57 protein-coding genes and 1 pseudogene (1 of these 58 only partly in view) are annotated in these 55,991 nt (G+C 71.4%); 28 read left to right on the forward strand and 30 right to left on the reverse strand.

Annotated features, from left to right (window positions below; genetic code table 11):
- The 11 genes from MB828_RS16675 to MB828_RS16725 all read right to left on the reverse strand — a co-directional run.
- Nucleotides 1-375, reverse strand: partial view of an antibiotic biosynthesis monooxygenase family protein gene (locus tag MB828_RS16675; RefSeq protein WP_301648872.1) — the 5' portion only. Its footprint begins 315 nt before the window's first position; the window shows 375 of its 690 coding nt (coding positions 1-375); it begins with the start codon at nucleotides 373-375; its stop codon lies beyond the left edge, outside the window.
- Nucleotides 376-386: 11 nt separating this feature from the next.
- Complete coding sequence (locus tag MB828_RS16680) at nucleotides 387-1,718, reverse strand: FAD-dependent monooxygenase (RefSeq protein WP_301648873.1); 1,332 nt, start codon at nucleotides 1,716-1,718, stop codon at nucleotides 387-389.
- Nucleotide 1,719: 1 nt separating this feature from the next.
- A complete protein-coding gene (locus MB828_RS16685; RefSeq protein WP_301648874.1) occupies nucleotides 1,720-2,667 on the reverse strand; it encodes an aromatase/cyclase in 948 nt (315 codons plus the stop codon).
- 35 nt (nucleotides 2,668-2,702) lie between these two features.
- Nucleotides 2,703-3,491 (reverse strand): 3-oxoacyl-ACP reductase FabG, encoded by a 789-nt coding sequence (gene fabG, locus MB828_RS16690; protein WP_301648875.1) that lies wholly within the window; start codon nucleotides 3,489-3,491, stop codon nucleotides 2,703-2,705.
- 9 nt (nucleotides 3,492-3,500) lie between these two features.
- Nucleotides 3,501-3,770 (reverse strand): acyl carrier protein, encoded by a 270-nt coding sequence (locus MB828_RS16695; RefSeq protein WP_133028683.1) that lies wholly within the window; start codon nucleotides 3,768-3,770, stop codon nucleotides 3,501-3,503.
- 71 nt (nucleotides 3,771-3,841) lie between these two features.
- A complete protein-coding gene (locus tag MB828_RS16700; RefSeq protein ID WP_301648876.1) occupies nucleotides 3,842-5,065 on the reverse strand; it encodes a ketosynthase chain-length factor in 1,224 nt (407 codons plus the stop codon).
- Nucleotides 5,062-6,333 (reverse strand): beta-ketoacyl-[acyl-carrier-protein] synthase family protein, encoded by a 1,272-nt coding sequence (locus tag MB828_RS16705; RefSeq protein WP_133028681.1) that lies wholly within the window; start codon nucleotides 6,331-6,333, stop codon nucleotides 5,062-5,064. Before MB828_RS16705 ends, MB828_RS16700 begins: the two co-directional genes overlap by 4 nt.
- Complete coding sequence (locus MB828_RS16710) at nucleotides 6,330-6,659, reverse strand: TcmI family type II polyketide cyclase (RefSeq protein ID WP_133028680.1); 330 nt, start codon at nucleotides 6,657-6,659, stop codon at nucleotides 6,330-6,332. Before MB828_RS16710 ends, MB828_RS16705 begins: the two co-directional genes overlap by 4 nt.
- A 615-nt stretch (nucleotides 6,660-7,274) precedes the next feature.
- Complete coding sequence (locus MB828_RS16715; RefSeq protein WP_301648962.1) at nucleotides 7,275-7,499, reverse strand: hypothetical protein; 225 nt, start codon at nucleotides 7,497-7,499, stop codon at nucleotides 7,275-7,277.
- Nucleotides 7,453-8,034: a DUF3618 domain-containing protein gene (locus tag MB828_RS16720; RefSeq protein WP_301648877.1), complete on the reverse strand. Its 582-nt coding sequence runs from the start codon at nucleotides 8,032-8,034 to the stop codon at nucleotides 7,453-7,455. Before MB828_RS16720 ends, MB828_RS16715 begins: the two co-directional genes overlap by 47 nt.
- A complete protein-coding gene (locus MB828_RS16725; protein ID WP_301648954.1) occupies nucleotides 8,031-8,402 on the reverse strand; it encodes a phage holin family protein in 372 nt (123 codons plus the stop codon). The genes MB828_RS16720 and MB828_RS16725 overlap by 4 nt, the downstream gene beginning before the upstream one ends.
- Before the next feature lie 331 nt (nucleotides 8,403-8,733).
- Between MB828_RS16725 and gvpJ the strand changes: the two genes are divergently transcribed.
- Nucleotides 8,734-9,126, forward strand: a complete 393-nt coding sequence (gene gvpJ / locus MB828_RS16730) for a gas vesicle protein GvpJ (protein WP_301648955.1) — start codon at nucleotides 8,734-8,736, stop codon at nucleotides 9,124-9,126.
- A gap of 93 nt (nucleotides 9,127-9,219) precedes the next feature.
- Here gvpJ and MB828_RS16735 read toward each other — a convergent pair whose 3' ends face one another.
- Nucleotides 9,220-10,284 (reverse strand): YihY/virulence factor BrkB family protein, encoded by a 1,065-nt coding sequence (locus MB828_RS16735; RefSeq protein ID WP_301648878.1) that lies wholly within the window; start codon nucleotides 10,282-10,284, stop codon nucleotides 9,220-9,222.
- A 130-nt stretch (nucleotides 10,285-10,414) separates the two neighbouring features.
- Nucleotides 10,415-10,801, reverse strand: a complete 387-nt coding sequence (locus MB828_RS16740; RefSeq protein ID WP_301648879.1) for an Imm32 family immunity protein — start codon at nucleotides 10,799-10,801, stop codon at nucleotides 10,415-10,417.
- Between the two features lie 191 nt (nucleotides 10,802-10,992).
- Here MB828_RS16740 and MB828_RS16745 point away from each other — a divergent pair, with 191 nt between their 5' ends.
- From MB828_RS16745 to MB828_RS16755, 3 genes are all read left to right on the forward strand, one after another.
- On the forward strand, nucleotides 10,993-11,241 hold the full coding sequence (locus tag MB828_RS16745) for a helix-turn-helix domain-containing protein (RefSeq protein WP_301648880.1): 249 nt from the start codon (nucleotides 10,993-10,995) through the stop codon (nucleotides 11,239-11,241).
- 336 nt (nucleotides 11,242-11,577) lie between these two features.
- Nucleotides 11,578-12,135, forward strand: a complete 558-nt coding sequence (locus MB828_RS16750) for a hypothetical protein (protein WP_133028674.1) — start codon at nucleotides 11,578-11,580, stop codon at nucleotides 12,133-12,135.
- Nucleotides 12,136-12,285: 150 nt separating this feature from the next.
- Complete coding sequence (locus MB828_RS16755) at nucleotides 12,286-12,441, forward strand: DUF6131 family protein (protein ID WP_165941719.1); 156 nt, start codon at nucleotides 12,286-12,288, stop codon at nucleotides 12,439-12,441.
- Between the two features lie 101 nt (nucleotides 12,442-12,542).
- Here MB828_RS16755 and MB828_RS16760 read toward each other — a convergent pair whose 3' ends face one another.
- Entirely contained in the window at nucleotides 12,543-13,772 is a 1,230-nt protein-coding gene (locus MB828_RS16760; protein WP_301648881.1) for an MFS transporter, read from the reverse strand.
- Nucleotides 13,773-14,152: 380 nt separating this feature from the next.
- Between MB828_RS16760 and MB828_RS16765 the strand changes: the two genes are divergently transcribed.
- Nucleotides 14,153-17,401, forward strand: a complete 3,249-nt coding sequence (locus MB828_RS16765; RefSeq protein WP_301648882.1) for an ABC transporter permease — start codon at nucleotides 14,153-14,155, stop codon at nucleotides 17,399-17,401.
- 65 nt (nucleotides 17,402-17,466) lie between these two features.
- Nucleotides 17,467-20,301, forward strand: a complete 2,835-nt coding sequence (locus tag MB828_RS16770; protein WP_301648883.1) for a hypothetical protein — start codon at nucleotides 17,467-17,469, stop codon at nucleotides 20,299-20,301.
- A 66-nt stretch (nucleotides 20,302-20,367) separates the two neighbouring features.
- Here the strand turns inward: MB828_RS16770 and MB828_RS16775 are convergent, their stop codons facing one another.
- From MB828_RS16775 to MB828_RS16785, 3 genes and pseudogenes are all read right to left on the reverse strand, one after another.
- Nucleotides 20,368-21,369, reverse strand: a complete 1,002-nt coding sequence (locus MB828_RS16775) for an ABC transporter ATP-binding protein (protein ID WP_430381393.1) — start codon at nucleotides 21,367-21,369, stop codon at nucleotides 20,368-20,370.
- A gap of 147 nt (nucleotides 21,370-21,516) precedes the next feature.
- On the reverse strand, nucleotides 21,517-22,248 hold the full coding sequence (locus tag MB828_RS16780; protein ID WP_301648884.1) for an ABC transporter ATP-binding protein: 732 nt from the start codon (nucleotides 22,246-22,248) through the stop codon (nucleotides 21,517-21,519).
- Nucleotides 22,249-22,509: 261 nt separating this feature from the next.
- Nucleotides 22,510-23,028 (reverse strand): annotated as a pseudogene (locus MB828_RS16785) (GlxA family transcriptional regulator); the annotation flags it as partial.
- Between the two features lie 91 nt (nucleotides 23,029-23,119).
- On the opposite strand from MB828_RS16785, the gene MB828_RS16790 reads away from it, so the two are divergent.
- Nucleotides 23,120-23,269 carry a hypothetical protein gene (locus tag MB828_RS16790; protein WP_301648885.1) on the forward strand — a complete coding sequence of 50 codons (150 nt, stop codon included), beginning with the start codon at nucleotides 23,120-23,122 and terminating at the stop codon, nucleotides 23,267-23,269.
- 192 nt (nucleotides 23,270-23,461) lie between these two features.
- On the opposite strand, the gene MB828_RS16795 is transcribed toward MB828_RS16790, so the two are convergent.
- From MB828_RS16795 to MB828_RS16805, 3 genes are all read right to left on the reverse strand, one after another.
- Nucleotides 23,462-23,821, reverse strand: coding sequence for a rodlin (locus MB828_RS16795; RefSeq protein WP_301648886.1), 360 nt, complete (start codon nucleotides 23,819-23,821; stop codon nucleotides 23,462-23,464).
- A gap of 179 nt (nucleotides 23,822-24,000) precedes the next feature.
- A complete protein-coding gene (locus tag MB828_RS16800) occupies nucleotides 24,001-24,594 on the reverse strand; it encodes a DUF4291 domain-containing protein (RefSeq protein ID WP_301648887.1) in 594 nt (197 codons plus the stop codon).
- Nucleotides 24,595-24,770: 176 nt separating this feature from the next.
- Nucleotides 24,771-25,727, reverse strand: a complete 957-nt coding sequence (locus MB828_RS16805; RefSeq protein ID WP_301648888.1) for a redoxin family protein — start codon at nucleotides 25,725-25,727, stop codon at nucleotides 24,771-24,773.
- A 327-nt stretch (nucleotides 25,728-26,054) separates the two neighbouring features.
- Here MB828_RS16805 and MB828_RS16810 point away from each other — a divergent pair, with 327 nt between their 5' ends.
- Both MB828_RS16810 and MB828_RS16815 read left to right on the forward strand, forming a co-directional pair.
- Nucleotides 26,055-27,134 (forward strand): carboxylate-amine ligase, encoded by a 1,080-nt coding sequence (locus MB828_RS16810; RefSeq protein ID WP_301648889.1) that lies wholly within the window; start codon nucleotides 26,055-26,057, stop codon nucleotides 27,132-27,134.
- 275 nt (nucleotides 27,135-27,409) lie between these two features.
- Nucleotides 27,410-28,051, forward strand: coding sequence for a carbonic anhydrase (locus MB828_RS16815; protein ID WP_301648890.1), 642 nt, complete (start codon nucleotides 27,410-27,412; stop codon nucleotides 28,049-28,051).
- 266 nt (nucleotides 28,052-28,317) lie between these two features.
- Here MB828_RS16815 and MB828_RS16820 read toward each other — a convergent pair whose 3' ends face one another.
- Together MB828_RS16820 and MB828_RS16825 are read right to left on the reverse strand one after the other, a co-directional pair.
- Nucleotides 28,318-29,304, reverse strand: coding sequence for an L-threonylcarbamoyladenylate synthase (locus MB828_RS16820; RefSeq protein ID WP_301648891.1), 987 nt, complete (start codon nucleotides 29,302-29,304; stop codon nucleotides 28,318-28,320).
- 118 nt (nucleotides 29,305-29,422) lie between these two features.
- On the reverse strand, nucleotides 29,423-29,887 hold the full coding sequence (locus MB828_RS16825; protein WP_301648892.1) for an ATP-binding protein: 465 nt from the start codon (nucleotides 29,885-29,887) through the stop codon (nucleotides 29,423-29,425).
- 158 nt (nucleotides 29,888-30,045) lie between these two features.
- On the opposite strand from MB828_RS16825, the gene MB828_RS16830 reads away from it, so the two are divergent.
- Nucleotides 30,046-30,423, forward strand: coding sequence for an STAS domain-containing protein (locus MB828_RS16830; RefSeq protein WP_301648893.1), 378 nt, complete (start codon nucleotides 30,046-30,048; stop codon nucleotides 30,421-30,423).
- A gap of 341 nt (nucleotides 30,424-30,764) precedes the next feature.
- Nucleotides 30,765-31,442 carry a phosphate signaling complex protein PhoU gene (gene phoU / locus MB828_RS16835; protein ID WP_301648957.1) on the forward strand — a complete coding sequence of 226 codons (678 nt, stop codon included), beginning with the start codon at nucleotides 30,765-30,767 and terminating at the stop codon, nucleotides 31,440-31,442.
- Nucleotides 31,443-31,461: 19 nt separating this feature from the next.
- Here the strand turns inward: phoU and MB828_RS16840 are convergent, their stop codons facing one another.
- A complete protein-coding gene (locus MB828_RS16840; RefSeq protein ID WP_301648894.1) occupies nucleotides 31,462-31,635 on the reverse strand; it encodes a hypothetical protein in 174 nt (57 codons plus the stop codon).
- Nucleotides 31,636-31,847: 212 nt separating this feature from the next.
- On the opposite strand from MB828_RS16840, the gene ribB reads away from it, so the two are divergent.
- Together ribB and MB828_RS16850 are read left to right on the forward strand one after the other, a co-directional pair.
- Nucleotides 31,848-32,498 carry a 3,4-dihydroxy-2-butanone-4-phosphate synthase gene (ribB, locus tag MB828_RS16845; protein WP_301648895.1) on the forward strand — a complete coding sequence of 217 codons (651 nt, stop codon included), beginning with the start codon at nucleotides 31,848-31,850 and terminating at the stop codon, nucleotides 32,496-32,498.
- On the forward strand, nucleotides 32,495-33,202 hold the full coding sequence (locus tag MB828_RS16850; protein WP_301648896.1) for an HAD family hydrolase: 708 nt from the start codon (nucleotides 32,495-32,497) through the stop codon (nucleotides 33,200-33,202). The genes ribB and MB828_RS16850 overlap by 4 nt, the downstream gene beginning before the upstream one ends.
- Nucleotides 33,203-33,242: 40 nt before the next feature.
- Here the strand turns inward: MB828_RS16850 and MB828_RS16855 are convergent, their stop codons facing one another.
- Nucleotides 33,243-34,130, reverse strand: a complete 888-nt coding sequence (locus tag MB828_RS16855; RefSeq protein ID WP_301648897.1) for a helix-turn-helix transcriptional regulator — start codon at nucleotides 34,128-34,130, stop codon at nucleotides 33,243-33,245.
- A gap of 212 nt (nucleotides 34,131-34,342) precedes the next feature.
- Here MB828_RS16855 and MB828_RS16860 point away from each other — a divergent pair, with 212 nt between their 5' ends.
- Nucleotides 34,343-35,359 carry a zinc-dependent alcohol dehydrogenase family protein gene (locus MB828_RS16860; protein WP_301648898.1) on the forward strand — a complete coding sequence of 339 codons (1,017 nt, stop codon included), beginning with the start codon at nucleotides 34,343-34,345 and terminating at the stop codon, nucleotides 35,357-35,359.
- Nucleotides 35,360-35,410: 51 nt separating this feature from the next.
- On the forward strand, nucleotides 35,411-35,821 hold the full coding sequence (locus MB828_RS16865) for a (R)-mandelonitrile lyase (RefSeq protein WP_301648899.1): 411 nt from the start codon (nucleotides 35,411-35,413) through the stop codon (nucleotides 35,819-35,821).
- Nucleotides 35,822-36,280: 459 nt separating this feature from the next.
- Here MB828_RS16865 and MB828_RS16870 read toward each other — a convergent pair whose 3' ends face one another.
- The gene (locus MB828_RS16870) at nucleotides 36,281-36,913 is read right to left on the reverse strand and encodes a TetR/AcrR family transcriptional regulator (RefSeq protein ID WP_301648900.1); all 633 of its coding nucleotides are present in this window, start codon (nucleotides 36,911-36,913) and stop codon (nucleotides 36,281-36,283) included.
- 168 nt (nucleotides 36,914-37,081) lie between these two features.
- Between MB828_RS16870 and MB828_RS16875 the strand changes: the two genes are divergently transcribed.
- On the forward strand, nucleotides 37,082-38,602 hold the full coding sequence (locus MB828_RS16875) for an MFS transporter (RefSeq protein WP_301648901.1): 1,521 nt from the start codon (nucleotides 37,082-37,084) through the stop codon (nucleotides 38,600-38,602).
- A 42-nt stretch (nucleotides 38,603-38,644) separates the two neighbouring features.
- Nucleotides 38,645-41,323, forward strand: coding sequence for an alpha-L-rhamnosidase (locus MB828_RS16880; protein WP_301648902.1), 2,679 nt, complete (start codon nucleotides 38,645-38,647; stop codon nucleotides 41,321-41,323).
- A gap of 64 nt (nucleotides 41,324-41,387) precedes the next feature.
- On the opposite strand, the gene MB828_RS16885 is transcribed toward MB828_RS16880, so the two are convergent.
- Entirely contained in the window at nucleotides 41,388-41,831 is a 444-nt protein-coding gene (locus tag MB828_RS16885; protein ID WP_301648903.1) for a MarR family winged helix-turn-helix transcriptional regulator, read from the reverse strand.
- 196 nt (nucleotides 41,832-42,027) lie between these two features.
- On the opposite strand from MB828_RS16885, the gene MB828_RS16890 reads away from it, so the two are divergent.
- The 4 genes from MB828_RS16890 to MB828_RS16905 all read left to right on the forward strand — a co-directional run bounded on the left by MB828_RS16890 (nucleotide 42,028) and on the right by MB828_RS16905 (nucleotide 44,074).
- The gene (locus MB828_RS16890) at nucleotides 42,028-42,588 is read left to right on the forward strand and encodes a quercetin 2,3-dioxygenase (RefSeq protein ID WP_301648904.1); all 561 of its coding nucleotides are present in this window, start codon (nucleotides 42,028-42,030) and stop codon (nucleotides 42,586-42,588) included.
- 5 nt (nucleotides 42,589-42,593) lie between these two features.
- The gene (locus tag MB828_RS16895; protein ID WP_079178953.1) at nucleotides 42,594-42,740 is read left to right on the forward strand and encodes a DUF1427 family protein; all 147 of its coding nucleotides are present in this window, start codon (nucleotides 42,594-42,596) and stop codon (nucleotides 42,738-42,740) included.
- Nucleotides 42,737-43,030, forward strand: a complete 294-nt coding sequence (locus tag MB828_RS16900; protein WP_301648905.1) for a DUF1427 family protein — start codon at nucleotides 42,737-42,739, stop codon at nucleotides 43,028-43,030. The genes MB828_RS16895 and MB828_RS16900 overlap by 4 nt, the downstream gene beginning before the upstream one ends.
- Before the next feature lie 153 nt (nucleotides 43,031-43,183).
- Nucleotides 43,184-44,074 (forward strand): alpha/beta hydrolase, encoded by an 891-nt coding sequence (locus tag MB828_RS16905; RefSeq protein WP_301648906.1) that lies wholly within the window; start codon nucleotides 43,184-43,186, stop codon nucleotides 44,072-44,074.
- Nucleotides 44,075-44,190: 116 nt separating this feature from the next.
- Here the strand turns inward: MB828_RS16905 and MB828_RS16910 are convergent, their stop codons facing one another.
- Complete coding sequence (locus MB828_RS16910; protein WP_301648907.1) at nucleotides 44,191-45,294, reverse strand: SGNH/GDSL hydrolase family protein; 1,104 nt, start codon at nucleotides 45,292-45,294, stop codon at nucleotides 44,191-44,193.
- A gap of 800 nt (nucleotides 45,295-46,094) precedes the next feature.
- On the opposite strand from MB828_RS16910, the gene MB828_RS16915 reads away from it, so the two are divergent.
- Nucleotides 46,095-46,679, forward strand: a complete 585-nt coding sequence (locus MB828_RS16915; protein ID WP_343236174.1) for a polysaccharide deacetylase family protein — start codon at nucleotides 46,095-46,097, stop codon at nucleotides 46,677-46,679.
- Nucleotides 46,680-46,842: 163 nt separating this feature from the next.
- Here the strand turns inward: MB828_RS16915 and MB828_RS16920 are convergent, their stop codons facing one another.
- Nucleotides 46,843-47,529 (reverse strand): LURP-one-related/scramblase family protein, encoded by a 687-nt coding sequence (locus MB828_RS16920; RefSeq protein ID WP_301648908.1) that lies wholly within the window; start codon nucleotides 47,527-47,529, stop codon nucleotides 46,843-46,845.
- A gap of 397 nt (nucleotides 47,530-47,926) precedes the next feature.
- Between MB828_RS16920 and MB828_RS16925 the strand changes: the two genes are divergently transcribed.
- A complete protein-coding gene (locus MB828_RS16925) occupies nucleotides 47,927-48,406 on the forward strand; it encodes an MSMEG_6728 family protein (RefSeq protein ID WP_301648958.1) in 480 nt (159 codons plus the stop codon).
- Nucleotides 48,407-48,455: 49 nt separating this feature from the next.
- Here MB828_RS16925 and MB828_RS16930 read toward each other — a convergent pair whose 3' ends face one another.
- Both MB828_RS16930 and MB828_RS16935 read right to left on the reverse strand, forming a co-directional pair.
- Nucleotides 48,456-48,764, reverse strand: coding sequence for a hypothetical protein (locus tag MB828_RS16930; protein ID WP_301648909.1), 309 nt, complete (start codon nucleotides 48,762-48,764; stop codon nucleotides 48,456-48,458).
- A 142-nt stretch (nucleotides 48,765-48,906) separates the two neighbouring features.
- A complete protein-coding gene (locus MB828_RS16935; RefSeq protein ID WP_301648910.1) occupies nucleotides 48,907-49,920 on the reverse strand; it encodes a LacI family DNA-binding transcriptional regulator in 1,014 nt (337 codons plus the stop codon).
- 157 nt (nucleotides 49,921-50,077) lie between these two features.
- Here MB828_RS16935 and MB828_RS16940 point away from each other — a divergent pair, with 157 nt between their 5' ends.
- From MB828_RS16940 to MB828_RS16960, 5 genes are all read left to right on the forward strand, one after another.
- Nucleotides 50,078-52,681 (forward strand): PA14 domain-containing protein, encoded by a 2,604-nt coding sequence (locus MB828_RS16940; protein WP_301648911.1) that lies wholly within the window; start codon nucleotides 50,078-50,080, stop codon nucleotides 52,679-52,681.
- Nucleotides 52,682-52,968: 287 nt separating this feature from the next.
- Nucleotides 52,969-53,643, forward strand: coding sequence for a TetR/AcrR family transcriptional regulator (locus MB828_RS16945; RefSeq protein WP_301648912.1), 675 nt, complete (start codon nucleotides 52,969-52,971; stop codon nucleotides 53,641-53,643).
- 9 nt (nucleotides 53,644-53,652) lie between these two features.
- A complete protein-coding gene (locus tag MB828_RS16950; protein WP_301648913.1) occupies nucleotides 53,653-54,432 on the forward strand; it encodes an SDR family NAD(P)-dependent oxidoreductase in 780 nt (259 codons plus the stop codon).
- Nucleotides 54,433-54,453: 21 nt separating this feature from the next.
- Nucleotides 54,454-55,494, forward strand: a complete 1,041-nt coding sequence (locus MB828_RS16955; protein ID WP_301648914.1) for an NAD(P)-dependent alcohol dehydrogenase — start codon at nucleotides 54,454-54,456, stop codon at nucleotides 55,492-55,494.
- 201 nt (nucleotides 55,495-55,695) lie between these two features.
- Nucleotides 55,696-55,950, forward strand: a complete 255-nt coding sequence (locus MB828_RS16960) for a DUF6332 family protein (RefSeq protein ID WP_301648915.1) — start codon at nucleotides 55,696-55,698, stop codon at nucleotides 55,948-55,950.
- The last annotated feature ends 41 nt before the right edge of the window (nucleotides 55,951-55,991 follow it).

Genomic DNA, 55,991 nt, shown 5'->3' on the forward strand with positions numbered 1-55,991 from the left:
GACGGTGTAGTCGTCGCGTTCCGGGGAGATCTCGATGCCCTGGTCCAGCGCGGGGTGGTGCTGGGTGAAGGCCAGTTCGGTCTTCAGCAGGCGTACGGTCCGGGCGAGCTTGTGGAACAGGGGCACGGTCTTCTGCTGGAACTTCTGGCCCGCGTACCGGGCCTGGAGGTCGGCGGCGCTGCGCCACTGGATGTAGTTGACGGTGCCCGGCTCGTCCACGCCCGAGTGCAGCGTCGAGGAGATCCAGCCGGGGTAGTCGGCGTGGTCGATGATGTCGCGCATCGCGTCGAGTACGTCGTCCTGGAGGGGCCGGGTGTCCGTCTCGAAGAGGTTGAAGACGGTCAGGTAGCCGTCGTCGGGCGAGATCCGGGGCATGGCGGGTTTCCTTACGTCGTCGGAGGGGTGAACCAGCGGGTGAGCACCTCTTGGGGCGGCGGGTCGGACGGGTCCGACCAGACGGTGTGCCCGTCGGGCCGTACGAGGGTCCAGTGCTCGGCCGGGGCGTAGGGGATGCCGTCCAGGATGTCGGCGGGGCCGAGGAGCAACCCGCGTCCGGCGCGCTGGAGTCCGGTGCTGTGCGGCAGGCGGGCGCCGACGCCGTCGTAGTGGACGTCGAGGCCGCCGATCATCGCGGCGAGGTGCACACGCACCGGTTCGTGGCCGATGAGTTCGGTGAGCAGGGCGCGGACGGGTTCCACCTCGGGGCCGCCGAACAGCAGCAGCGCCTGCGCCTCGATGGCGGAGAGGGTACGCGCACCGACCGGGTGGCGTTCGGCGTGGTAGGTGTCGAGGAGGCCGGGGTGGGCGCGGCCGGTGACCTCGGCGGCGAGTTTCCAGCCCAGGTTGAAGGCGTCGTGCAGTCCCAGGTTGAGGGCCTGGCCGCCGATGGGGGGCTGGCGGTGCGCCGCGTCGCCCGCGAACAGGACACGGCCGTGCCGGTAGTGGGTGAGCTGGCGGGTCGTGTCGTCGAACGCGTTCACCCACAGCGGGGTGCCGCCGCTGACGTCCTCGCCGGTGACCCTTTTCCAGGCGCGCGCGATCTCGTCGTACGCGGGCGGCCCGGTGCGGGCGGGCACCGGCGCGCCGTGCTCGTGGACCATCACCCGCGTCACCCCGTCGGCTCGGCGGGCGGCGACGGCCAGCCCGTCCGGCAGCCGTTCGAAGCGCCGGTCGGGGACCTCGATTCCGGCGACGTCGGCCCGCAGCAGCTCGCGCCGCGCGTCGTGGCCGGGGAAGTCCGCGCCGAGGAGGCGGCGCACGGTGCTGTCCTCGCCGTCGCAGGCGACCAGCCAGGCGGCGCGTACGACGTGATCGCCGGTCCTGGCCTCGACGTACGCGCCCGTGTCGGTGACCGTCCGCACCTCCTGCCCGCGCCGCACGTCGGCGCCGAGCCCGGCGGCCCAGCGCCCGAGCAGGCGTTCGGTGTCGAACTGGGGCACCTTCCACAGCCCCGGCCGGCTGCCGGGCAGTGTCAGGTCGACCGGGATCCCGGCGAAGTGCCCGCGCGGGTCGCTCGCCGGGCTGTCGGCGCCGTCCCACAGCCCTCGGCTGTCGAAGATCTCCATCGTGCGGGCGTGCAGCGTCGAGGCCCGCGACTCGGTGGTGGGCTCCTCAAGCCGCTCGAGTACGACGACGTCGGCGCCGCCGAGGCGCAGTTCCCCGGCGAGCAGCAGTCCGACGGGGCCCGCGCCGACGACCACGACCTGCGTGTCGAGCACGTCAGCCCCGCTCCCCCGCGAGTGTCTCGGCGTGCGCCTTGGCGTGGCCGAGGGTGGCGAGGCTGTTGGTGGACAGGGCGGTGTGGACGTACGTCCGGGCGTCGGCCACGGTCGCCTCCGGGCCGAGGACGGCGGTGATGGTGTCGGTGTTGAGGCTGACGGTGTGCTGGGAGGAGGCGACGGTGCCTTCTGCGGTCTCCTCGAAGGTCCACACGCCGGTGTGCAGGGTCAGCAGCGCGGGCAGGGTGACCTGCTTGTAGGCGATGCGGTGGTGGGGGAAGGTCACGCGGTACGACTTGGTGGTGTGCGTGGAGCCGTCCTTGGCGCGGGTGTCCATCTCCAGGGTCTGGAGTCCCGGGGTGTCCTCGGTGAGGCGTACGGACGCGACGTGCGGGAGCCGCTCGGCCCACCGGTCGGCCTCGTTGACGAAGTCGAAGAGGTCCTTGGCGGCGCCGGCGACGGTGACGCTGTCGGTGAAGGAGAACGTCAGGTCCTCGGCGGCGTGGGCGGCTTCGACGTTGGTGCGCAGCGCGGCGAGTTCGGAGCGGCTGTTGCGGTCGACGGCGTCGTCGATCCAGGCGAGCCCTTCCGGGTCGTCGTCGACGGCGCGGTAGTCGTGTGTGAGCCGGACCCGGGCCTGGTCGTCGCCGAGGGGTTCGATGATCCAGGCGCCGCCCATCGCGGCGACCGGCGGGGTGCTGATCTCCTGCCGGAAGGTGATGCGCAGGACGTCCGGGTCCAGGGTGCGGCGGGAGGTCCAGTGCTTGGCCTGGCCGCGTGCCGTGGCCCAGATCCGGATGCGTTCCTCGGCGCCGGTGTGCTCGACCCGGTCGACGTGGATGGTGGGCGGGAAGATCCGGGGCCAGTTCACCACGTCGGCCAGGAGGTGGTAGACGGCCGCCGCGGGGGCGTCGACGGTGATTTCGTGCTCGACCTCACGGGTTGTCATGGTCGCGGTTCCTTCGTCATGGTCGTGGGTCCTGGTCAGAAGTTGCCGAGGCCGCCGCAGACGTTGAGGGCCTGTGCGGTGATGGAGGCGGCGGTGTCGGAGGCGAGGTAGCCGACCAGGCCCGCGACCTCTTCCGGGGTGGAGTACCGGCCGAGCGGGATCTTCGCCTGGAACTTCTCCAGGATCGCGTCCTCGCTGGTGTCGTAGGCGGCGGCGTACCCCTGCCGGACCCGCTGCGCCATCGGCGTCTCGACATACCCGGGGCAGACCGCGTTGACGGTGATGCCGGTGGGCGCGAGTTCGTTGCCGAGGGCCTTGGTGAAACCGACGACGCCGTGCTTGGACGCGGAGTAGGGGGCGCCCAGTACGACGCCCTGCTTACCGGCCGTGGAGGCGATGTTGATGATGCGGCCCCGGTCCTTGTGACGCAGCCCGCCGGTGGTGAGGACCTCTCGGGTGACCCGGAAGACGCTGGTCAGGTTCGTCTCTATGACGTCCTCCCACAGCTCGTCGGCGATGTCGGCGGTGACACCGCCGCCGGACCGGCCCGCGTTGTTGACGAGCACGTCGATCGTCCCGAACCGTTCCAGCGCGGCCCGCACGAAGTCCCGTACGGCATCGGGTTCGCGCACGTCGACGGTGGTGCCGGCCACGTCGAGGCCCTCCGCGACGAGTTCCTTGACGGTGGCCTCGACGTTCTCCGCGTCGCGGGCACCGATGAACACGCGGTGCCCCTGGACGGCGAGCAGCCGGGCGACGGCCAGGCCGATGCCGCTGGTGGCGCCGGTGACGAGCGCGACACGGCCTGTGGTGGTCGTGGTCATGGTGGCCTCTCAGACGGTGCGGGTGACGGTCAGCAGGTCGTTGACGAAGCCGATGAGGGCACGGGGGGTGAGCGCGTCGGTCAGCAGGTCGTCGTCGAGGGCGATGCCGTATGCGCGCTCGATCCGGCTGCCGGTCTCGAGGAGGGCCAGCGACTCGTAGCCGAGCGCGGTGAACTCGGTGTCCAGGACGTCACCGTCGAGGTCGACGCCCTCTTCGGCGCCGGCGGCTTCCACGAGGATGCGCTTGAGATCGGCGAGGGTGAACGGATCGGCAGACACGGGGGGGGTCCTTCCGATGGGGCGGCTGGGTGAGGGCTTGGGCGGTGCGACGGTTCTTCGGGACGGGACGGTCAGTGCGGTGCGGGCGCTCGCAGGACGACGGCGGAGTTGAAGCCGCCGTGTCCCCGGGCCAGGACCAGTGCGGTGCGCAGGCCGAGGCGGCGCGGCCGGTCGACGACGAGGTCTATGTCGTACTCGGGGGAGAGCTTGACGTTGACGGTGGCGGGGACGATTCCGTCGCGCAGGGCGAGCAGGGCGGTGGCCAGGTCGAGGGGGGCGGCGCCCGAGTAGAGGCGGCCGGTCATCGTCTTGGGGCCGCTGACCGGGACGCCGTGCGCGCCGAAGACCTGGACGAGCGCGTCGGCTTCGGCGCGGTCGAGGTCGGGGTCGCCGGCCGCGTCGGCGAACACCACGTCCACGTCGGCGGGTTGGGCGCCCGCGTCAGCGAGGGCGAGTTCGACGGCCTTGCGCAGGCCGGGCGGGCGCCCGCTGCCGGGCCTGGGGTCGAAGGTGGCGCCGTACCCGGCGATCTCCCCGTAGGAGCGCGCACCGCGTGCCCGGGCGGCCTCGGCGGCCTCCAGGATCAGGATGGCGCCGCCTTCGCCGGGCACGTAGCCGCAGGCGTCGCGGTCGAAGGGGAGGTAGGCGCGGGCCGGGTCCTCGCTGGTGCTGAGCCGGCCGCCGGCGAGCTGTGCGACCCAGCCCCAGGGGCACAGGGAGGCGTCGACGCCGCCGGACACGACAAGACGGGTGCCCTTGCGGATCTGCCGACGGGCCTGGGCGACCGCGTCGAGGCCGCCGGCCTGGTCGCTGACGACGACGCCGCTGGGGCCCTTCATGCCGTTGCGGATGGAGATCTGGCCGCTGTTGACGGCGTAGAACCAGGCGAAGGACTGGTACGCGGACACGTACTGGCTGCCCTGGCTCCACAGCTTACGCAGCTCGTTCTGGCCGAACTCGAAGCCGCCGGACGCACTCGCGGTGACCACGCCCATGTCGAAGGAGGCCAACGTGTCAGGGCGTACGCCCGCGTCGGCCAGCGCCCAGTCGGCGGCGGCGAGGGCGAGCCGGGTCATCCGGTCGGTCTGCGGGATGAGCCGGCCCGGCAGATGCTCCTCGGCGCTGAACCCGGTGATCTCACCAGCGAGTTTCGCCGGGTAGCCGGAGGGGTCGAAGCGGGTGAGGCGGCCGATGCCGCTGCGGCCCTCGAGCGTGGCCGTCCAGTGCTCGCGCGTCCCGAGCCCGGTCGGCGAGGCCACGCCGAGTCCGGTCACCACGACGGTCGCGGCACTCACGGCTGCGGCCTTCCCGGCTCGGCCAGCACCATCGCGCTCTGGAACCCGCCGAACCCGCTGCCGACCGTGAGTACCACGTCGGTGAGCTGGTCGCGAGCCTCCAGCGGCACGTAGTCGAGGTCGCACTCGGGGTCGGGGGTGTGGAGGTTGGCGGTCGGCGGAACGACGTCGTACTCCATGGCCAGGACCGAGGCGGCGATCTCGATGGAGCCGATCGCGCCCAGGGAGTGGCCCACCATCGACTTGATCGAGCTGACGGGGGTGCGGTAGGCGTGCTCACCGAGGCTGCGTTTGAAGGCGGCCGTCTCGTGGCGGTCGTTCTGTTTCGTGCCCGAGCCGTGCGCGTTGATGTAGTCGACGGCCTCGCCGGGCAGCCGGGCCTCGTCGAGGGCGACCCGGATGGCCTCGGCCATCTCCGCGCCGTCGGGGCGCAGTCCGGTCATGTGGTAGGCGTTCGAGCGGGTCGCGTACCCGGCGATCTCCGCGTAGATGTGGGCGCCTCGTCTGCGGGCGCTGTCGAGTTCCTCCAGCACGAACACGGCCGCGCCCTCGCCGAGCACGAACCCGTTGCGGGTGCCGTCGAAGGGGCGGGAGGCGTGGGCCGGGTCGTCGTGGCGGGGGGTGGTGGCCTTGATCGCGTCGAAGCAGGCCATGGTGATCGGAGAGATCGGCGCGTCCGACGAGCCGGCGATCATGATGTCGACCGCTCCCTCGCGGATCAGCTCGGCGGCGTACCCGACGGAGTCGATGCCCGAGGTGCATCCGGTGGACACGACGGTGGCGGGGCCCTCGGCGCCGACCGCCCAGGCGACCTCGGCTGCGAAGGAGCTGGGCACCAGGTGGTTGTAGAGGTGCGGTGCCGCGTACGCGTGGTCGACGAGGGCGAGCCGGCCGCCGTCGCTGACGACGCGGTACTCCTCGTCCAGGCCCATCGTGGCGCCGACCGCGCTGCCGATGGTGACGCCGGTGCGGTGGGGGTCGAGGCCGGCGAACTCGATCCCGCTGTCCGCGACCGCGCCGCGCGCCGCGACCACCGCGAACTGGGCGGCCCGGTCCATGCGGCGCACTTCCTGCGGGGTGAGGCCGTGCTCGTACGGATCGAAGTCGATCTCGGCGGCGACGCGGGAGCGGAACGGCGCGGGGTCGAAGAAGGTGATTCCCCGAGTCGCCGTACGTCCCTCGCTCAGCAGGCTCCAGAAGTTCTTGGCGCCCACGCCACCCGGCGCGAGAACCTCGAGCCCCGTGATGACGACGCGACGCGCGCTCACGCGGACGTCTCCCACGAATAGAACCGCGTCGCCATCGCGTCCGCCGGTGAGCGCCAGGTCGCCGGGTCGTACGCCTCGATGTACGGCTTCAGGTCGTTGCTGATCCCGACGAAACGGGGGTCGGTCTTCGCCGCCTCGATCAGCTCTCCCCCGTTGTCCTCGTCGAAGTCCTGGAGGTGGAAGTACAGCCCCCGGTAGTGGAAGAGCTGGCGTCGCCTGGTCCCCATCCTGTGCGGCATGTCGGTCGCGTCGAAATCGGCGAACAGGCCGGCCACGTGTGCGCTCGCGCCCGGTTCCAGCCTGGCGACGATCAAGGTGCTGTGCATGCGTACGCACTCCCTGCTTCTGTAGTGTCCATGACATGACAGCGCTGCATGTCGCGTCCGGCTCCCCACGCATGCCCACGCTGACCCGCGGCTTCAAGCCTCCGGGGTACGCGGGTCGCGTTCAAGGCAGGCCGGTTCAGGGCTTTGTCAGGCTTTTCCGGGGGACTGCACGGAAAGGTCAGACGGGTGCGGGGCATGCACAGAGGGGGGTACGCGCGGGACAGGGAACCGCGGGACACGTCAGACGATCGTCACAAGGGGGCGCCCGACGTGCCTGAGCGTCTCCCACTCGGTGCCGGGCCGATCGAGCCGGAACTTGGGAGTGGCGACGGCCTGGTCGCGACCCGCTCGACCTGCGCGCCCGGGGATCGGGGGCCATCCCGGGTGCCTCAGGGCGCCGGGCCCCGTTCGAGGTCTTGGGTCTGGGTCAGGGACTGACACGGCCGTGGCGCCCACCGGCGCGACAGCGGCCGCCGGCGTCCTGGCTCGCGCCCTGCCACGCCGGTAGGTCACCAGCCTTCGTACGGGTGCTGGTCAGGGCACGGGAGGACCGGTGTGTTCGCGTCCCACCGGCCCTCCCAGCTCCTCGTGCGTGTCAGCCGGGCCAGGTTCCCGTCACAGGCGGACGGCGGTGGCGTCGGCGCGGTCGACGGCGGCTGTCGTGTCCGCGGCGTCCTCGTCGTGGCCGAGCCCCTTCCACGTCTGCTTGCACAGCGCTCCGGCGGCGATGCCGCCGGCGGCGCCGAGCGTGAGACCGACCGGCCTGTGGGCGATCTTCGATGCCTCGCCCGGCTCAGCTCTTCCGGCGTCGGCGGGCCAGCCACGCCACGACGGCCACACCCGCTGCCGCCAGCAGCACCTTGCGGTTGTCCCGCGCCAGTTGCGCCCCCTGTGCGGTCTTCTCCCGCACCGGCTCGGGCGCCTTCTCCTCCCACAGCTGACCGGCCTGGGCGGCCTTGTCCTTGACCTGGTCGGGCAGTCGGTCCTGCGCCTGGTGGGCCAGGTCGGCGGCCTTCGCCTTCAGTTCTCCGGCCTTGACCGTGGCCTGTTCCTTGAGCTCGCCGGCCTTCGCTGCGGCCTGCTCCTTGACCTCAGCGGTCTTCGCTGCGGCCTGCTCCTTGACCTCGGCCGCCTTCGCTGCGGCCTGCTCCTTGACCTCAGCGGTCTTCGCTGCGGCCTGCTCCTTGACCTCAGCGGTCTTCGCTGCGGCCTGCTCCCTGACCTCGGCGGCCTTCTCCTGGGCGCGCCCCTTGACGTCGGTCTTCGCTGCGAGCGCCTCGACCGTCTCTCCGAGTTCGGCCCGGGTCTGCTCGACCTGCTCGCGCAGTTCCTCGGGGCTGGAGACGGTGGGTTCGTCGTGAGGTGGCTGGGTCATCGGTGTGCGCTCTCCTTGATCTCGGCCACGTCGGCCTTCACGTTCTCGACGGTCTGCTCGGGCGTGGGCGGCGCGGCCTGGTCGACCTGCTTCTTTCCACTCATGGCCAGCACCGCGGCGATCACACCCAGCACAGCTGTGACGATCAGCCCGGCCGCCCACACGGGCAGCGCCACCGCCAGTGCGGCGATCGCGGTGGCGACCGACGCCTGCGCCATCAGGAAGCCGACCACGCCGGCGCCGCCGAACAGGCCGCCGCCCTTACCGTAGCGCTTGCCCTTCTCCTTCATCTCCGCCCGCGCCAGGCCCAGTTCGCCGCGCACCAGCTCGGTCAGCTGTTGCGAGGCCCGCTGCACCAGCTCGCCCATCGGCTCCTGGCCCAAGCGGTCCGCGCTCTGTCCGGATCCGACGTGGTGCGGCTGCGTGCTCGACACGACAGTCACCTCCCGTTCCTCTCAGCAGGCCGGACTTCGGCGTGCGCCCGGCCATCCGATGAGGCGGCGAGTACCCCGGGCAGACGGGTTCAGGGCAAGGGGCGTGGTCTGATCACGGCCTCGGACGGACGCGATGCAGCGGGGTCCGAGCTGCTCGTACGCACGTTTGGTCGTAGGTGGCGGCGGCTACTCGACCCCCGGAAACCTGCGTCGCAACGCAGCCAGGGTCGATGAAACCGCGCAGAGGCGGACGAACAAGGGGTTGATCGCTGTGACCGTCGCGAGACAGCCGGGCGGCGGAGGCGGTTCCAGCGGCCTCTACGACGTCCTGGAACTCATCCTCGACCGCGGGCTGGTGATCGACGCGTACGTGCGGGTCTCCCTTCTCGGTGTCGAGATACTCCAGATCGACGTACGTATCGTCGTCGCCAGCGTCGACACTTACCTCCGCTTCGCCGAGGCCTGCAACCGCCTCGACCTGGAAGCCGGGCCGGGCAAGCCGGCCGGGCTCACGGAACTCACGCGGTCCGGCGCCAACGGCAAGGCCGAGGGAGCCCTGCCCGGCGGCGAGGAGACGATCTCCGGCGCCTTCCAGCAGACACGTCACGAGAGCCGGGAGCACCAGGGCGACCGGGCCTCGCGCGGCAGAGGGGAATGAGACGGGTGGAGGCTGTCCCTCTTCGCCGCGCCCGACCTCGGGAGATCACTCATCGGCAGGAGGGTCCCGGCCCACAAGATCATCAGGTGATGGTCACCTCTCGTCCAGGCGGCGCTGGTCCTCCTCGTCCCACTTCCGGGTGTCGCGGGGCTGGGTGTACGGCTCGGCCTCAGCCGGATGGCCGCCCGCGATGGCCCGTTGCCGTACGGTCTCCGCGTCGAACTCCAGCCCCAGCAGGACGGCCAGGTTCGTGATCCACAGCCACAGGAGGAAGACGATGACGCCGGCCATGGTGCCGTAGGTCTTGTTGTAGGAGGCGAAGCTCGCCACGTAGAACGCGAAGGCGGCGGAGGCGATCATCCAGATCACCAGGGCGAGGATGCTGCCGGGGGTGATCCACCTGAAGCCCTTGACCTTCGCGTTCGGGCTCGCCCAGTACAGGATCGCGATCATGGCGGTGACCAGGACGACCAGGACGGGCCACTTGGCGATCGACCACACCGTGACCGCTGTGTCCCCGATGCCCAGAGCGGTGCCGGCCTGGCGTGCCAGGCTGCCGGTGAACACGACGATCAGCGCACTGATCACGGCCAGCACCATCATCAGGACGGTCACGCCGATTCGCACCGGAAGGATCTTCCACACCGGGCGGCCCTCCGGCATGTCGTAGACGGCGTTCGCGGACCGGATGAACGCGGCCACATAACCGGAGGCCGACCACACCGCCAGCACGATGCCGACAAGCGCCATGATCGAGCCGACGCCGGCGTTGCTCTGCAGCTGCTCCACGGCCTGGGTGATGATGTCCCGGGCCGAACCGGGGGCGAACTTCCTGATGTTGGCCAGCACCGTGTCGGTCGCCGACTTCCCGGTGATACCCAGCAGCGACACCAGCACCAGCAGCGCCGGGAACAGCGACAGCACCCCGTAGTACGTGAGGGCTGCGGCGCGGTCGGCCAGTTCGTCGTCCTGGAACTCACGCAGCGCGCCCTTGAGCACGGCGCTCCAGGCCCGCTTGGGCAGCTTCGTCGGTGCGTCCGGCGCCCGCCGCTCCACCTCGGACCCGGGCCCGGCCTCCTCGGGCGTAGGCCTCGCGCGTTCCCGCGCCTCGTCACTCCCCCGCTCCGCTTTCCGCCCCGGAAGATGCAGCTTCGACATACGACCCGGGTAGCCACCTTGGGCCCTGTCTACGCCAGCTGAGCGAGCGCTGTCTGCGCAGACGAGCAGATCCGAAGTTCCGGCTCGCCAAAGGGGTGAAAGTTGTTCTGTGGGCATGTCAACTGCCCACTCAGCGGGTGGGCATGCCTCCGTGCGGACTGCTGACCACCAGCGACACAGAGCCTTCGGCAAGGTAGAAGTGCCCGGGGAAGTAGTCGATGTGGAGGTGCCCTCCGTCCTCGGTGGAAGCCATGCCCCGCAGATTGTTTGCGAGCGCCTCCCTGCCGGCGGGGTCACCGCTGATCACCAGGACCTGCCGCTCGGGGTCGAGGTCAATGAGGACCCCAGGGCCGGAAGACTTCCTCACCTCGACCCCCGCCAGGACCTCGCCGCCGGACAAGGCCGAGGAGCCGAAAACCCCCTCGCCGTCGGCGACGGCGCCCGCCAAGCGGCTCAGCTCTTCCGCCGACGCCGTGAGATCCACTTCGCCGAACACAGGGTCGCGGACGAGTCTCACGGTCGTCACTCCTTCAGGGTCGGACCCTCATGATGCCAGCCGGCTGCCAGGGGCGATCGGGCACTTCGGATCTACCCGGCCCGCTCATGCCACAGCGGAGGCCGGGCATACGGGAAGGTGTGCCCAGCCATGTACAGGGCGCGGGCACACAGGGGTGCACCGTCGCCATGCCGGCTGAAGGAGATCGACCAGTGGACCTGACCGAGCTGCTCGCGAACGTCATGCGGCGCCGGAGCCTGAGTGCCGAGGCGCTCGCCTATGCGACCGGTATCCGTGTCCCTCGCATCAAAGCGTTCGTCGAAGACGGGGCCGTCGGACCGATCCGCCCCACGGCCGAGGAACTCACCGACCTGGCCCAGGCGCTGTCGCTGCCGGTTTCCGACGTCCTGGCGGCGAGCCAGAACCGTCGGACCGTAGCCCACGCGGGCCAGCCAGTGTGATGCCCCCGTCTCGCCCGGAGGCCGCCCGGATACCGTTCCAGGTCCGTCATCGGATACCCGCTGCGCCATCGGACCTCCGAGCTCACCGATGCTGCTGAGGCCGACGGGCGACGACCTGCTCGTCAACGGCGGCGCACCCACCTGTGGGCGCCCAGCGCACGTTCCCGCCCTGCCGGCCCGGATGGCCTCCTCGGCGCTCGCGAGGACGTGGGTCCGCGATCAGAGTGCGCCGAACTGCCGAGAAGGCATGTCCGACACCGACACGGGTACCCGTATGCGTGCATCGTCCTTTATCTCCCGTTAGAGGAGACAAGTGGTCGGGCAGGAGGCCGTCCGATGTCCACAGGAACTCTTTTGGCGATCATCATTGCCGCAGTGGTGATCGTGGCGCTGATCGTGTCGGCCATGGCTCTTCTGATGCGGCGGCGCAAGCTGCGTGAACGCTTCGGCCCCGAGTACGAGCGGACGGTCGAGGGATCCGACAGCCGGTTCGCCGCTGAGCGTGAGCTCAGCGAGCGGGCGAAGCGCCATGACGAGCTCGACATCAAGCCGCTGCCCGACAGCGCCCGGGACCGCTTCGCCCGGGACTGGGACGGCGTGCAGCATGAGTTCGTGGACCGGCCGGAGGACGCGGTGCACGACGCGGACCGGCTGGTCACCTCGCTGATGCAGGCGCGCGGCTACCCCACTGAGGGCTTCGAGCAGCAGATGAAGGACCTGTCCGTGGAGCACGGCCGCACCCTGGAGCACTACCGGGCCGCTCACGAGATCGACACGCTCAGCGCAGGCCACAGCGCCACCACCGAGCAGCTGCGGAGCGCCATGGTCCACTACCGCGCCCTGTTCGACGAACTGCTTTCCGACGGCGGACAAGCCCGCCATGCTCCGGCCTGACACCCGGTCGCCCGCGCAGCTGCATGGAGGCGCCATGCAGCGCGACAACCGGGTCCTCTCCCCGGAGCCGTCAGGACAACAATCGGCGACGCCTCACCGGGCGCCGTCCTGGGCGGTCGGCACGCCTGGCCGCATAAGAAGGAGGCCACCGTGATCGCTCTCGGCATCATCCTGCTCATCGTCGGGTTCATCCTGCACATCAGCATCCTGTGGACGATCGGGATCATCCTGCTCGCCATCGGGCTCATCTTCTTCCTCCTCGGCTCCTTGGGACACGCTGTCGGAGGCCGACGCCATTACTGGTAGACCGCACGGAACCTGCCCCGACCAACGGCCCCACCACGTGCGGCCATGACACGTCGTCCGCCCCGGGACACCCGACACGCCACGGTCGGCCTCCCGCCCTGTCAACGGTGCGAGGCCGACCGCCCAGCCAGGGGCCGCCGACGGCCCACTCGTGCAATACAGCGCGTTCGGTCGGCGAGGAATGCCGAGAGTGCGAGGAGGAGTGCTCCCGCTGCGACGATGAGGGCGACCAGGAGCGCGCCGTCGACGCCGTGAGTCCCTGCGAGGTTGCCCGAGACGGCTTGTCCGGCAGCTGTACCGAGGGGGCCGCCGGCGGACAGGACGGTCATGGCGACCGCGGCCCGTCCGGCGGGGGCGAGGCGTTCGGTCAGTGCGTACAGGCTGATCATGTAGGGGGCGACGGTGAAGCTCGCGACTGCGACAGCGGCGGGGACGGACACCAGTTGTGCGCCGATGAAGAGGATCAGCATGCCCGCGCAGAGGATCGCGGCGAACGAGACGTAGCGGGCGCGCAGGGAGAACCTCTGCGGGAGCCAGGCGCAGGCGGTGCCGGCAAGGGCGCTGCCGATGCCGAACTCGGCGTAGACGAGTCCGGCAGCACCGGGATCGTCGATCGAGTTGGCGTAGACGGTGACGGCCGTCTGGACCGAGCCGAAGATCGCTCCCATGGCGACCATGGCGAGGAACATGACGGCCAGGGGGCGGCGGGGCAGGTACGGCTTGTCCTGCCGGCCTGATGCCTGCTGGCGCGTGCTGCGGTGGGCGTAGACGAGGGCAAAGGGGAAGGTGCTTGCTGCCAGCAGAGCCATCGTGGCGACAGCGGGCGCGAGGGGGCTGAGGGAGGCGAGCAGTCCGACGAGTGCGGGACCGGCGACGAAGCTCAGCTCGTCGGCGGACGCCTCGTAGGACATGGCCGGTGACAGTAGGTGGTGTTCGTTGCGGGACTGCACCAGTCGTGACCAGTGCACCCGTACCAGGGGGCCGACCTGGGGCTGAGTCAGGCCCACCAGCGCGGCTGCGGCTAGCATGCTCGCCCGGCTGCCGTGGCTCGCGGCCAGCAGGACCGTCCAGGCCCCGAAGTTGGCGATCGCAGCGGCCACGCCCACGGTCCGGTGACCGTAGCGGTCGGTCGTGGCTCCGACCAGGGGGCCGCCTATGGCGATGGCGATGCTCTGGGCCGCGCCGGCGAGACCGGCGAAGGCGTAGCTGTGGGTCGCTGCCTGGAGCAGGATGAGTGTGGACAGGGCCGAGGTCGCGTACGGCAGGCGGGCCAGGAATCCCAGGGGGAAGAAGCCGACACCTGCGACACGTAGCAGGGAGCGGTAGGACACGAAGTCTCCGTCGGGCACGTCGAGGGGACGCGCCACCCAGCCACCAACGCGTCGACGAGCCCGATTCTGATCATCAACCTAGCGGAGCCGTCCGAGCGCCGGACAGACCCTGGACGTGCGCACCGACGGCGCGTCCCGCTGGTGCTGCCGTGTCAACTGCCCGCTCCGGAACTCGTCTTGTCGCGATCAGCGATTCTTGTGTGGTCGGGGGAAGCCTGGTAGGACTGTGGCGCGCCGTCACCGTCACATGTTCGATTCTGCGGGGGTTTCGTGTGGCCGTTACGGCCTTGACGTCTTCGCCGCAGCGACGCCGGGGTGCGCCGCGGCCGGCCCGACAGCGGGTTCCCGTTGTTGTCAGGCGGGCCACGCAGCACGGGCTGGTGCTGGCCGCCGTCGCGGTGACCGTGCTGCTGTGTGCGACGGCGCTGGCCGTGCTCACGGCGCTGGCCGCTGGTTCGGTGCAGGCAGGGGCCGTACGGCGGCTGGCTGCCGACCTCGACGCGCAGGTGAACGTCAGCGCGTCCTTCCGGGCCGGTGGAATGGCCGCGGCCGACCGGGACGTGCGGGCCGCCGCTGACCGGGTGTTCGCCGGGGTGCCGCAGCACACGTACGTGGGGTTGCTGGGCATGTCGCCGGTCTCGGTCTCGGTCACGGGGGTCGGCGGGGTGGCCGGTCCGCCGCGTGCTCCCGGCGGCAGCGCGCTGCACCCCGTCGCCGTGCAAGAAGCGGGCAGGTTCGGGCGGTTGGTCGCCGGGCGGTGGCCCGCCGGTACCGCTGACGCCCCGGCCGGTGCGTTCACCTCGCTCCCCGATGTCCGGGTCGCCACCGGGTCCACCGCCCCGGTCGACGCGGCGGTGCCCGACGCGCTGGCCAGGCGCCTGGGCATCGAGCCCGGTGCCCGCCTTCAGGTACGGGACTCCTTCGAGCGGGCCATGACCGTGCGGATCACCGGCGTGTTCCGGGCGAGGCGTGCCGTCGGGTTCTGGCCCGCCATGGCCGGCGACCTGACCCAGGGGACAACCGCCGACCAGAAGCTGCTGGTGGTGTCGCCGTCCGCGCTCAACGGCAGCGCCGTCCTGAACGGGCAGCTCACGGCCCGCTGGAGTGTGCAGCCGGACTTCTCCCGTATCGACGCGGGCAGCCTCGCCGGGTTGCACGACCGGCTGCGCGCCTTCTCCGGCAGCCAGACCCGTGTGTCGGTGTTCCGCGGACGGCAGCCGTCACTGGCCGACCTGACCGTGGTCTCGGGACTGCCCGGCGCGATCGACGACCTCACGGTGCCGATGGTGGCGGCCCGGTCCTCGCTGTACCTGCCGAGCGTCATGCTGGCGGCCCTCGCCCTGGCCACGCTGGTGCTGGCGGCCCGCCAGCTGACGGCACGCCGACGCGACGAGCTGGTCCTGCAGCGGGCCAGAGGCGCCGGCACCGTGCGGCTGCTGCGCGGCGGGGCGGCCGAGTGGGCGCTCACCGGCGTCCCAGCCGCCGTCGCCGCGCCCTTCCTGGCCCGGTTGCTGCACCCCGGCGGCCTGGGCAGCGGCGCGTGGACGGCGGTGGCTCTGACGCTGCTGGTGCACGCAGCGGCGGTGCTGCTGCCCGTACTGCCGTCGGCGCGGTCGCGGCCGGGGCGCGGCGCACGGGCCGCCGCGGCGCAGCGGCTGGGCGCCGACCTGGCGCTGCTGGTCGTCGCGGTCCTGGGGTACCTCGAGTTGCGGCGGCATCACTCGTTGCTCGCCGGCCTGGGCACGGGCAGCGCGTCCGCCGACCCGGTGCTGGTCGTGGTGCCCACCCTGGTGGCCGGCGCCGCCGCGCTCCTGCTGTTACGACTGCTGCCGCTGACCTCCCTGCTGCTGGACGCGTTCGGCCGTCGCAGCCGGGGCCTGGTCCCCGCGCTGGCCGGCTGGCAGTTGAGCCGTCGGGCAGCGCGCAACGCGGGTCCGGTGGTGCTGATGTGCGTGGCCGTGTCGGTGAGCGCTTTCGCCACCACCGCGCTGGCCTGCCTGGGCGGCCTGGCGTCCGAGCAGGCCAGGTTCACCGTCGGCGCGGACGTGCGGATCTCCCCGTCCGCCGCCGACAGCTACCCCTCCCCCGTACTGGGCACCGCGTACCGGGCGCTGCCGGCGGTGACCGCCGTGACACCGGTGACGCAGACGACGGTGACCCTGCCCGGCGGCGCCACCGAGAACCTGGTCGGCACGATCGGCGGGCCCGCTCCCCGCACTCCGTCCCCGGCCGTCTCCGGAATACGGCTCGCCGGGCGTCCGACCGCGCTGCTGCTGGACGAGCGGCTGCGCAGCGACGGCAGCCGGGCGGCCCCGACCCTGGGACTGACCGTGCAGGACGCGTCCGGCCTCGTCAGCACGGTGACGGCCCGGCTGCCCGCCGCCGACGGCGCCAGGCACACCGTGGTGGTCCCCCTGGACGTGGCACTGAGCGGCGGCCACCGGCGGGAGTATCCGCTGACGGTGACCGCCGTCAGCGTCCTGCCGCAACCGGACGTGCGGCCCGCGCGGCTGGACCTGGAACTGGTCCGGGTGGGCGCGCGCGGCACCGCGGACACCTGGGTCACCCACCTGCCCGGTGGGCAGGTCTGGGCCGACGGCACGGACCACGCCTCGGACGCCACCGCGGGGGCGTGCAAAGGAAAACTGTCCGGTGGCTACGAGCCCGGTACCCCCGGGGTGTGCTCGGTCGTTCGCGGCGGCTCCGCGGTGCTGCGGACCACCGTCAGCACCGGCGTTCGGGCCTCCCAGGCCGTCGACGACGTCTTCGGCGGCGACCTGGCCGCCAGTGACTACGACACCCGGCCCGGCGGCCGGCTGCGGTTCGTGGCGGGTCCGTCGGGCCGGCCGGCACCGGTGCCGGTGCGCGCCGACGCCTCGGCGCTGAGCGACGCGCGCCTGGGCGTGGGCGGCACCACCACGCTGGAACTGGGCGGCTCCCGCGTCACCGTCAGAGTCGTGGGCCTGGTCGACTCGTTGCCCGGACTGGGCCGTGGGCAGGGGCATCTGATCGCTGATCAGCGCCGGCTCGCCGCCGCGCTGACGCGGGCCGGTGCCGACCAGGAGGATCCCGCGTTCTGGTGGCTCCGCAGCACCGACAGCGCACGCACGGCCACGGCCGTCGAGGCGCAGCCCGCGCTGGGCCGCGTCACCACCGCGGCGCGCACCGCCGTCGCTCTGCGGGCCGACCCGTTCCGCAGCGGGCTGCGCCGGGTACTCGAACTGGTCCGTTGTCTGGCCCCCGGTTTCGCGGTCATCGCCTTCACCGTGCACGCGGTGGTCTCCACCCGCCAACGGAGCAAGGAGTTCGCGTTGCTGCGGGCGTTCGGGGTCCGGGCGAGGAGCCTGTCCGCGCTGCTGGCCGCCGAACAGCTGGGGCTGGCGCTGTTCGCGGTGGTCCCGGGCGCGGTCATGGGTATGGCTCTGGCATCGGCGGTGCTGCCGCTGGTCACCGTGGACGACAGCGGACAGGCCCCGTATCCGCCGCTGCCGCAGGTCATGCCCTGGGGTACCGTCGCGCTCACCGCGGCGGCGACCGCCGTGGCCATCAGCGCGGTCGTGCTGGGCCTGACCCGGCTGTTGGCCCGCGTCGAACTGGTCCGTGTGCTGCGAGCTGGGGAAGACCGTTGAGCCGGGCAGCAGGACACGACCCGACAGGGCGGAAGGTGACGCGGCTCCGGGACGCGGGCGCGGCCGTGACGCGACCCCTCGGCGCGAGCGCTGCGGTGACGCGGCTCCTGATACGCCGGGAGACCCGCGGTGACCTGCCCCTGCTGGCCTGCCTGGCGGTGGTGGTCCTCATGCTGACGGCGCTCTGTGCCTGGGGGCCCGCCTACGCGGGCGGCCAGGAGGACCGGGCACTGCGCCAGCGTGTCGATGCCGCGCAGAGCAAGGCGCCCTTGATCAGCGTAGGCACCACACCCGAGGTCTTCGACACCGTACCGCCCGCCCTGCACACGGCTGATCTTCTCGACGCCGGCCGCGCTCTCACCGGGCAGCTCAGCACAGCGGCCGCGCGGCATGTGGGCATCACCGGCGGCAGCTACGAGTACGGTCAGGCGTCGCTGATCTCACCGCGGCCTCCGGGGCCGGCGAACACCAGCGCCCAACTGACCGTCAGTCATCTGCCGGTCGCGCGAGCCCACCTGCGATACGTCGACGGCCACGCGCCCGCCGACCACACACCGTTGGGCACCCCGCCCCAGATCGGGTTGTCGCAAGCCACCGCGCGGGCGCTGGGCGTCCGGGCCGGCACCCGCCTGACCGCTGAGTTCGCCAAGACGCTCGGGGTCCAGAACGCACCGCCCCGTGCGGTCCTCCTGGTGAGCGGGGTCTACCGCACGACGGCCGGGACCGACGGCTTCTGGTCGGGCCGGGAGTCGCTGGACCAGCCGTCCCGCTACGCGGCCGAGCACTCCGCCGGCACGGTGCTGGCCGTCCATGGTCTCGTCGGCCTCGACGCGGCCGACCTGCTGGCCGGCGCCGGTGTGGCCGGGCCGCGGGTGACCTGGCAGCTGCGCGCCGACCTGTCCGGGCCGGCCCTGGACCGGGCCCGCGCGCTGACCGGGCCGTTGTCTCATTACAGCGCCGATCTCAGCGCTGCCCTGTGCCAGGGGGCCGACCCGGTCACCGGCGACCTCGGCTGCCGCGTCGAGGGCCAGGCCACGGGGCCCCTGCTGGTGACCGACTCCCTGACGCCGCTGCTCACCGCCTTCGCCTCTCAGGACCGCCAAGCGAGGGACCTGGCGACGTTCGCCGTCGACGCGCTGGCCGCGGTCGCGCTGGCCACCGTCACCGTCGCGGTACGGCTTCTGCTGCGCCGCAGGCAGCCGCACCTGCGGTTGCAGCGTGCGCGGGGCGCGTCCACCGCGCGGCTGGTGCTGCTGCGATGCGCGGTGGCCTGGCCGGTGGTACTGATCGCCGCGCTGCTCGGCTGGGCGGCCGGAACGGCCCTCGCTCCCACCGGCACGACCGGATCGCCGCACCCCGCGCCCGCCGCCCTCGCCACCGCGGTGGTGGCGCTGACGGTGCCGCTGCTGACCTGGCTCGCGGTCCGTGAGCCACGGAGACCCGGCCGGCTGCGGCGCTCCCGCCGGAACCTGGCCGCGGGCCGGCGTGTGGTCCTGGAACTGACGGTGCTGATCACGACGGCGGCGGGCGTGGTCGCGCTGCGCTCCCAGGGTCCTGACGGCATTCTGGGCGCGGTGCCGGTGCTGGTGGCCCTGACCGTCGTACTCCTGCTGCTGCGGATCTACCCGCTCGTACTGCGGCGCGTGCTGCGGGGGACCCGGCGCGGACGGGGAGCGGTCGCCTTCGTGGGGGCGGCCCGTGCCGCCCACGACGCCCCGGCGACCGGGCTCGCCCTGTTCGTCCTGGTCCTGACTCTGGGAACTGCCGTGTTCGGCGGCCTGGTGCACCGTACGATCGACGACGGTCTGGCCACGGGGGCGGCCTGGAGCACCGGCGCCGACGCGAGCGCGACCGTGGCCGGGACCGTGACCTCCGCACCGGGGGCGGGCACACCGGGTGTACGGACCGCCCTCCAGCATCTGTACACCCTCGACCTCACGGGACAGGCCGACGGCGCCGTGATCTCCCCGGTCGCGGTGGTCACCGTGGATCCCGGGCAACTGGCGACCGTCGCGCCGAAGTCGCCCCTGGCCGGCACCCTGCTGTCCCGGCTGGCCACACCGGCGGGAACCCGAACCGGCGTGCACACCCCACTGCCATCGCTCCTCTCGCCCGACCTGCGGAGCAGAGAGCGCGCCGGCGGCTTCACCGCCACGGTCGTGCCCGCCGGGCAGCGCCCGCAAGACGTGACCTTCAAGCCGGTCGGCACCCTCACCACCGCAGAACTGCACGACCCTCTCCTCGGGCCGGTCACGGCACAGATCGCCGCCGGAACTCCGATCCTGATCACCACCGCCGACGCCGGGCACCCGATCCCCCGGCAGGCCTCAGGAAGCACCGTCCTGCTCCTGAAGAGCAGTGATACCGCCACCGCGGAACCAGCGGCACTGCGGTCGGCGGCGGTCAGGGCGCTCGGACCGTCGGCCCAGGTCCAGGTCCGCTCCGAGACGCTCCGGGCCCTGCGCACGGACGGTCTGACGCAGGGAGTCGGCACGGTCTACACCGTCAGCTCGCTCCTGGCCGCCCTGTCGGGCCTGCTCGCGCTCGTCCTGGAACTGACCCTCACCTCCCAGGAGCGCAGCCGCACCACCTCGTTCCTGCGCACCCTCGGACTCGGAGGCAGGGAGGCCGGGGCGCTGCACTTCCTGCAACTGCTTCCGCTGGCGACCGCAGCCGCGGTGGGCGGCACACTGCTCGGCCTGCTCGAACCGCGGCTCATGGCGGCGACACTGGACCTCCAGCAGTTCACCGGCGGCCCCGGCCAACCGGCGCTGCGCACCGACTATTCGCTGACCGTCGCCCTCGTCGCCGGTGTGACCGCGCTGATCCTGGCCGCCGCGGTCACCGAGACCGCCCTGACCCGCAGGCGCGGACTGGGAGCCGTCCTGCGCCTCGGCTGACGGCTGGGCGGGGGTCGGCGCCGGGCGATCACCGCGGGCCCCGCCGGCTGCCCGCTCCCGCGCCTTTCAGTGTTCGGTGTTGCCGCCGGCCGCCTCCCCCGCTTGGGATCTGGCCCGCCGCGCGGCCTCGTCGGGCCACACGCCGATGTGGTCGCTCTCCAGAACCAGCCGCACCCGCTTGCGCAGGTGCAGGCGCTCGGTGAACTCCCCCGGCAGCTGTAGCCGACCGCTGCCGTCCAGCACCGCGTACTCCTCGGCGCTGAGCACCTCGACGCCGTCCTCACCGGTGGCGACCCGGCGCAGCACCTCGGTCGAGGTGCGGCCGTCGCGGATCCCCACGGTGCGCTGCACCTGCTCGGACACCAGCGCGTCATGGGTGACCACGACGACGGTGACCCCCAGCTCCTCGTTGGCCCGGCGCAACGCCGCGAAGACCTCGTCACTGGTGGCGGTGTCGAGTTCGCCGGTGGGTTCGTCGGCGAACAGCACCCGCGGCTCGTTGGCGTTGGCGACGGCGATCGCGACCCGCTGCTGCTCGCCGCCGGAGAGCGTGTCGGGGGTGCGGTCCCGGCAGTGCCCCACGGACAGCAGGTCGAGCAGTTCCTCGGCACGGGCCCGGCGCCGCGAGCGCCTCATCCCGGTGTACGTCATCGGAAGCATCACGTTCTCGGCCGCCGTGAGGTAGGGCAGCAGGTTGCGGGCGGTCTGCTGCCAGACGAAGCCCACCGTGCGGCGCCGGTAGCCGAGCCGTTCGCGGCGCTTCATCGCCAGTAGGTCGTGCCCGGCGACCTCGGCAGCGCCCGCGGTGGGCGTGTCCTGGCCGGAGAGTATGCCCAGCAGGGTGGACTTGCCGGAGCCGGACGCCCCGACGACCGCGATCATCTCCCCCTCGGCCACGGTCAGGTCGAGGCCCTGCAGGGCCTGCACCTCGACGCCCTCGGTCTGGTAGATCCGCACCAGGTTCTCGCACACGACCAGTCCCGCCTCGCGTCCCGGGACGGCGGCCGTGGCCCGCCGGCGCAGCTCGTCCAAGTCCGGTGCCCCGGACGGCTGTTCCTGAACTGGCACACGGTCCCCCGTTGAGATGAGGTCTGCGGACAACGCTGTCAGACAGTCGCCAGATTAATGCGAAAAGCGTTACGAGGGGCGGGATCCGCCGACCGTCGGAGGCGCCGGCCCACGTCCCGGCTCCCTCCGCGGGGACGGGCAACGTCGTCAGCGGACCTCGATGATGCGGCCGTCCCGGAGTTCGAGCACGCGATCGGCCAGGTCAAGGAGTTGCGTGTCGTGGGTGGCGACCAGTGCGGTGACGGATTCGCTGCGGACGACGGCACGCAGCAGGTTCATCACAGTGAGACCGGTGTCGGCGTCGAGCTGGCCCGTGGGTTCGTCGGCGATGATCAGAGCCGGGTCGTTGGCGAGGGCCCGGGCGATCGCGACCCGCTGCTGCTGACCGCCGGACAGCTCGCCCGGACGCTGGCCGGCATGGTCGGAGAGGCCGACGAGGGAAAGCAGAAGACCGACGCGGGCTTCGCGTTCGCGGGCCGGGACCTTCCGCAGGCGCAACGGAACCCCGACGTTCTCGGCAGCGGTCAGAATCGGGATGAGCCCGAAGGACTGGAAGACGAAGCCGATGCGATCGCGGCGCAACGCCAGCAGGTCGTCGGCGCCGAGCCCTGCCAGGTCGGTGCCGTCCAGGAGGATCCGGCCGCTGTCCGGAGTGTCCAGGCCGCCGACCAGGTTGAGCACGGTGGTCTTGCCGGAGCCGGACCGACCTCGCAGAGCGACCAGTTCGCCGCGCGGCACGGTGAACGAGACACCGCGCAGGGCGTGGACGGCCGTTGCACCACTGCCGTACGTACGGCGCAGGTCCTCGACCACGACCGTCCCGCCGGCCGACGTCTCGACGTCCGCCACAGCGGCCTTACCGCTGGGCTGCTCGCGCATGTGTCCTCCCCGCCCTGCCCCGGCTGGGCTCGGCCGGAGCGGTCCTGCAACCGCAGCGTAGGGTAAGCCGGCCCGCCGCCGGAAGGTCGGCCCCCGGCACACCACCCGGCGGGCGCCGAGAGCCCGGGCCGGTGTGGTGCCGCGTGCCGTGTGCCGTGTGCCGTGTGCCGTGTGCCGTGTGCCGTGTGCCGTGTGCCGTGGTGCAACGGCAGGGCATGCGACACCGGGCGGGCACCGCACCCGCGCGTCTTCCCTCTTGTCTTACGTCCGCCCCTCGTCGGCTCGGTGCGCTGTGCTGAAGCGACGCTGATAGGCGGCGGGGCTGAGGGACAATTCCCGCACGAACACTCTCCGCATGCTCTCGTAGTTCGGGAATCCGGCAAGGTATGCCGTCTGCGTCGCGGTATGCCCCTGGTCGAGCAGAGATTTCGCCATGTCGAACCGGATCGTCTCCACATACCGGGCCGGCGTGGTGGACAGCTCTTCGCGAAAGAGCCGCGAGAGATGCCGGGGGCTCACATTGAGGTGTTTGGCGAGTTCGCCGAGCGAGTGGTTTCCCCCCGGATTCGCCGTGATCACGTCGGTGATTCTACGAACGGCCGGAGATCGGGGCGGCGGTCCCTGCAGCGGCGCGGAGAACTGTGACTGGCCGCCCGAACGCTGCAAATAGACCACCAGCGCGCGGGCCACGTCGCGGGTCAGATCAGGGCCGTGATCCTCCTCGACGAGTGCCAGTGCCAGGTCGATGCCGGCGGTAACGCCCGCCGAGGTGTAGGTGGTGCGGCGAAGGCCGCGCCCCGCCCGATCCGACGCCCGCCGCGAGGGCGAGTCACACGTTTCATCCCTCCGCCTGACCGAAGCGGTCACACGCGTGCCGGACGGTCACGTCAGCGACGAGGACTTCAACGCCGCCGCGGCCGTACTCACCGGGGACCAGATCTCGGCCATCGCCTGGCTGGCAACGGTGATGAACGCCTTCAACCGCGTCGCGATCACCAGCCGCTACCCCGTGGGCAGCTGACCTCGACGGTGAACGCCCTTGTCGGCGCCGGCAGCCGTGGGTTCGACGGCGGCAAGAGTTCGCTGGGAAATGACGGTACTGCCCGGCGACGATCGGGGGACGGCCTGCCGACCGAAGGGGCCTCTGACCTTCCAAGGTCGGTGGCCGCAGCGGTCAGTGGTCTGCCGCGTCGCCGCCGGACAGGACCGGGATCTAGCCCAAGAGGTGCGACAGCGGCTCGTCGCCCTTCGCCTGCGTCGAGTTCTCGGTGCACTGCTGGTTCTGCGGCGCCGACAGGATCGGCACGTCCTGGAGCACGGAAACCGGCACGACTCCGACGAGGGAAGCGGCGTCGACCTTGACCGGCACGCCGGCACAGATGTTGTTCAGCGAGCCCTGGACCAGGGCCGTCTGAGGGCTCAGGGCCCCATCGGTCTTGAAGTTGCCGACCGCCGTCTGGGCGTTGTCGCCGCTGAGACTCGTCGTTCCACTGTCGTTGTCACTGGCCATCGCCTGAGGAGCGAGCCCGAGCAAGCCGACTGCGAGCACTGTTGTGACGATCATCTTTTTCATGCTCTGTTCCTGCCCGGGCTGGAGAGCCAGTTCCTCCCAAACTCCTCGACATCACCCGATCGGTGGGCCGGAGGACCCCGGAGCCACGGACATTCGTGACCACGGGCACCGTCTCCATCGCACCGCCGATGCCCCGCAGATTCCCCAGCTCACGCGGCGTCACGACTCGGCAGATCGGTTCACTGGTGCAGGTGAGCCAGAGTCCCTTCGTTCACGAGGTAGGGGCGTTCACGGGGTAGGAGTTGCCGTGCGGTGTCCAGGTCTCCGTCCTGTACGTGCTCGTGGATCGCGTGGGCGAGCGATGTGACGTCGGTGATGGAGGCGGTCCACTCATCGGCGTAGAGACGTGCGGCTTCGCCGGCGAGCCCCATCTGGAGCGACCGGTGGGTGAGCGGCTGAAGGTGCAGGTCGCGTTCGGGGTCCCATTGCACTCGGGCCGGAGCCTGCTTCAACTGACGCTTCCACGTGGCGCGGTCGGCGTGAAGCCCATGCTCGTAGTGGGACAGGCAGGCGTGTTCCAGTGCCCATTCGAAGCCTTCCCGGGAGATCTCGACCGCGAGGACGGTCTCCTGCCCTTCTTTGGTGCCCCACCCGCAGCGGTACATCATCCACAGGAACGACGGCTTGATCCACGTCATCCGATCCCGCTTCCACACTGCCGGGAAACGGCCGTCCCGGGCGGCCGGCAGGCCGATCTCCGGGGCGTATGCCTGGTAGACGGTGACTGTGGAGTCCGTGTGGACGGCTCGAATCTGATATTTGGGTTCTGCCACGTTGACCAGAGTGGGCACACTGTTTCGCACGCGCCATCGAATTACCGCGGCGTGAGGCCATCAAGCCTGCGGTAGTGGCCGGGCGCGACTGTCGTGCCGATAACTCGCGCTGGGGGTGCCTCATCCCGGCGGGTGACCTTGGCTGACCATCTCTCAATCGCGCTGAACTGCCGTCTCTACAGCGGGTTGTCCCGGAGCCAGGTCAGGATCTGGTCGGCGTGTTCGTTCGGGGGGAAGACCGGATAGAAGGCATGCTCGATCACGCCGTCGCGGATGATCAGGGTCAGCCGTTTGTAGAGCGTCAGCCCGCTGGTCTCGAACGTGGGCAGGCTGAGTTCCCGTGCCAGGCTCCGTGCGGGGTCGGAGAGCATCTGGAACGGCAGGTGGAGCCGCTCGACGACCTCACCCTGGTACTCGGTCGCCTGGCTGGACAGACCGAACACGCCGTCCGCTCCGGCGGCGAGGAGATCCTGGTAGTGATCGCGGAAGCCGCATGCCTCGGGCGTGCAGCCGCGCGCGCCGGGGATCGAGTCCCAGCCATCGGGCAGGTCGACGCCAGGGCGTCCGGTGAGCGGGTAGATGTAGATCACCGTGCGGCCCGCACCGAGCGCGTCGAGACGGACGGCATCGCCGCCGGTCGCGTGCAGTTCCAGGTGCGGCACCTTCCTGCCGGGCAGATGAGCAGCTGCGCCGTCGTCCTCGGGGACGGGCAGGTCGGCGGGCAGGCTCGTGTAGTCGGTCATCAGGTCCTCTCCTTCGTCGGCCGGCGAGACGCGGCTGCCGCGGTGGGCGGCTTGTTGCAGGTGTGCGACCAGTGCCGCCCGACGGGCGGTGAGACCCTCGATCCGCCGGGTCAGCTCGTCGATCGCGTCCCGGTAACCGGCCAGTGAGGCCGGACAGTCGTCGCCGTATCGATGGCCGGCTGCCAGGCACTCCAGGAACGGGCGGGTACGTTCAACAGGAATGCCAAGACTGCTCAGGGCCCGGATCTCCCGCGTGAGTCGTAGGTCGTGTTCGTCGTAGTCGCGGTAGCCGTTGGCCAGCCGCGCGGGCGTGAGCAAGCCCAGCGATTCGTAGTAGCGCACCGCTTTCGTCGTCACGCCCGCCTGCCGGGCCAGTTCGCTGATCTGCATGCCGCTCACCTCGAAGAACGCTAAACCCTGCCCTTGAGGGTAGGGTCAAGCCGCGGCGCGCATGCCCCGTTGCGCGGGCTCAGGGGAAGGTCAACGGTGCGGCTCACGGCACCGGCCCACCTGATCAGGTGGCGGGAACAGCCGGTCTTGGACGCGGCAGGAGGCGGCGCTGGGGCTTATAGACGGTGCCGCTTTCCAGCCAATGACCCCGGCGTGGTTACTTTGAGTGACAGACTGGTGGGCATGAAGAGTGAGACGTGGACATCCTCCCCCGCACCTTCACCGACGGCTGACGCTCCGTCCTCCCCTGACCGTGGTACGCCCGTCGTGCGGGTGGGGGTCGAGGAGGAGTACCTGCTGGTGGACCCGGTCTCCCGCCAGCTCAGCACCCGGGCGGACAAGGTCGTCACCGAAGCAGCCGGCGAACTCGGCCAGCGGGTCACCACCGAACTGACCCGCTACCAGATCGAGGTCCGCACCGAACCCCACACCAGCCTCGCCGGCCTCGGCGAGGACGTCCGCCATGCCCGGCACGCCGTCGCACGCGCCGCCGCACGCCTGGGACTGCGCATCATCTCCAGCGGCACGCCCGTGCTGGGCCAGCACACTCCCCCGCCACTCTCAGCCGGACAGCGTTATGCGCAGAGCCTGGCCACCTTCCGCGCACTGGACCACGAGCAGACCGTGTGCGCCTGCCACATCCACGTGGAGATCCCCGACCTCGACACCGCTCTGGCCGTCAGCAACCACCTGCGTCCCCACCTGCCCGCACTGATCGCCTTGAGCGGCAACTCGCCCTTCTGGCAGGGCCAGGACACCGGCTACGACAGCTGGCGTACCCTGACCTGGCAGCGCTGGCCCGTGGCCGGGCCCCCGCCCTACTTCGAGTCCGCCGCCCACTACGAGGATCTCGTCGGCCGGCTCATCAGCAGCCGCACCCTCCTGGACCGCGCCAGCGTGTACTGGGACATCCGCCCCTCCCACCACGTCCCGACCCTGGAAATCCGCGTCACCGACGCCGCCCCCACCCCCGACGACACCCTTCTGATGGCCGCCGCCGTCAAAGGCCTCACCACCGCAGCCCTCACCGCCGTACACGACGGACGACACGGGCCGAGACCGGAAACGGAAATGCTGCGCGCCGCATGCTGGCGCGCCGCACGTGACGGTGTGAAAGGCCAGAGCATCGACCTGCCCTCCGGCCGGCTCCAGCCCGCCGGCCTCCTCCTCGAGCAGCTCTGGAACACCGCGTTACCCGCCCTGCCCTCCGACGACCTCGACATCGCCGACACCGTCCGCCAACGCCTGGCCGGACAAGGCAACGGGGCCGACCGCCAACGAGCCGCCTACCGCCACCGACACAGTCACCATGACGTCGTCGACCACCTCATCCGGCAGACCGTCTGACCGCCGGCGACTCCCGCCAGTCCGCGCCAGCGGCCCGGGCCCGCCTTCACGCCCGCCTTCGCGCCGGGCGGGACCATCGCCCTCCCTGTCCCAGACGCGCTCGCCCAACTGACCGTGGCCGACGAACGCAGCACCGCCGCGCGGTGAGGTCCGCGTCTGGGCGGCCCTCGCCAAGCGCCTCGCAGCGCGGCTCAAGCCGTCGGCCCCGCCCGACGCGACGAGCGCCGGCGGGACCAGGCGGTGCGACGGCTGGTGCCGCGCCCTAAGCTGCGGGCATGACCGAGATCCAGACCCCGACGCCCCGCGACGCCTTCGAGCTGCTGCTCGCCGGTAACCAGCGCTTCGTCGCGGGCTCCCCTGAGCACCCCAACCAGGACGCCACGCGCCGTGCCGAGATCGCTCCCTCCCAGCAGCCCTTCGCCGTGCTGTTCGGGTGCTCCGACTCCCGGCTGGCCGCCGAGATCATCTTCGACCGCGGCCTGGGCGATCTGTTCGTGGTGCGCACCGCGGGCCACGTCGTGGGCTCGGAGGTGCTGGGCAGTATCGAGTACGGCGTGGACATCCTGGGCTGCCCGCTGGTCGTGGTCCTCGGTCACGACTCGTGCGGTGCGGTCGCCGCCGCGTGCGCGGCGCTGGAGGACGGCATGACACCGTCCGGATACGTCCGGGACGTCGTCGAGCGGGTCACCCCGAGCGTGCTGTCCGCGCGGGCCGCCGGACACGTCGAGCCCGAGGAGATCCTCGCGGAGCACATAAGGCACACCGTCGACCTGCTCCTGGACCGCTCCCGGGCCCTCGCCGAGAAGGTCGCCGCCGGGCAGGCCGCGGTGGTGGGCCTGTGCTACCGCCTGGCCGACGGCAGTGCACAGGTCGTCGCCTCCCGCGGCCTCGACGTGGCGGTCCCCGCCGCTTCCTGACCGCCCGGCCGCGGCCGGGCGGTCAGCGTGGCTGTCTCGCGGGATCCTCGTGTGCCTGGGACGGGGAACAGGTCATCACCGACGACTGGCGGCACGGGCTTCGCCCGGCCTGCCTGAGCGTTGGGCGCTGCGCGCTGAGCGCTCCGCCGAATCCGTCACGCATCCGCCCGGCCGCGTCTCCAGGATCCCGTCTCCAGGTGCCCGTCTCCTGGTCGCGTCTCCAGGTCCCGTCTCCAGGTGAAGTAAGGGAGCGGCGAAGGTGCTGGTCACATGGTGGGCCGGGGCCCCGCGGCGCGGCGGAGCCGGTTGGCGATCGCCAGTCCCAGCCCTTCCTGTGCCGGCACGGACGCGACGATGAGATCGCACCCCCGCTGGTCGAGTTCACGCAGGAACCCGTACAGCCCGCGCGCGTAGGCGTCCATCGAGGCAGGCACCGCCACCACGGTGTGCGCCTTCACCGGGGCGCCGGCGAAGGGGGCGGGCACGAAGACACCCACCCGGTGTCCCAGCTCCTGAGCGCGCTCCGCTTCGGCGATGACCTTCTCCGGCTCCACCAGGACGACCCGCGCACGCGGCGCGTAGTGCGACGGATGCTGGCCGGGCACCCGGATGCGGCTGGTCGAGGGGACCGCGAGCGGGAACCCCAGCACCGCTTCGAGGTCCTCGCGCGTCACACCGCCGGGCCGCAGGATGCTCGGGGCCTCGCCGGTGACGTCGACGATGGTGGACTCGACGCCGACCTGGCAGGGGCCGCCGTCCAGCACGAAGTCGACGGCGTCGCCGAGCTCGTCCCGGACGTCGTTCGCCGTGGTCGGACTGACCTGGCCGAAACGGTTGGCGGACGGGGCCGTGACACCGCCGCCGAAGGCCGCCAGCAGCGCGAGCGCGACGGGGTGGTCCGGCACACGCACGGCAACCGTGTCGAGGCCGCCGGTCGCTTCGAGAGGCACGCGGGAACCGCGCCGCAGGACCAGCGTGAGCGGCCCGGGCCAGAAGTGTTCGGCCAGTAGGCGGGCCGTGGCGGGCACGTCCTGAACCCAGTCGTCCAGCTGCTCCGCGCCGCCGATGTGGACGATCAGCGGGTGGGAGGGCGGGCGCCCCTTGACCTGGAAGATGCGCGCGACGGCGGCGGGATCCTCGGCGTTGGCGCCCAGACCGTAGACGGTCTCGGTCGGGAGGGCCACCAGGCCGCCGTCGCGCAGCACACCGGCCGCCTTCTCGATGTCACTGGTTCCTGCTGTCACCCTCGCCATCCTAGGAGCACCGGAGAGCGCCGACGACCATGAGCGATCCCAGCGCTGCCCGCGGTTCGGGGAGCGGGACCTCCTCTTGAGGCGTCGTGTCGCCGCGAGGCGCTGACGGCTGTGTTCCTCAGGTGGCGTTGCCGGGGCCGTCCGCGAGGGCGATGCGGGCGGTGATGCGTTTGCCGACCGGCTCGGCCTGCGCCTTCAGGTGCTGGGCGACGGCCTTCACGATCTCCAGGCCGTGCTGGCCGATCCGGCCGGCGTCCGCGGCCCGTGCGCTCGGCAGGACCGGATCGGAGTCCCACACCTCGACCTCGACCGTGCCGTCGACGATGCACAGGGTCATCAGCAGCGGGCCGGGAGCGTATTTGAGGGCGTTGGTGACCAGTTCGCTGACCACCAGCTGGGTCAGGTCCATGGCGCGCTGGGAGACGAACAAGCCGTGACCGTCGCGGACACGGACGGCCAGGAACTCCGCGGCCAGGTGGCGAGCCCGAGCGATGCACGCCCCGTCACCCTCGAGGGCCACACCGGTGCGGATGTCCCCTTCTCCCCGCGCCGCATCCTCTTCCGCCCCCGGACCCGGTTCCATCACGGCCACCATTCGCTTCCCCGTCACAACTTGTCGCGCTTACCCGCGGATCCCCATGGCACACCTCACCCTTGTGTTGGATGCAGCACACCAGCACACCGCTCCTACCACGATCCGCGGGCTGCGGGCCGAGGCGGGACTATGCCAGGATCACCCGCATGCCAGCCGACAATACGACGGACACCGAACACAGCGGGCAGCCCGGCGGGCTGTCGGTCACGATCACCACCACCGACGGGATCCGTGTCCTCACCCTGGCGGGAGAAATCGACCACCACACCGGTGACACACTCCGCCAGGCCCTCGACACGCCCGCCACCCCCGGCCCGCGCACCGTGGCGGACCTGAGCCAGGTCACCTTCATGGACTCCAGCGGCATCAACATCCTCATCGCCGCCCACCGCACCCTCAGCGAAGCCGGTGGCTGGCTCCGCCTGGCCGCACCCACCGCACCCGTGATGCGCACCATCAGCATCGTCGGCATCGACGCCATCATCGGCTGCCACGAAACCCTCAGCCAGGCACTCACCAGCTGACCACCCACCCGGGTACGCCGTGCGGGCAAAGCACCGGGCAGAACATGCCAGCCTGGGCTGCCGGACGGCGACGGCTCAGGGCTGCTTGCGCCGGCCCGGGGCTGCTTGCGCCGCGGACGAGCCCGGCCTGCGCGTAGCCGGCCGGGCTCACCCGCGAAGATCCGGGCCCTTGACCCAGAGCTCGCGGCTTGGGCGAAGTCGCGGCCAAGAACCCCAGTGACACATCACGTTCCCTGTGACCTCCGCACTTCGAGCCTACGCCCGCCCAGCCTGCTGAGGTTGCTGCTCACGGGAGGTGTGGAAGTCTGGTGGACGGGGCGGACAACGGGAGCGGGGCCGGCATGCGGGACGCCTACCACGAGGAGCTGGACTCGATCGGCGAGGGCCTGGTGGACATGGCGAACCGGGTCGGTTCGGCCCTGGGCCGGGCCACCAGCGCCCTGCTGGACGCCGATCTCCAGCTCGCGGAAAGCGTGATCTCCGCGCACGCCGAGGTCGAGCTTTTGCAGCGCGACCTGGACGACCGGGCGGTCGAGGTCCTGGCGCGCCAGCAGCCGGTCGCCACCGACCTGCGGGTGGTGGTCACCTCGCTGCGGATGAGCGCGGACCTGGAACGCTGCTCGGTCCTGGCCCAGCACGTGGCCAAACTGGCCCGGCTGCGCTATCCCGGAAAGGCCGTACCGCAGGACCTGCGCAGCACCGTCCTGGAGATGAGCCAGCTCGCCCAGCGCCTGATGGCGCAGACCGCCGACGTCCTCGTCACCCGCGACCTGGACGCCACGCTCCAGATGGAGCAGGACGACGACCGGATCGACGAGTTGCACCGCGGGATATTCCAGCACCTGATGGACGACCGCTGGCACCACGGAGTGGAGACCGCGGTCGACGTCACCCTGCTCGGCCGCTACTACGAACGCTTCGCCGACCACGCCGTCTCCGTCGCCCGCCGCATGGTCTTCCTGGTCACCGGCGAACACGCCGAGGACCCCGCCACCTCCCCACCCACGACGACCACCTGACCACAGCGGGCCCGGGTGCTCACGCTCCAGGCAGGCCGCGCAGCAGCCGACGGAACGCCAGGCGGCGGACCAGACCGGGTACGGCGTACACGGTGACCACCAGGACGGCCGTGGCGGTGGACGTGACGAGCGGGCCGATCCTGCACGAGACAGGCAGGACATAGCCGGTCAGCAGCAGGACGGGGACGGCCACGGCGAGAGCCCGGCCCCGGTCGTGACAGCCCGAGGCCTTCCCCAAACCCAAGATCACCTACCAGAAGCGGCTGGGCAGCTTGTCACCCCGGCCCGTGCGGCGCCACCGTTCGGTCTGTTCGCGTTGCGCTGTCGGGGTGCTGCGGGCTCAAGTCCGTCCGGCCGGTGACCGATGTCCTCCGTGGAAGATCCTTCGGGGAAGGGCTGGACACTGTGACGTCAGCATCGGTGCGGCGGACGCTGGACTCGCTCGCACTTGCCGTCGATGACCTGCGGGCCGGGCGGCCGGTCATCGTGGTCGACGACGAGGACCGGGAGAACGAGGGGGACCTGGTCATGGCGGCTGAGTTCGCCACTCCCGAGGCGATCGGCTTCTTCGTGCGCTGGACCAGCGGCCTGATCTGCGCGCCGTTGGCGCCGGAGGTGGCCGACCGGCTTCAGCTGCCGCTGATGGTCCCGCCCCTCGCGGGCACCGACCCGGTCGGGGCGACCGCGTTCACCGTGTCCGTGGACGCGGTCGGCACCGGCTCGGGGATCTCCGCCGCGGACCGGGCGAGCACCGTACGGGCGCTGGCCGATCCGCACACCCGTCCCGACCGGTTGACGCGCCCCGGGCACGTGTTCCCGCTGCGGGCCCGCCCGGGCGGGATCGCCGAACGGCGCGGGCACACCGAGGCCACCGTCGACCTGTTGCGGCTGGCCGGCCTGAGCCCGGTCGGGGTGATCAGCGAGGTCTGCCAGGACGACGGCTCCGTCGCCCGCTTCGAGCAGCTGCGTGCCTTCGCTGACACGCACAGCGTCGCGCTCGTCTCCATCGAGCAGATCGCCGACGGGCTGCGCCACGCGCAGCCGGTGACTTCGTGACGGTGGCGGCCCGGGCGACGATCTTCGATCTCGACGACACCCTCCTCGACACCCAGCACCTGTGGCCGAAGGTCTGCGCCGCGTTCGCGGCCCGCCACGGGCACCGCTGGCGCACCGAGGACACCCTCGCGCTGCACGGCAACGGCGCCTGGGCCGCCTACGTGGCTGCCCTGTGCGCCGACGCGACGGGACCCGACGAGGTGATCGAAGCGTGCACCGACGCGATGATCGGCGAAGTCGACGCCGGACACGTACGCGCGCTCCCCGGTGCGGTGGACCTGGTCCTCGAAGCCGCACGGCACGGGCTGACCGGCGTCGCCACCGCGAGCCCCCGCCGTTTCGTCCACGCGGCACTCGACCGGCTCGGTCTCTCAGCCCGGCTGCACACCGTCGTGTGCGGCGAGGACGTCACCCGGGCCAAGCCCGCGCCCGACGCCTATGTGCGCGCGGCGTACGAACTCGGCGTACCGCCCTCCGAGTGCCTGGCCGTCGAGGACTCCCCCAGTGGCATCCGCTCGGCGGTCACCGCCGGCCTGCGCGTCCTCGCCGTTCCGCGCAACGGCACGGAACTGCCCGCCGAGGTCGCCGACTTGCCCACGGCTCACGCTCGCAGCGCGGTCCACGCTCGTCCCGTTCTGGTCCGCATGCTCAGGCCCGACCTGGCGGCGCGGGCCTCCGAAGGGGCCCTCCGCCGCGTTCCGTGACCAGGCAGCGGGTCCGGGGCGTCGGCGCTGAGCCCGGTGGTCAGTCGGCCCGCTGGCGGGAGGGGCGCTCGGACTCCGCGGTGGCCGCCCAGGAGGAGAGCAGGCGCAGTCCCTCCTCGGAGGCCGAGCCGGGTTCCGCGGTGTAGACGGTGAGCGTGAGGCCGGGTTCGGCGGCCATCTCCAGGCCCTCGTAGGCGAGCGTCAGGTCGCCGATGGCGTGGTGGTGGAAGCGCTTGGTGCCGGTGCCGTGGTGGCGGACGTCGTGGGCGCCCCAGCGCGTGCGGAAGTCGTCGCTGCGGGTGGACAGCTCGCCGACCAGGTCGTGGAGGTCCTTGTCGTGGGGGTTGCGCCCGGCTTCGGTGCGCAGGATGGCCACGGCCATGTCGGCGGCCAGGTCCCAGTCCGGGTAGAAGCGGCGCGAGACGGGGTCGAGGAACTGGAAGCGCGCCAGGTTGGCCTGGTTGCCGGCCGAGGCGTAGAGGTCGTCGTAGAAGGCGCGGGCGAGCTGGTTGGTGGCGAGCAGGTCCATACGGCCGTTGCGGACGAAGGCCGGGCCGGTGGTGACGGCGTCCAGGACCCATTGCAGGCTCCGGTGGGCGGTCCAGGCCCGGGTGGTGCGGCGGCGGGGCCGCGTGAGGGCGTCGGAGCCGTCGGCGGCCTGCGCCAGGTTCAGGAGGTGGGCGCGTTCGGCGTCGTCGAGGTGGAGGGCGCGGGCGACGGCTTCGAGGACGGCCGGGGAGGCTCCGGCGAGGTTCCCGCGCTCCAGCTTGGCGTAGTACTCCACGCTCACATCGGCGAGCGCGGCGACCTCGCTGCGGCGCAGGCCGGGCACCCGTCTGCGGCTGCCTGCGGGCAGTCCCGCCTGTTCGGGGTTGATCTTCGCGCGCCGCGAGGTCAGGAACTCGCGTACCTCTGCCTGGTTGTCCACGCTTCGACGGTACGTCCTGCCCGCGTCCACAGGGGTGTACTGGCAGTACACCCCTTGACGGTGTCTCGCTGCGTGCGGTGGGAGCGGGTTACCTGGATGACGTGGTGCTTTCCGCCTGTCCCGGCACGACAGGCGTGCACCCCGCTCTGCACACGGCGGCGGTCCCGGTCATCCGGCGGCCACACGCCCCGGTACGCAAAGGAACCCCTCTCATGCGCGGCGCAGTGATCCACGCTCCCGGCGACGTCCGTTTCGAGACCGTGGCCGACCCCGAGATCCTCCACCCGACCGACGCGGTCATCCGGACGGCCGTGACCTGTGTGTGCGGCTCGGACCTGTGGCCCTACCGCGGTGCCGAGCCGATCGGCGACCCGCACCCGATGGGCCACGAGTACGTCGGCTTCGTGGAGGAGGTCGGCCCCGAGGTCACCTCGGTGCGGCCGGGCCAGTTCGTCGTCGGCTCCTTCGCCACCTCCGACAACACCTGCGCGAACTGCGCCAACGGCTTCCAGTCGAACTGCCTGCACCGCGAGTTCATGTCGACCTGCCAGGCCGAGTACGTGCGCATCCCCAACGCCCAGGGCACCCTGGTCGCCACCGACGAGGTGCCCGGCGAGGAGTTCTGGCCGGGTCTGCTGGCCGTGTCCGACGTCATGGGCACCGGCTGGTGGGCCGCCGAGGCCGCCGAGGTCAGGCCTGGCTCGACGGCCGTGGTCGTCGGCGACGGCGCGGTGGGCCTGTGCGCCGTGATCGCGGCGAAGGAGATGGGCGCGCAGCGGATCATCGCCATGTCCCGGCACGAGAGCCGGCAGAAGCTGGCGCTGGAGTTCGGCGCCACCGACATCGTCACCGAGCGCGGCGACGAGGGTATCGAGCGGATCAAGGGGCTGACCGGCGGGATCGGCGCCGACAGCGTCCTGGAGTGCGTCGGCACGGCCGAGGCGATACGCCAGGCCCTGCACTCGGCACGCCCCGGCGGCAGCGTCGGCTTCGTCGGCGTCCCCCACGACGTCGCGGTCGACGGGCAGGAGCTGTTCTTCTCCCACGTCGGTCTGCGCGGCGGCCCCGCCCCCGTACGGCGCTACCTCCCCGACCTGATCGACCGCGTCCTCGACCGCCGGATCGACCCGGGCAGGGTCTTCGACCTCACCCTGCCCCTCGACCAGGTCGCCGAGGGCTACAAGGCGATGGACGAGCGCCGCGCCGTGAAGACCCTCCTCAAGCCCTGACAAGCCCCAGTCGCCCCAGTTGCCCCGGTTGCCCCAGTCCGAAGGAAATCCATGCAGATCACCCGCAGTTCGATCGACACCGTCAAGGGACCGGCCGACTGGTTCACCGGCGACGTCTACATCGACGCCGTCGCCGCCGCCCCCGCCCCGTCCCGGGTCACCGCGAACCTGGTGCACTTCATGCCCGGCGCCCGCACCCACTGGCACCGGCATCCGCTGGGGCAGACCGTCTTCGTCACCGAGGGCGTCGGTCTGTGCCAGCGCCGCGGCGGGCAGGTCGAGGTCATCAGGCCCGGCGACCGCGTCCTGTTCGAGGCCGACGAGGAGCACTGGCACGGCGCCGCCCCGAACCGGCTGATGGTCCACCTGGCCATCAACGAGGGCGACGACGATCACGACGTCGTGCACTGGCTCGCCCCCGTCACCGACGAGGAGTACACCGCCGGCCCGGCCACCGCCTGAACGAGAAGGAACGGGCCGCCACGCAGCCGTCATCACGCGCGCCACCGGCCCTGAGCAAAGCCGCGGACGTTCTGAGCGGTCGGGTTCGTCGTCCTCACCGCCGCCGCAGGCCCCTCCCGGGCCACCCGGGCCGTGGGCGTCATGATGGGCGGTCCGACCCTGGCCAACGCCGTCGGCGTACCGATCGGCTCCCTCGTCGGCCGGTACACCGGCTGGCGCGGCCCTTTCCGGCCCTGGCCCTCCTCGCCGCCCTCGCGGCCGTGTTCGCCGGCCGGTTCCTCGCCGCCACGCGCCGGCAAGCGAAGACGTCGGTCAGGGCCGAGGTGTGTGCCCTGCGCCAGGGACGGTTGTGGCTCGCCCGGGCCGCCGCCGTCCTGATGTCCAGCACGCCGCGCCGGTAGGGGCGTGCAGGAAGGACGTGCAGGGGCGGGGGCCGGTACCCGCTTTGCGGCGTGCCGGTCAGAGTCCGTTGCCGTCGGGCAGGAGTGTGCGTGCGAGGCGGTCGGCGTGCAGGCGGACGGCTTCGGCCAGGTCCAGCGTGCCGCCGGAGATCACCCACTGCAGCTGGAGGCCGTCGCTGACGGCGATGCACTCGCGGGCCACCGCGGGGCAGTCGGTGTCCGCGCGTACCGTGCCGAGATCCATCGCGGCTGCCAGTTTCCGGGCGAGTTCGTCGACGGCGCTCTGGTAGCGCTCCGCGAAGAGCGTGTGCGCCGCGCTCGCGGGATCGGCGGCCTCGGCCGAGGTCAGGACGAACAGCTCGATGAGTCCGGGCTCCCTCAGGTGGCGCTCGGTGGCCGCCACCATGGCCCGCAGGATGTCGCGCCCGTCCGCGTCGTCGGGGAGCCGGGACCACCACGCGGCCTCGGCGGTGAAGCGATGCTCCATCACGGCGAGCAGCAGGTGCTTCTTGCTGCGGAAGTGGTGCAGCAGACCGCCCTCGGTGATGCCGACGTCCTCCGCGACGCGGGTCAGCGCGGTGCGCTGGTAGCCGTCGAGGGCGAACCGCCGGGCGGCCGCCTCCACGATCTTCTGCCGTCGGGCGATACCGACCGCGTAGCTGCCTCGCCGGCCCTGGGTGCTGCTGGTCATGGGGTTCACCGTAGTCACCGCCGGGCGCGGGAGGACCGGGCGGTACCCGCCACGACTCCCGCTGTGACATGAGTCACTCTCCGAAAACCTAGCGTACTCGGTTTTCACTTCGCATCATCGGTCGAAACCTCGGCGTAACGATGCGCCGACCTTCCTGGGAGCCTCCGCATGAGCCTTTCGCAGGACCCGGCGCCGCTTTCCCCGCCCGCCGACCCTGGTGACCCCCGCCTGACCGACGACGCCGGAACCGCACGCTGGAGCGCTTCGGAACTGCGGCGGCTGACCGCCCTGATCTGGCCCGGACAGCTGCTCGTGGTGGCCGGGATCATCGCCGCGAACTCCCAGCCGCAGATCGCCCAGCACTTCCACACCACGCAGATCGCCTGGTTCAGCCTGTCCTTCACGCTGGCCACGATCGTCGCCACGCCGTTCGCGGTACGCCTGGGTGACATGTACGGCAAGCGCAGGGTGATGCTCGCTCTCGCGGCGGCCGGACTCGTCGGCGACATCATCACGGTGGCCGCCCCGAACTATCCGGTGATGGTCCTCGGCCGCGTGATCGGCGGCCTCTACGGTCCCGTCGCGGTCCTCGTCCTGGCCGCCGTCCGCGATCTGTTCCCGCCCCGCAAGGTCGCCATGGCGCTGGGTACGGTCGCCGGCTCGGTCGGTGTGCTCAGCATGCTCGCCCCGTTGCTGTCCGGCTGGCTGCTGGACGCGTTCGGCTGGCGCGGCGCCCTGTGGTTCCTGGTCGCCTCCACCGTCGTGGCGATCCTGGCGCTGCTCGCCGTGCCCGAGACACCGCGGCGAGCCGTGGCCGAACGGCTCGACCGGACCGGTGCGCTGCTCCTGGGCGGCGGACTCGCCCTGGTGGTCTTCGCCGTCGGCCAGGGCCGTGACTGGGGCTGGACCTCGGCCGCGGTCATCGCCTCCCTGCTCGCCGGCCTGACCGCGCTGGCCGTCTTCGTCACCGTGGAGCTGCGGGTGACGAACCCGATCCTGGACCTGCGCATGCTGAGGCGTCGGTCGCTGGCCACCGTGCTGCTCGGGTCCTCCGTGCCCCAGGCGGCCTTCTACGCCTCGCAGGCGATCCTGATCTTCCTGGCACTCTTCCCGCCGATCCCGCACGTCTCCGACGGTCTCGGCTGGTCGACCACGCACAACGCCGTGATCGGCATCCCCGCCGGAATCATCACCTTCGCCGCCGGCGTCGGCGTCGGCAGGGCGGTGCGGACGGTCAGCCCGCGCAGTGTCTGGTACGTAGGACTGGCCGTCCTCGCCACCGGGCTCGTCCTGGCCGGCTACTACCACCACGACGCCGCCCAGATCGTCCTGACCGGTCTCGTCATGGGACTGGGCGGCGGCATCCTGATGGCCGGTCAGCAGGCCATGATCGTGTCGGTGGTCTCCGCCGAGGAGCAGGCCGCCGCCAACGGCCTGTCGTCGCTGCTCACCCAGGTCTTCCTCGCGCTCACCAACCAGGCCCTGTACACCGTCCTGGCGGCGGACTCCACGGTGTTCGACGGGACCGCCTTCTACCACGACGCCGCCTTCACCCACGCCTACCTCACCATGGCCGCCGTCGTCGTCCTCGGCCTGCTGATCTCGCTGGCCATCCCCCGGCTCGGCCGCCCTGCGGACACCGCCGCACACGACCTCGGCACCCCCTCCCCCGCCGCCCGGACCGCCTGAGACACCCACCCACACCCCCACACCCGTCCGAGAGGAACACCCGTGCCCCACCCCCGCCCCAGCCACCTGCGCGTCGAACACCTCGACCGGCCCCTGGGCATCCACACCCGACGCCCGCGCCTGTCGTGGAGACTTCCGCACGATGCCCGCGTACAACTCGCGTACCGCATCGAGGCCGGGGACTGGGACACGGGCCGGGTGGAGTCCCAGGACAACACCGGCATCCCCTACGGCGGTCCGGTGCCCGGCTCGGCCGTCCGGGTGCCCTGGCGGGTGAAGGTGTGGACCGACCTCGGTGAAAGCCCCTGGTCCGAGGAGTCCTGGTGGGAGACCGGCCTCCTCGAGCCGCAGGACTGGCAGGCACTCTGGATCGAACCGGCGGAGACCGAACCCGGCGCCGCCGGCCACCGGCCCGCCCACCTGCTGCGACACACCTTCAGCCTCGCCAAGCCCGTCCGCGAGGCACGGCTGCACGCCACCGCCCACGGGGTGTACGAGGCGTTCCTCAACGGCCGGCGTATCGGGGACATGGAACTCACCCCGGGCTTCACCGCCTACCGCTCCCGCCTCCAGGTCCAGGCGTACGACGTCACGGACCTGCTGGTCCACGGTGACAACGCCGTCGGGGCGATCCTGTCCGACGGCTGGTTCCGCGGCCGGCACGGCTTCGCCCGCGAGGCGGACGGCTTCGGCTCCCGTACCGGGCTCCTCGCCCAACTGACGATCACGCACCACGACGGCACCACGACCGTCCTGGGCACCGGCCCCGCCTGGCGCGGCACCCCGGGCGCCATCACCGCCGCCGACCTCATGGACGGCCAGACCACCGATCTGCGCCTGCACGCCCCGCGCTGGGCGACGGCCGCCTTCGACGACCGCGACTGGGGCAAGGCACAGGTCGCCGTCGGCGGGCTCTACGACGACTTCACGCGCCTGACCGGTCCTCTCGCCCCGCCCGTCCGCCGGGTCGAGGAACTCACACCTGTCGCGGTGACCTCACTCGGGGCCGGCCGCCATGTGGTGGACCTGGGACAGAACATCAACGGCTGGGTACGGCTGACGAACCTCGGCCCCGCCGGCACCCGCCTCACCCTCGTCCACGGCGAAGCCCTGGACGCCCAGGGCGACGTGACCACCGACAACATCCGCGCGTTCGACTGGGCCACCCGTCGCCCCCTGCCCGCCGGGCAGATCGACACGGTCGTCTCGGCGGGCCGGCCCGGCGAGGTGTTCGAGCCGCGCCACACCACCCACGGCTTCCGCTACGTCCGCGTCGAGGGCCACCCCGGCCGGCTCACCCCCGACGACGTCCGTGGCGTCGTCGTACACACCGACCTGACCCGCACCGGCTGGTTCACCAGCAGCGACGAACGGCTCAACCGCCTCCACGAGGCCGCCGTGTGGAGCCTGCGCGGCAACGTGTGCGACGTACCCACGGACTGCCCCCAGCGCGAGCGCGCCGCGTGGACAGGTGACTGGCAGGTCTTCGTGCCCACGGCCGCCTACCTCTACGACGTCGCCGGCTTCACCGCCAAGTGGCTGCGCGACCTGGCGGCCGACCAGTGGGCCGACGGCACCGTCCCCAACTTCGTACCCGACCCCGCCGACGAGCAGGCCCGCCGCGCCTCCGCGGAAGGCGGCATGAACGGCTCGGCCGGCTGGGGCGACGCCGCCGTCATCGTCCCCTGGGAGATGTGGCGCGCCTACGGCGACCTGGACCTCCTGCGCGTCCAGTACCCCTCCATGTGCGCCTGGGTCGACCTCGCCGCCCACCAGGCCCGCACCCGCCGCCACCCCGACCGGGCGGCCGCGCGACACCGGCCGGCCCCGCACGAGGAGTACTTGTGGGACACGGGTTTCCACTTCGGTGAATGGCTGGAGCCGGGTGTCGTCCCGGACCTCGATCCCACGCGCGACCACGGCGCCGTGGCCACCGCCTACCTGCACCGTTCGGCCGGCCTGCTCGCCCGCACCGCCGCCCTGCTCGGGCACCCGGCCGACGAGGTCCGCTACCGCCGGATCGCCGAGGGCGCCCGGCGCGCATGGCAGCGCGAGTACCTCGCCGACGACGGCACCGTCACCCCCGACACCCAGGCCACCCTGGTACGCGCGCTGGCCTTCGACCTGATCCCGGCCCCGCTGCGGGCCCGCGCCGCCGACCGGCTCGCCGCCCTGATCCGCGCCGCCGGCACCCACCTGTCCACCGGCTTCCTCAGCACCGGCCTGCTGCTCCCCGTCCTCGCCGAGGCCGGCCTGCTCGACCTCGCCTACGAACTGCTGCTCCAAGACACCGCACCCTCCTGGCTGACCATGATCGACAAAGGGGCGACCACCATCTGGGAGGACTGGGAGGGAACCGATGACGAGGGGCGTCCCAAGATGTCCTACAACCACTACAGCAAGGGTTCCGTCGTCTCCTTCCTCCACCAGTACGTCGCGGGCATCCGCCTGCCCGCCGCCCCCGCCGCGGGCGAAGCCGGATACCGGCGTTTCGTCATCGCCCCGCAGCCGGGCGGCGGCCTCAGCTCCGCATCCGCTCGCCTCGAATCGCCGCACGGCCGCATCACGAGCGAATGGCGCCTCCACGACGGGGAGTTCAGCCTCACGGTACTGATCCCTCCGGGTACCGAGGCGCAGATCCGCCTCCCGGGAACCGAATCCGCGACCGCCGGACCGGGCACACACACCTACACGATCGACATGTGCCATGAGCACACCTGACGGATGCGTATGCGGCAGTGTGCGCGCCTCAGCCGCACGGCTCCGGCACCGTACTCAGGGGGGCTCAGGGTGCCTCGACGAGAGGCGGTTCCCCCCAGGGGGCGGCCAGCGCCTGCCGCAGCGCGCCGACGGCGGCGGTGCCGATGCGTTCGGCCAGCACGCCCTCGATCACGGCGAGCGCGGCCTGGGCCCGGTGATGGACGCGGACGCCTTCGCCGGTGGGGCGGATCAGACGGCTGCGGGCCGAGGCCGGGTCGGGGATCTGCTCCAGCAGCCCCATGCCGATCAGACCGTGCACGGCCTGGTGGACGGTCTGCCGGGTGACGCCCATCCGGCGGGCGAGCTCGGAGATCGTGGTGCCCTGCTCGTCCAGGGTGGCGAAGACAGCGGCCTGGGCGACGGTCACCGCCTGTTCGCCCGCGGCCTCCATGCTGGCCAGCAACGCGTCGTCGAACCACCGCTTGGCCTCGGTGAACAGCTGGGGCAGGTTCGGCGCGGGCGTGGTCATGGCTCCTCGGCAGGACGGGGTGTCGAGCATACCGACCATGCTCCGACGACCCCGATCCGGCAAAACCTGCTGCATCACAGGGCGCCCCCCAGCCGAATGTCAGGTAGCCTGACATTCGTCGTTTCATCGTCTCGTCGCCGTCGCATCCCCGTCTCATCGTCCCGTCGGCGTCTCGTCGTCGTATCGGAGGTTTTCCATGACCATGGAGTTCGCCACTCGCTACCGGTCCCGCTCGCGCATTCCCGCCGAGCCGGGCAAGCCCTACTTCATCGAGAAGGGCATGGGCGACCGCGCCCACCTGTTCACGGACCTGGTCACCGTCTACGCCGGCGGCGAGCAGACCGAGAACACCTTCAACTTCTTCACCGTCGAAGGCCCCAGGGGCGACATCATCCCCGCCCACTCCCACGCCGACACCCACGAGATCTTCTACGTCACCGACGGCGCGGTCCGGCTCTTCGTCGAGGACCTCCAGGGCGAGCAGCAGGAGAAGCTCCTCACCGCGGGCGACTTCGGATTCGTACCCAAGAACTGCCCGCACGCCTACCGCATCGAGCGCCACCACAGCCGGATCGTCGGTGTCGCCGCCGGCCCGGGCAGGACCTTCGAGCGGTTCTTCGAAAGCCTCGGCACACCCACCGAGGAACTGGGCCTGCCGACACAGCCGTATGTGCCCGAACCGCACAAGTTCGGCACGGTCCCGCTCCAGCACGACGTGCGCTTCCTGCCCGACCACCAGTGGCGCACCGGGAACTGACCGCGATGGCGTACGTCCAGACGCTGCTGGCCGGGACCCTGGCCGGCGCCCTGTACGCGGCACTGCGCGTCAAGGCCCCCGCTCCCCCGCCCGTCGCCCTGGCCGGCCTGCTCGGCATACTGATCGGGCAGACCGTCCTGGAGAGGCTGTGAGCAGCGCAGCCCGCGCTCGCGTGACCGCGTTCGGCCGACGCATCGCCATCTCCTTTGCCGCGGGGCTGGCCATGGGCGCCCTCTACTGGACCTTCGGCCTGAGGGCGCCGGCGCCGGCCCTGCTGGGCCTCACCGGCCTGCTGGGCATCGGCCTCGGCGAGCGCGCAGCCACGGCGCTTGGCGCACGGGTCACCCTGCACCGCACCCCTGCGCCACCACCCCGAGCTCCGCACTCAGCCGACCCGGAGAAGCCGTCCGGCTGCACCTGCGTGCCGTCCGCACCTCGTTGACCGGCACACACCCATCCGACCCGCACACACCTCACCGACCGTCACACACCTCACCGACCCGCGCACACCTCACCGACCCGCACACCGGAACCGACCGGCCCGCCTCCTCCGACGCCCGTGGCACCGCCCCCGTCCCGTCCGGAAAGATCCTTCATGCCTCTGTCACCCGAGCTCGCCGCCCTGCTCGCCGCACCCCCACCCGCCCAGCTGCCGCTGCCGCCCGCCGCACACCCCTCCCCGGGGACACGGTTGTTGCGCGGCGCCGTCTACGCCGCCCCCGCCGGCATCCGCCCACTCGAACTCGACCTGTGGCTGCCCGACGAGTCCCACGACCCGCTGCCGGTCATCGTCTACGTCCACGGCGGCGGCTGGCGGACGGGCAGCCGTACGGACATGGGCCCGCGCTTCCGTCCGTGGCACCCCAGCCCCTTCGCCCGCCTCGCACAGGCCGGGTTCGCCGTCGCCAGTCTCGACTACCGGCTCACCGGCGAGGCCACCTACCCCGCCCAGCTGGAGGACGTCACCGCCGCCCTGGCCTGGCTCCACGCCCGCGCCGGCGAACTCGGCCTGGACACCGGCCGGGTTGTCACCTGGGGCGAATCCGCCGGGGCCCATCTGGCCACGCTGCTGGCCCTCACCAGCCCGGTGCTCGGCTGCGTCGCCTGGTACGGCCCCACCGACCTGACGACCCTGGCCGCCCAGTCCCAGCCCGGCACCTACGACGCCACCAGCCCCACGACACGCGAGGCGCTGCTGATCGGGGCGCCCTTGGCCGCGGCCCCCGAGCGCGCCCGTGCGGCCAGCCCGGTCAGCCACGTCACCGCCGACGCCCCGCCCTTCCTCATCCTGCACGGCACCGACGACGCCCTCATCCCACTCGCCCAGGGCGAGCAACTCGCCGCCGCCCTACGCCGGGCAGGAGCCCACGTCGACTTCCGCCCCGTCCCGGGCGCCGACCACGCATGGGCCGGCCTGCCCGACGAGGACGTCGAACGGTGCTTCACGACCTCCGTGGACTTCGCCCGCGCCCTCGTCGACAGGTGATCACTCACGGGTCTCGCGCAACCTGCCCTGCTTGGGCGGGCCCGCACGGCGCGGCCGCACCGGTGGCAGGCCACCGGATCACGACCGCGCCGCACGATCCCTGGCGGGTCGGTCGTCTACGGGGTGAGGCCGGCGGCCTGGAAGGCGGCTTCGACCTCGTTGCGCTGGTTGAGCGCGCCGTAGTAGTTGGGGTGGATGAAGGTACAGGCTTCCCCCTTGGGAAGCAGCGCGGGTACGTGGTCGCGGGCCGGGCACTGGTACTCGGCCGGGTCGGCCGGCTTGTGCACTCCGGGCGGCATGACCAGGTTCGAGAAGACGCCGTACATCCAGCGGTCGGAGCCACTGGCGCACACGCCATGGCCCTCGCTCGACGTGTAGGTGTCGACGTATGTGGCCTGGTTCTCGCCGGCCGCGTCGGCGATCTTCTGGTTCAGCTGCTGCTGTACGGCGTCGAGGTACGGTGCGTCGTTGGTCAGCCGGATCGTGCCGAGCTGGTGGAAGTTCCCGTACGAGCAGCCGAACCGGGTGGGCGCGATGGCGGGGTACCCCAGCAGGAACACCTTCGCCTCAGGAGCCCTGGAGTGGATGTCCGCCAGAGTGGCCTGCAGGCCGTCCTCGACGATCTGCCAGTGCTCGTTGAGCCAGTGCTGCCCTGCCTCGGACTCGTAGTAGGTCTTGCAGTACTTGACGGGCAGGGTCTGCTCGGCACCGATGGCCAGGCAGTTGTTCATGATGTCCCCGAAGCCGAGGTCGTTGCCGCCGATGCCGACCGTGACGATATCGGTGTCGGCGTCGACCTTGTCGATCTGCGGCGGCTTGGTGACCCAGCCGCCATGGTCCTTGCCGTTGGCGGGCGGGCCGAAGAGCGCTCCGGCCGGCTGGGGTCCCAGAACCCCGTGCGCGACCGTGGCTCCACCGCACGTCACGTCGGTCAGGTTCGTCCAGCCCGGGTGCGCCGCGTTGAGGTCCCGCTTCAGCATCGCCTCCCAGCTGTACCCGGAACGGCCGCACCCGTCGCTGTCAGCGGGATCGTCCCACGGCGGGACCATCACATCCGCGCTGTAGGAGTCTCCCAGCGCCACCCAGTTCAGTGGCTGTGCGGCCCGGCCGCGGCCGGCGCTCGCCGGGACCGCTGTGGCCGATCCGGCACTCACCGCACCGGCCACCAGCAGGGCTGTCGAGGCGAGGGCCACCAGTCGGCCCACGGACTTCGGACGCATCCGCGCCACCTCTCACTCTGTGTAGCCATATGGCTACGCACTGAAGGTAAGGGAGGCGTAAGGGCGATGGACGGGGTGCACCGGCCAAACCACCTGGGCGTATGGCGCCGAGGCTCCGGCTGCGGCGAGTGCGCCGGTGGCCGCCCTTCGGCAGCGGAGAGAAGCGGGTTGAAGAGCCAGGCGGCCAACGAGTAGGTGTGGTGCGGGCCTTCGCCCTTGGTTCGGCCTGGGCAGTCATCGCAGCACACAGGGCCCGTCCGCGGTGTGCGGACGGGCCCTGTCATCGAGCGCCGGGCAGGCCTTGCACCTGCATTTCCCCGCAGGAAGCGGGGCGTCTTTCCTTGGACCACCAACGCGGCACCAGCCGACCGGAGTCCGGCGACCAGCTCAAGATCGACTATAGCCCATGGAGGGGAGCGCTGCCTGTGTAATCACACCTGTCTGTTGATCTCTTTTTAGTGTCGCCGGGATACCTTTCAGCTGATCAGGATCCTTGTCGGTTGAGGGACGGACACAGTGAAGCAGCACGAGGGCCCGGGCAGGCTGTACCGGTCCGTGACAGGGGCGGTCGCGGTGGCCCTGGCGGTCGGCGGTTGCGGCGCCGGCGGCGGAACCGGTCATGCCGCCCGCACCTCCCGGCCCGCCGTACCGGACGGCACCAGCGGCACCACGCCCGCCATTTCCGACTCCATGGCTGCCTGGCGCAAGTGGGGCCTGTCTCCGCTGCCCGCGGCCCCCGGCCACCGGCCGACAAGCCGGTGCGGCTTTCGGCGACCGGAACCGTTCCGGTCCTCACGCACGTGCCGACCACGCAGAAGGTCGTCTTCATCACCGTGGACGACGGGCAGGAGAAGGACCCCAAGTTCATCCGGATGCTGCGGGACTTGAAGGTCCCGATCACGATGTTCCTGATGAACGACGCCATCAAGTCGGACTACACGTACTTCAAACCGCTACAGGCACTGGGCAACCACATCCAGAACCACACCCTGCACCACCCCGTGATGAGCACCCTCTCCCTGGCCCGCCAGAAGGAAGAAGTGTGCGGCGACCAGAAGATCCTCACCAGGAAGTACGGCACCGCGCCGCTGCTCTTCCGCCCGCCCTACGGCGCCTACGACACCGACACCAGGATCGCGGTCGGTGCGTGCGGGCCCCGCGCGATCGTGTGGTGGCGGGAGTCCATGCAGATCCGCAACATGCAGTACCAGTCAGCGGACAAGAAGCTGCACGCCGGGGACATCATCCTGGCCCACTTCCGTGGGCCGTCCGAGCTCAAGGGCACCACGATGACGCACATGTTCGCCAACCTGCTCCGGCACATCCGCGAGCAGGGCTTCGCCGTAGCCCGCCTGGAGGACTACATCCAGCCGCCGACCGGATGAACCGGCGGCCGGCCCGGTTGTCCCGGTTCTGCCTCGGCTTCGGCGTCGGGCGGTGCCTGCGGCAGGGTGATCCGGAAGGCGGCGCCGCCTTCGAGTCCCGGAGTCGGGGCAGGCTCCGCTGCCCCGACGTGTGCGCCTTGTGCCGCTCCGACGCGGCTCGTCGTCAGCCCAGTCCGCGGGCGTCCTGCTTCAGAGCCGTGTCGACCGTCAGCGCCGTGGCGACGACCAGGCTCCGCAGCGGCTCGGGAAGTTGCTGGTGGATCTGGAGAACGTAGTTGTCGGCCGTGGTGAACATGGTCTTCGCCAGGCCCTCCCAGGTCTTGGTGATCCGGGCGACCTCGGTGCCCGCCTGGTCGACGACGGCGAAGTTCCAGGCGCGCCAGTTCTCGCCCTTGATGGCGCCGATCTGGCTCCCGCCGGCGTTGATGGCGAAGTTGATCTTTCCGAAGACGTTCTGCTGGACCAACTCGCCCACCAGTTCCCCGTCCGGACGGGCGACGATCACCCGCGACTTGAATATCTTCGCCGGACGGGTCAGTCGCAGGACCGGCTGCCCCTGGGCGTCCCGGATCTCCAGCCTGTGCGTGAAGTACTGGTCCCAGTCGCTGATGAAGCGTACGACCTTGCGCAGCGCGCTCTGCCCGACCTCGGCCACGGACCCGATCTGGTTACCGTGCTGGTCCATGACCTTGTACTCGTTGGTCAGCTCTATGAGTTTGGCCTTCTGGTTCACGACCAGGACCGGTTCGGTGAAGAGGGTGCCGCCGCCAGGACCGCTCGGGGCGATCCCGGCCTGCTTCCGCACCTGGTGACTGACCTTCGGGTCAGGAGTGTTCGATTGTGTGGTCACTGCGGCAAGTTACTCCTCGGAGGGCGCGTTCCGGTCGGCCGCGCGTCGTCTCGTAGCCACACCGTGACGAATCGCGGGGCATCGGCTTCTGCCGCATCGATCTCTGGAGAGGGGACTGACACCCGGCCGCTGACGTCCGGGAACACGTCAGGGAAAGGAGAGACCGCGATGGCGGAGAACACGAGGCACGCGGAGAATACGAAGGACGTGAGGAAGGCGGTCGTGGCGGGTTGCGGCCATGTCGGGTCGCCGCCTTCCGTGGCCCCCCCGAGGCCGCGAGGCGTACGGTCGAAGGTCCTCCTGAGGACCCGCCGTGTGAGGCGCGTGGCGCCGAGACCGACAGCAGGTCGGGCGTCCGCAGGCCGTCCGTGTCGCGCGGGAGACGGACCGGTGAGTGATGCAGACGTTCCTGCCCTACCCCGACTTCCGGCAGACGGCGCTCCTGCTGGACCGGCGCCGACTGGGCAAGCAGCGCGTCGAGGCTCTGCAGGTCCTCCGCGGGCTGACCGTCCCCGGCTACGGATGGCGCCGCCACCCGGCCGTACGGATGTGGACCGGTTACGAGGAGGCGCTCGTGCGCTACGGCCTGGAGATCTGCCGGGTCTGGCGGGAGCAGGGACACCAGGACAGCTGCGCCGCCTCGCTGGTCGCCGGCTTCGCCGCGTACAGTCCGGGTTCCAAGGTCCGTGACCAGGCGGAACTGGCGGCCGCCGGGGAGCTCCCACCCTGGCTCGGCGACGAGGCGTTCCACGAGAGCCACCGTTCGGCACTCGTCCGCAAGGACCACGACGTGTACGCCGGCCTGTTCTCCGGGGTACGCGACGACCTGCCGTACGTGTGGCCGTCGTCGGATCGCGCGGACAGCGCCACCGGCTGAGCCTCGTGCCGCCGCGCGCGGCTCGATGCCGTCTCGGGGACAGCCCGAATCACGCGGCTCTCTTCTCACAGCACTCGCCGCCTCCGCCCCAGCCATGTCTGGGCGACCACCACCACGGCCAGGAAGGCCCCAGATCGGTCTTCTGGCCGCCGTAGGCGTCGATGGTGCAGGTGGGGCCGGAGGCGGTGCCGGGCGAGGCGACCACCTGGCCGGCGTCGTCCTGCTTCGAGGCGGAGGGCTTGCCGCCCGAGTCGTCCTCGGACTTGGTGCATCCGGTGGCGAGCGCGAGGCTCGTGACCAGTCCGGCGGTGAGAAGCGTTCGAGCGGTGGTACGACGGACAAGTGCGGTGGGCTTCATGGCTGTCCCCAAACGGCACGGCCCCAGAGCTGAGAGCGCTCTCGGGGAGGCTGGCTCTTGCGTCAACACAGCGTGCTCGTCGTTCAGGGGAGGTTTTTACATCGTTGAAAGACGCGTGTAAAGCCTTCTGTCCGAAATCTCGTCACCGCCGGCCCAGGGTGCTCTCCCGTTCGACGAGCTCGAACTTCGCGGTGAGCTCGCGGCCTCCGGGCTCCTCGCGGCCCGACAGGCTGCGCAGCAGTGAGGCCACGGCCATCTTCGCGATGGCCTGCTTGTCCGGCGACACCGTCGTCAGGGTGACGGCGCCGAAGCGCCCCTCCGCGATGTCGTCGAAGCCGACCACCGCCACGTCCCAGGGCACCCGCAGACCGCGCTCGTGCAGCACCCGCATCGCCCCGATCGCGATGAGGTCGTTGAACGCGAACACGGCGTCGGGACGCACGCCGGAGTCCAACAGCTCGGCCATCGCACGCGCCCCGTCGTCCCGGTCCCAGCCGCCGACCGGCACCACCAGGCTGTCCGGCGCGGGCACCCCGGCTGCCGTCAACTCCGCGCGCCAGCCGCCCAGTCGCAGGTGGGCGGGCCGGTTGACGGAGTCGGTGCGCACACCGAGGTAGGCGATCCGGGTCCGGCCGCGGCCGAGCAGATGACGTACCGCGCACCGGGCCGCGGCCACGTTGTCGATCGCGATGTGGTCGAAGGGCAGGCCGTACTCGCGCTCGCCGAGCAGCACCAGCGGGACGTCGTCGGACCGGCCCTCGAGGTCCTCGGCCTCCAGGGCCAGCGGGCTCAGGATCAGCCCGTCGATCACGCCGCCCCGGAACCCCCGGGTGACCAGGATCTCCTGTTCGCGCTCGCCCCGCGTGTGGTCGAGCAGCACGGTGAACTCGTGCTCCGTGGCCGCGTCGATCACGGCACCGGCCAGCTCGGCGAAGTACGGGTTGCCGAGCTCGGGAACGGCCAGCGCGATGATCCCCGTCCGGCCCTTGCGCAGGTGACGCGCCGTCAGGTTGGGCCGGTAGCCGAGCTCGTCGAGCGCCGCCTGCACCCTGGCCCGCATCGCCGGGGTGACGTGCGGATAGTTGTTCACAACGTTGGACACGGTCTTGATCGAAACGCCCGCGCGCTCCGCCACGTCCCTCAGGCTGACCCGCAAGGGACCTCCTCAGCATCGATGGGCGCCCCGCACTCGGGGCTTCGTCGTACCTCTGGACAGCGGACCAGAGCCGTGCTGTCATGCCAACTGCCGTTCCTTCCAACGTTGTACAGACTGAAGCAACGAGCCGCCACCCTTCCTCAGCCAAGGAGGATTCGTGCGCATCAGACCCCTGGCACAGCGCCTCGCCCTGCTGTTCGCCGTGGCACTGGGCATCGCGGGCCTCACCGCGCCACCCGCCGCCACCGCGGCCGCCGACCCGGTCGAGGTCCACGGCCTCAAGGGCGACTACTACACCCAGTCGGCCCCCGGCGCCTTCGACTTCCACGAGCTCAAGGCCACCGGACTGGACCCGAACCTCGACTTCGACACCCTGGAGCCGCGCCTCGCCTTCGCCACCGGCCAGTCGGACGACGTCAGCGTCCGCTGGACCGGGAAGATCGTGCCGGAGAAGACCGGCCCCCACACCTTCTCGATCATCGGTGACAACGGCTTCCGGCTGTGGATCGACGGCCAACTCGTCATCGACCACTGGGTGGACGACTGGGACCGCGAACAAAGCGGCCAGCCCGTCGAGTTGACCGCCGACCAGGCCTACGACATCAAGGTCGAGTACTTCGAGCACTACGGCGGATCCAACCTCCATCTGCGCTGGACACCGCCCGGCGGTACCAAGACGGCCGTACCCGCGTCCGCGTTCCGCCTGCCCGACGGCTACGACTACGACGGCGCCGTCTCCACCGCCGTGCTGGCGACCGGCCGCACGCTCGCCCTCGACTTCGCGCAGCCGCTCAGCGCACCGCCCGCCGGTCTCAGCGAGCACTTCGACGCCGTGATCGGAGGCGCCACCTGGCCCCTGGACAACGCCCGCCTGGACGCCACCGACCCCCGGAAGCTGCTGATCACGCTGAAGGAGCCCGTCGTCGGCAACAAGACCGGCACCGCGTCCGGTGTCGCCGACGTGCGCTACGACGGTGCGGGCGGCCTGGCCGGCACCGACGGCAACGTTGTCAACTCCTTCTGGAGCAGCGGCGCCAACAAGTCGACGTACGAACTGCGCACCAAGTGGGCCGACCAGGTCGGGCCGAAGAACGCGCACCCCGAGTACCCGAGGCCGCAACTCACGCGCAGCGCCTGGCAGAACCTCAATGGCACCTGGCAGTTCGCCGCCGCCACCGCGGGCGAACAGCCGCCGGTGGGCAAGCGGCTCGGTGAGAAGATCCTCGTCCCGTACCCCGTCGAGTCGCAGCTGTCCGGGCTGGAACGGCACGAGGACCGCATGTGGTACCGGCGCACCTTCACCGTCCCGGCCGACTGGAAGATCGGACCGGGCAGGAGGCTGCAACTGAACTTCGGCGCCGTCGACTGGCAGGCGGAGGTATACGTCAACGGCACCAAGGTGGCCGAACACCAGGGCGGCTACGACAAGTTCAGCGCCGACATCACCAAGGCCCTGCGACCCGGCCGCACCCAGGAGCTGATCGTCGGCGTCTACGACCCCACCGACGCGGCGGGCGGCGAGAACCCGCCCGTCGGCAAGCAGCGCCTGGACCCGAGCGGCATCTGGTACACGCCGACCTCCGGGATCTGGCAGACGGTGTGGATGGAACCGGTCGCCGCCGATCACGTCGACCAGCTCAAGCTCACCCCGGACGTGTCCGCCGGCACCCTGACCGTCGAGCCGCGGGGCGTGCGGGACGGCCTGCCGGTCACGGCGACGGCCTACGAGGGCAAGCGCAAGGTGGCCACCGTCACCGGCCGCAGCGGCGCGCCGCTGACCCTGCGCCTGCGCAGCCCGCGTCTGTGGTCGCCCGACGACCCGTTCCTGTACGACCTGAAGGTGACCGTCGGAGCCGACCGCGTCGGCAGCTACTTCGGGATGCGGTCGATCGAGGTCGCAAAGGTGAACGGCGTCCCGCGCACCCTGCTCAACGGCAAGCCGATCTTCATGATGGCCACCCTGGACCAGGGCTTCTGGCCGGACGGTCTGTACACCGCCCCGACCGACGAGGCGCTCGCGTACGACCTGAAGATGCACAAGAGCATGGGCTTCAACTCGGTGCGCAAGCACATCAAGGTCGAACCCGACCGCTGGTTCTACTGGGCCGACCGGCTCGGTCTGCTGGTGTGGCAGGACATGCCCGCGATGACCGCGGGGGTGAACCCGTCGGCCCAGGCCCGCGCCGAGTACGAGCGCGAGATGAAGCAGATGATCGACGAGCACATCAGCAGTCCCTCGGTCGTCATGTGGGTCACCTTCAACGAGGGCTGGGGCCAGTACGACATGGCTCGCATCGCCGACCAGGCCAAGGCCTGGGACCCCTCCCGGCTGGTCAACTCGATGTCCGGGCTCAATCTCGGACAGGACGGCGGCACCGGCGACATCATGGACGAGCACGGCTATCCCAGTCCGGCCCTGCCGCCGAACCCCGACGGCCGACGGGCTCTGGTCAGCGGTGAGTACGGCGGCCTCGGCCTGGCCGTACCGGGACACGCCTGGTCGGTGCAGCAGTCGTACGTCGACGTCGACCCGGCGTCGTACACCGACGACTACCTGGCCAAGCTCGCCGAGGTCCACGCGCTGGCCTGCGAGGGCGGCAACGGCGCGGTCTACACCCAGATCTCGGACGTCGAGGGCGAGCTCAACGGCCTGCTGACGTACGACCGCGAGGTCGTCAAGCCCGACGTCCGAAGGCTCAGGACTGCCCAGCGGGCGCTGATCTCCGACGCCTCACGGGCCGTCCCGGCCGGGTGTTCCTGACACCCGCCCGGTCCCGGCACACGTCTCCCCGCGTGCGCCGGGCGTCCTGAGCCGACCCGGGAGAAAGGCGGTCCGCCCGTCGCCCGAACGACGGGCGGACCGCACCCGCCACCGGACTCTGTCGCGGGCGCCGGGACGCCATGGCAGTGCCGCGCGCCCGGCCGAGCACCGAGTCGCGCGCCCTCGCGCCCCCCGCGGTCTCCCTGATGTCTCCTGATGTCTCCCTGAGACTCATGTCTCGTGGGGACAGATGTCCCAATGGGACACCTGGGGGTACGATCAAGAGCATGACGGCGACGAAGCCCCTCACCCCCACCCACGACCGACGTCGGCACAAGGCGCGGCAGACACGGAACGCGCTGGCCGGCGCCGCTGTGGAGCTGATCCTCGAACGGGGGCTCGCGGCCACCACCGTCGAGGCGATCGCGGAGCGGGCCGACGTCACCCGTCGCACCTTCAGCCGGCACTTCGTCGGCAAGGAGGACGCCGCCCTGGACTTCGTCCGCGGTGACGGCGACCGCATCAACGCCCTGCTGCGCGCCCGGCCCGCCGGGGAGCCTCCGCTGCTGGCGTACCGCAGGGCGGTGCGCGCGTGGCTCGCCGACGAGGAGAACCCGGCCCACCACCTGCGCCCCCGGATGCGGCGGCTGCTGACCCTGGTGGACACCGAGCCCGCCCTGTTCGCCGCCTACGAACGCATCCGGGTCGACGCCCAGGAGGAGTCGGTCCGCATCATCGCCGAGCGGCTCGGCACGGACGACGTACTGGACGTGCGCCCGGCCGTCGTCGTCGACGCCGCCGCCGGAGTCCTCACCGCCGCGCTGCGCATCTGGGCGCGCGGCGGCTCCGGCCACGACCTGGGAGCCGGGGACCTCTCCGCGCTGGTGGAGCGGGCCTACGACGCCCTGATATCGGAGGCCGCCACCGCGGTCGCCGAGTCCCCATCCGAACAGCAAGAGTGAGTACCGCACATGAGCAGCACCGCAAGCAACGACTACGCCACTGAGTTCGCCGGCCGCACCGCCCTGGTCACCGGCGCCGCCTCCGGTATCGGCCTGGCCACCGCCCGCCGCCTCGGGGCCGGTGGTGCCGACGTCGTCATCGCCGACTTCAACGCCGAAGGCGCCGAGCAGACCGCCGCCGAGCTGACGGCCGACGGAGTCAAGGCCGCCGCCGTGCGGCTCGACGTGACGGACCCGGAGTCCGTGGCCGCCGCCGTCACCTTCGCCGTGGACACCTTCGGCGCCCTGCACCTGGCCGTGAACAACGCCGGCATCGGGGGCCCGAGCGCCCCGACCGGCGCGTACGACATCGACGCGTACGACCGGGTCGTCCGCACCAACCTCGACGGCGTCTTCTACTCGATGCGCCATGAACTCCCCGCCATCGAGGCGGCCGGCCAGGGCGGCGCGATAGTCAACGTGGCCTCCGTCCTGGGCTCGGTCGGCTTCGCCGGTTCCGGCGCCTACGTCGCCGCCAAGCACGGCGTGGTGGGTCTGACGAAGACGGCCGCCGCCGAGTACGCGGCGAAGAACATCCGCGTCAACGCGGTCGGCCCCGGCTTCATCGAGACACCGCTGCTCAAGGGCATGGACAAGGAGGCCTACGACGGTCTGGTGGGCCTGCACCCGATCGCCCGGCTCGGCCGCTCCGAGGAGGTCGCCGAACTGATCGTCTTCCTGCTCTCCGACCGTGCCTCCTTCGTCGCCGGCAGCTACCACCTGGTCGACGGCGCCTACACCGCCCGCTGAGCCGGCAGAGGAGTTCGCATCATGAAGGCACTTCAGTACCGCACGATCGGCGCCGCCCCCGAGGTGGTCACGGTCCCCGACCCCGAACCCGGCCCCGGCCAGGTCCTGCTGAGGGTCACCGCCGCCGGCGTCTGCCACTCCGACATCGCGGTGATGAGCTGGCCCGCCGAGAACTTCCCCTACGAGCTGCCGCTCACCCTCGGCCACGAGGGGGTCGGCACGGTCGCCGCCCTGGGCGCCGGTGTCACCGGCCTGAGCGAGGGCGAGCAGGTCGCGGTGTACGGGCCCTGGGGCTGCGGTACCTGCGCCAAGTGCGCGCAGGGCAAGGAGAACTACTGTCTGCGGGCCGACGCACTCGGCATCCGTCCGCCGGGGCTCGGCTCCCCCGGCGCCATCGCCGAGTACCTGCTCGTCGACGATCCCCGCCACCTCGTACCGCTGGACGGCCTCGACCCGGTCGCCGCGGTTCCGCTGACCGACGCGGGCCTCACCCCGTACCACGCGATCAAGCGCTCGCTGCCGAAGCTCGTCCCCGGTTCGACGGCCGTGGTCATCGGTACCGGCGGGCTCGGGCACGTCGCCATCCAGTTGCTGCGCGCGCTCACCCCTGCCCGGGTGGTCGCCCTCGACATCAGCGCGGACAAGCTGCGGCTGGCCAGGGAGGTGGGCGCGCATGAGGCGGTGCTCTCCGACGCGAACGCGGCCGACGCGGTCCGCGCCCTGACCGGCGGTCTCGGGGCCGAGGCCGTGTTCGACTTCGTCGGCGCCGAACCCACGGTGCGGACCGCGGGCGCCGTGGCCGCCGTGGAGGCCGATGTGACGATCGTCGGCATCGGCGGGGCCGCCCTGCCCGTCGGCTTCGGGACCATGCCCTTCGAGGTGTCGGTCACCGCGCCCTACTGGGGCAGCCGCGGTGAGCTGGTCGAGGTACTGGCCCTGGCCCGCTCGGGCGCGCTGTCGGTACACACCGAGACCTACTCCCTCGACGAGGCCCCGCTCGCCTACCAACGGCTGCACGCCGGAAAGATCGACGGACGGGCGGTCATCCTTCCCAACGGCTGAGCGCGATACGCCGATTGCCGACAGCGGACGCTGGAGAGCGACCCCGCCCAGGAGCCACCACCGCACCATCGCGGGGTCCGCCACGCAGAACTGCGGCCGGTGGACCCCGACCACCACCGCGCACCGCGACCTCCATCGCACCGCATGCGTCAGCTGCCCGGTTCGGGCGCCACGGCTTGACCGTGATGTGAGACTTGCAGCATGGACATGGGGCGTGAGTCGCGGTGGGAAAAGGACGCGGTGACGGTGGAGATCGTTTTCGCCCTGGTGACTGCCGCCGCGCTGGCTGCCGCGGTCTTCGCCGTCGTTGTGGCTCTCGTACTGGCCTTTGACCTCTCCGGTTCAGTGCGGAAGGGCGTGTTGGTGGGGGGTGCGCTGCTCGGAGCGACGGCCGGAGTGTGGCGTCTGGTGGGGGTGCTGCTTCGGTTCGATGAGCAGCGCCGAATGGGCCGCTGACTGCCAGGGCGGCTCTTCGTAATACCTCAATCAGCGTGCGC

The sequence above is a fragment of the Streptomyces arenae genome (assembly GCF_022343545.1).
GTDB lineage: Bacteria > Actinomycetota > Actinomycetes > Streptomycetales > Streptomycetaceae > Streptomyces > Streptomyces humi.

Coding starts and splice junctions, on each gene's coding strand:
- MB828_RS16875 (WP_301648901.1), top strand. CDS start 37,082: ATGAGCCTTTCGCAGGACCCGGCGCCGCTTTCCCCGCCCGCCGACCCT.
- MB828_RS16830 (WP_301648893.1), top strand. CDS start 30,046: ATGCCAGCCGACAATACGACGGACACCGAACACAGCGGGCAGCCCGGC.
- MB828_RS16870 (WP_301648900.1), bottom strand. CDS start 36,913: ATGACCAGCAGCACCCAGGGCCGGCGAGGCAGCTACGCGGTCGGTATC.
- MB828_RS16805 (WP_301648888.1), bottom strand. CDS start 25,727: ATGCAGATCAGCGAACTGGCCCGGCAGGCGGGCGTGACGACGAAAGCG.
- MB828_RS16905 (WP_301648906.1), top strand. CDS start 43,184: ATGCCTCTGTCACCCGAGCTCGCCGCCCTGCTCGCCGCACCCCCACCC.
- MB828_RS16825 (WP_301648892.1), bottom strand. CDS start 29,887: ATGGAACCGGGTCCGGGGGCGGAAGAGGATGCGGCGCGGGGAGAAGGG.
- MB828_RS16735 (WP_301648878.1), bottom strand. CDS start 10,284: ATGTCGAAGCTGCATCTTCCGGGGCGGAAAGCGGAGCGGGGGAGTGAC.
- MB828_RS16815 (WP_301648890.1), top strand. CDS start 27,410: ATGACCGAGATCCAGACCCCGACGCCCCGCGACGCCTTCGAGCTGCTG.
- fabG (WP_301648875.1), bottom strand. CDS start 3,491: ATGACCACGACCACCACAGGCCGTGTCGCGCTCGTCACCGGCGCCACC.
- MB828_RS16925 (WP_301648958.1), top strand. CDS start 47,927: ATGCAGACGTTCCTGCCCTACCCCGACTTCCGGCAGACGGCGCTCCTG.
- MB828_RS16710 (WP_133028680.1), bottom strand. CDS start 6,659: ATGCACAGCACCTTGATCGTCGCCAGGCTGGAACCGGGCGCGAGCGCA.
- MB828_RS16860 (WP_301648898.1), top strand. CDS start 34,343: ATGCGCGGCGCAGTGATCCACGCTCCCGGCGACGTCCGTTTCGAGACC.
- MB828_RS16960 (WP_301648915.1), top strand. CDS start 55,696: ATGGACATGGGGCGTGAGTCGCGGTGGGAAAAGGACGCGGTGACGGTG.
- MB828_RS16725 (WP_301648954.1), bottom strand. CDS start 8,402: ATGGGCGAGCTGGTGCAGCGGGCCTCGCAACAGCTGACCGAGCTGGTG.
- MB828_RS16895 (WP_079178953.1), top strand. CDS start 42,594: ATGGCGTACGTCCAGACGCTGCTGGCCGGGACCCTGGCCGGCGCCCTG.
- MB828_RS16865 (WP_301648899.1), top strand. CDS start 35,411: ATGCAGATCACCCGCAGTTCGATCGACACCGTCAAGGGACCGGCCGAC.
- phoU (WP_301648957.1), top strand. CDS start 30,765: ATGCGGGACGCCTACCACGAGGAGCTGGACTCGATCGGCGAGGGCCTG.
- MB828_RS16820 (WP_301648891.1), bottom strand. CDS start 29,304: ATGGCGAGGGTGACAGCAGGAACCAGTGACATCGAGAAGGCGGCCGGT.
- MB828_RS16950 (WP_301648913.1), top strand. CDS start 53,653: ATGAGCAGCACCGCAAGCAACGACTACGCCACTGAGTTCGCCGGCCGC.
- MB828_RS16930 (WP_301648909.1), bottom strand. CDS start 48,764: ATGAAGCCCACCGCACTTGTCCGTCGTACCACCGCTCGAACGCTTCTC.
- MB828_RS16955 (WP_301648914.1), top strand. CDS start 54,454: ATGAAGGCACTTCAGTACCGCACGATCGGCGCCGCCCCCGAGGTGGTC.
- MB828_RS16945 (WP_301648912.1), top strand. CDS start 52,969: ATGACGGCGACGAAGCCCCTCACCCCCACCCACGACCGACGTCGGCAC.
- MB828_RS16885 (WP_301648903.1), bottom strand. CDS start 41,831: ATGACCACGCCCGCGCCGAACCTGCCCCAGCTGTTCACCGAGGCCAAG.
- MB828_RS16890 (WP_301648904.1), top strand. CDS start 42,028: ATGACCATGGAGTTCGCCACTCGCTACCGGTCCCGCTCGCGCATTCCC.
- MB828_RS16720 (WP_301648877.1), bottom strand. CDS start 8,034: ATGACCCAGCCACCTCACGACGAACCCACCGTCTCCAGCCCCGAGGAA.
- MB828_RS16910 (WP_301648907.1), bottom strand. CDS start 45,294: ATGCGTCCGAAGTCCGTGGGCCGACTGGTGGCCCTCGCCTCGACAGCC.
- MB828_RS16750 (WP_133028674.1), top strand. CDS start 11,578: ATGTCCACAGGAACTCTTTTGGCGATCATCATTGCCGCAGTGGTGATC.
- MB828_RS16685 (WP_301648874.1), bottom strand. CDS start 2,667: ATGACAACCCGTGAGGTCGAGCACGAAATCACCGTCGACGCCCCCGCG.
- MB828_RS16780 (WP_301648884.1), bottom strand. CDS start 22,248: ATGCGCGAGCAGCCCAGCGGTAAGGCCGCTGTGGCGGACGTCGAGACG.
- MB828_RS16795 (WP_301648886.1), bottom strand. CDS start 23,821: ATGAAAAAGATGATCGTCACAACAGTGCTCGCAGTCGGCTTGCTCGGG.